Source organism: Nocardiopsis akebiae, assembly GCF_018316795.1.
Lineage (GTDB): Bacteria > Actinomycetota > Actinomycetes > Streptosporangiales > Streptosporangiaceae > Nocardiopsis > Nocardiopsis dassonvillei.
In genome coordinates this window covers 1,377,910-1,434,832 of the sequence record NZ_CP074132.1, presented here as the reverse complement: position 1 = coordinate 1,434,832, position 56,923 = coordinate 1,377,910, and the positions used below count along the sequence as shown (strand labels likewise).

The window sequence follows — 56,923 nt, the reverse complement described above, 5'->3', positions numbered from 1 at the left end:
TCAGGGGGCGCCCACCCACTCGCTGCGGCCGTCCTCGAAGTCCTGCTGCTTCCAGATGGGCACCTGGGCCTTGAGGTCGTCGATGAGGCGGCGGCAGGCCTCGAAGGCCTCCTGCCGGTGCGCGGCCGCCGCGGCCACGACCACCGCGACGTCGCCGATCTCCAACTGGCCGACCCGGTGCGTGGCGGCCATCCGCACCACGGGGCGTCCCGGGACGGAGGTGTCGCTGAGGACCTTCTCCATGACGACGCGCAGCTGGGCCTCCACCGTCGGGTGGGCGGAGTAGGCCAGGCGGGCGACGTCACGGCCGTGGTCGTGGTCGCGCACGGTGCCGACGAAGACCGCGGTGCCGCCCGCGCGCGGGTCGGATACCGCGGCGAGGACCTCGTCCACCGACAGGGGGGTGTCGCGTACTGACGCGAGAGTGATCTCTTCCACGTCATGACCGTATCAACCGGATGTTCCCCCATGTGGGGACACGGGTGCGCGTTCCGACGCACGCGCAGGTGCTCCGGAGACGGGCGGGTTCGGGCGGATCCGCGCCTCAGGTCCCCTTGCGCCTGCGCAGGTGGCGGATGGCGGCGGCGGTGCCGATGGCCGCCGCTGCGGCTCCGGCGGCGCCCGCCGCTGTGATGGTGACCTCCTTGCGGCCCAGGCTGCGGCCGACCAGGGCGGGCCTGCCGCTGCGCGACTCCAGGAGGGCGGACAGGGCGGACTCGTTGTCGTGGACGGGCTTCCACCCGGCCTCGCGCAGCACCGCGCAGTCCACCACGCACGGGTAGACGAGGAACTTCAACTCGCCTTCGGCCGCCGGGGTGATGCGGGCCTGGTGGAGGCGGCGGACGGCGCCGAAGGCCAGGTTGGCGGGCACCTCGAAGTGCTTCATCCCGGCGATGGACTCCACCTCGTCCTGGGTCAGGGAGCCCTCGCTGGCCACGGCGACCACGCCCTCGGGCCCGTCCACCCCGTGCAGGGCGCAGAAGGCCAGGGCGCTGGCCAGGTCGTCCTCGTGGCAGAACTGCCAGTGCTGTTCGTGCCCCTTGACGGTGAGCAGGCGCGGGGCGGAGAAGTGGCGGCTGAGGAGGGTGTCGAGTCCGGGCCCCACGAGCGGGGCGGGGCGCACGACGGTGACGGTGAGGCTGGGGTGGGCCCGGCGGGCGCGTTCGGCGAGGGCCTCGATCTCGGCGAAGTCGCCCATGAGCCCCTCGCTGTTGTCGGACACGCGCGGCGCGTTCTCCGCCAGGGGCACGGGGCTGTCGGGGGCGGCGCCGTAGACCACGGTGCTGGTGACCAGGATGACGCGGGGGACGCCCGAGGCCGCGGCGGCGGTCAGGACCGTCTGGGCCGCGCGGATGTTGTGCGCGCGGCGCCGCGCGGGCCGGGTCTCCAGGGAGCGGTCGTCGGCGGTGTGCACGAGCACGTCGACCCCGCCGAGCCGGGAGACCAGCCCGGGGTCGCACACGTCGGCGACGCGCCAGGTGACGCCGCGCACGTCGGCGAGTTCGGCGTCGATGGCGACGACCTCGCGCAGGCGCGCGGAACTCTCCGGCGCGGCCAGGCGTTGCACGAGGAGCCGGCCCACCCCGGAGGCGGCACCGGTGACAGCGACCACCGTGCCCGCTCCCTCGGAGGGGCTGTGCTCTGGGCGAACCTGGCTGCTTTCGGTATTCACTCCGGGCGACTCCCAGCTAACGTGACAGTGGAGACCAAACCTAATCCTGCCTGAGGTCTGATTGTGAGCGACCTGCCATTCGGTTTCAGCATGCCGAACGATCCCGATGACGAGTCCGGACGCCGTTCTGGCGACTCCGGCTCGGGTGCCGGCAGCGGCGGCCCGGGCGGAGGAGGATCCGGAACGCCGGACGGCTTCCCGTTCGGCGACCCGCAGCAGATGGCCAACATGCTGCGTCAGTTCGCCGACATGATGTCGGCCCAGCCCGGTCCCGGCCCCGGAGGCGACCAGAAGTCGTCGTCCGGTGTGAACTGGGACATGGCCAAGGACGTCGCGCGCCAGACGGTCGCCCAGGAGGGCGACCCGAGCGTTCCGGCGTCCGACTACGCCAGGGTCGAGGAGGCCCTGCGCCTGGCCGACCTGTGGCTCGACCAGGCTACCGACCTGCCGTCGGGCGTCCACACCGCCCAGGCCTGGAGCCGGTCGGAGTGGATCGAGCGGACGATGGACTCGTGGGTGCAGCTGTGCGACCCGCTGACCAGCAAGACCGTCCGGTCGATGGGGCAGAACCTGCCCGAGGAGATGCGGTCCGTGGCCGGTCCGCTGCTGGGCATGATCCAGCAGATGGGCAGCATGATGGTCGGCCGCCAGGCCGGCCAGGCCGTGGGCGAGCTGTCCCGCGAGGTGGTCGGCACCGCCGACATCGGGCTGCCCCTGGCCGGTGAGGGCCGTGCGGCGCTGCTGCCCTCCGGCGTGGCGCGCTTCAGCGAGGGCCTGGAGGTCCCCGAGGACGAGGTGCGCCTGTACCTGGCCGCCCGCGAGGCCGCCGTGCACCGGCTGTACTCGCACGTGCCGTGGCTGCGCTCGCACGTGTCCCGGCTGGTCAACGAGTACGCGGACGGGATGTCCTTCGACATCAGCGGCCTGGAGGACCGGCTCGGTGAGATCGACCTCACCAACCCCGAGGCGCTCCAGGAGGCCCTGGGCGGTGTCGGGGGCGAGGGACTGCTCCAGCCCGAGGACACTCCGCAGCAGAAGGCGGCGCTGGCCCGGCTGGAGACCACCCTGGCGCTGATCGAGGGCTGGGTGGCCACCGTGGTCTCGTCCGCGGTGTCCGGCCGTCTGCCGCAGGCGGACGCCCTGGCCGAGGCGACCCGGCGCCGCCGGGCGACCGGCGGGCCCGCCGAGCACACCTTCGCCGCCCTGGTCGGCCTGGAGCTGCGCCCGCGCCGTCTGCGCGAGGCGTCCGCGCTGTGGTCGGCCCTGGAGGAGGCGCGCGGCGTGGAGGGCCGGGACGCGGTCTGGGAGCACCCGGACCTGATGCCCACCGGCGACGACCTGGACGATCCCGAGGGCTTCGTGCGCGGGGGCGGTGACGGGTTCGGCGACGCCGACTTCGACATCTCCTCGCTGACCGGGGACGCCCCCGGCCGGAAGGCGGGGACCGACGGGGACGCGTCCGCGGAGGGCGCCTCCGGCGCCGACCGGGACGACGACGGGGACGACGACCGGGGAGAGGGCGCGTAGGTGTCGCTGCACGCGGACGCCCGGGCGGTGCTGGGCGCGTGGACCGCGCCCGACGCCCGGCAGGAGGGGCTGCGCCGCTCCTACCTGGACCACCTGGAGGCGCACGGGGACGGGATGTGGCGCTCCTGCCTGCCCGGCCACGTGACGGCCAGCACGGCGATCATCTCCGCCGACGGCTCGCGGGCGGTGCTCACCCTGCACCGCGTCCACCGGATCTGGTTGCAGACCGGCGGACACTGCGAGCCGGAGGACGCCACCCTGGGTGCGGCGGCGCTGCGCGAGGCCACCGAGGAGTCGGGCATCCGGGGGCTCACCCTGCTGCCCGAGCCCGTCGGGCTGGACCGCCACGCGGTGCCCTGCGGGGGCGGCAGCTTCCACCTGGACGTGCAGTACGCGGCCCTCGCCCCCGAGGACGCGGTACTGGTGCGCGACCCCGACGAGTCGGCCGACCTCGGCTGGTTCCCGGTGGACGACCTGCCCGAGCCCTCGGACGAGGTGTGCCGTTCACTGGTGCGGGCCGCCGCCGAGGCGGTGGGCCGCCACCTGCGTTCGTCCGCCCCTCATCCGGGCACGGACCCGGGCACGCGCTGACGCCCGCCTCGGGGACCCCGTCGACGTCGGACGCGGCGGCGCGGCCGGCACCCGTCGGCCCCGGCCACGGGCCCGCGCTGGAGCCCGTCTCCGCCCTCCCCCGGCACGCGAACGGCCCCGCCGGTCGGCGGGGCCGTTGGCTTCGGGTCAGCCGCAGTTGGTGGCGTAGCGCTCGGTGGCCTGGTTGCCGATGAGCCCCCGCCAGTCGACGCAGGAGCCGCTGGCGTACACGTACACCGGACCGGCGTAGTAGCTGTACTCGCCCGTGTCCGACACGAAGGAGCCGCCGTCCCCCGCCCGGCGCAGGCCCGCGCTCATCGGCATGGCGAAGCCTTCGCTGTCGGCGCTGCGGACGGTGACCACGCAGTTGTACCCGTTGGAGCTGTTGTAGGTCAGGAACACGGTTCCCAGGTCGAAGCGGATCGGGGCCGAGTTGACCACCGAGTAGCCCGAGCCGCAGGCGCCGTTGTAGGCGGCGGCGCTGGCCGGAGAGGCGGTGACGACACCGGCGGCCAGGAGCGTCAGGGTCGCGGCGGCGGTGGCCAGGGTCTTCTTGAGTGTCCTCATGAGGGATGCGTGTCCGTTCCGGTTCGGTGGGGCCGGTGGCCCGCGTGACCGCAGAAAAATACCCTGGAACGCACGGAAAAAGGAGGGCGCTAAGGGCGGAAAAGCCCTTTTGTCCCTGTCCGCATCGGTGACGGCGCCCGCCCCTGCGGCGCGCGGCCGGACTCACTCGTCGAAGGCGACCTCCGCCTCGTCGAGCTCCTCCTCGTCCTCCCCGGCCCCGCAGGGGTCGTCGGACTCGGCTCGGGAGGCGGCGCTGAAGCCCTCCAGGTAGCCGCGGGCCCGCTCGGCCTTGGGGTAGCGGCGCACCAGGTCCCAGAACTCCCGGCCGTGGTGCGGGATGAACAGGTGCGCGAGTTCGTGGATGAGCACGTAGTCCACGACCCAGGAGGGCATTCCGGCGACGCGGCGGGAGATGCGGATCGTGCGGGTCTCCGGAGTGCACGACCCCCAGCGCGAGTTCTGGTTGTCCACCCAGCGCACGCTCTCGGGGAGCTCGGTGCCGTCCAGGTAGCGGCGGGCCAGTTCGAGCGCGCGCTCGTGGAGTTCGGCGTCGCCGGGGTTGCGGCGCCCCTCGCGGGCCTCGAGTCGTTGCAGCATGCGGCCCACCCAGCGCTTTTCCTCTGCGCGGGAGAACGTCGCGGGCACGAGGACGACCGTGGTGTCCCCGTCCCTGTAGGCCGACACCGTGCGTCGGCGACGAGGACTGCGTCGTACCTCGACTTTGGTGTTCGAGGGCACGAAGTTTACGGTAGCCCAGCGAGGCGCTCCAGGACAGGTGTGTCCTGTCCTGTTATGTCGCCGATCTCGTGTCTGTCCCGACTCCCGGACCGTAACCGGAAAACACGGTACGGTAGCACATTCCGTCCTGACCAGGGTCGTTTTTCGGCTGTGTGAGGGGCCACGGCGGGGCCCGCCGGGGCGTTCCGGTGCTCTTACGGATACACAAAAGAGACCGGACGGTGACCCCCGGTGGAGCCCCGCCCGGCCCGTGGTCAGCTCAGGACGCCGCGCGTCCCGTCACGTCAACACAGACGTGACCACGCGATTTCCGTGAGCGCCTGTTCGGCACGGCGCTCCTCGCGCTGGCGGGCGCGCAGCTGGCGGGCGGTGAGCCTTCTGCCCTGCTGTTCACGCGTCTCGACGTCGGTCCGCTCGACCACGCGCATGATTTCCATCATCATCTGTCTTCGTCCTTCGTGTCCGCGGAGGTGGGGTGAGGCTGTGGCTGGAACGGTCAGGCCGCGACCGGGGCGGGGTTCTTCCGGGGGCGGCCCCTGGGGCGCTTGCGCGCCACGACCTGTCCGGAGACGAGCAGCTGCCCGCCCCAGACGCCCCAGGGCTCACCGCGCTCCAAGGCGTCGGCCAGGCACTGCTCCCGCACGGGGCACGCGCCGCAGACGGCCTTGGCCGCCTCGACGTCGGCGGGCGCCTCGGCGAAGAACAGGTCGGGCTCCAGGCGGCAGGGAACTTCGGTGTCGCCCAGCCAGGGCGTTTCCAGGACCGACGCAAGCATCGGTGCCCTCCAAGATCTTTGATCGTTTCGTACAACGCGGTCGGTGACTGGTCACCGGAACCGGTCCGGTGGGGGACCTGGACTTGCGATGCCGCCGCCCTCTCCCTCGTCCCTGGGGGACGGGGAGCCGGCGAAGATACAAAGAAAGCCGCGGCCCCTGTCGGGGTCCGCGGCCACGGTCGAAACTCTCGGCCTGTCCTGCTCTAGGCCGGAATCCTCCGTGGACACTCCCCCGATGCGCCATACGGGCGCTGGGTAGCTTCTGCTGCGTGCTTCGTCTGGCGCTTGCCGCGATCAAGGGCGAGCCCGGACTCGACGGACACACCACTGCCGTCGCCGAGGACGGTCCGCTCGACCTGGGACACGATCAGCGGGGAACGGGATCCGTGGACCCCGGTGCCGCCGTTGCCGACGGTGGTCCCGCCGTAGACGGCGAGGACATCCGTGTGACCGCCCAGGAGGTCGCCCTGAACAGCGGTCGGGGACAGCTGACGCGACGGCATGGCGAAGCCGGTGACGAAGCCTGTGGTCTCCGTGATGCTGGTCATTGGATCGGGCACCTCCTTCACTGTCGGGCGGCGGGATCTTGCACCCGCGCCGGGAGCGGTCATTGCGACGGGGTACACACTATGGGCTGGCGCAGAAAGAGAGCAACCTATTTTTGACCTGCGGAAACGTCCGCATCCGGTCAGGGTTTCGCGGGAATGCCGAGGCGCCCGGAGGCGTTGCCCTTGGGCATCCCCCGAGCGCCCTGCCGACAACCCGCCCGCCGAGACGACGAGGCCCCGGTCACGGTGCGCACCGTGACCGGGGCCTGTTCACGTCCGCGGGTCCGGACCGCTCCGGCCCGGAGTACCGGCCGGCGCGCGGGCGCGTGCCCGGAGGGGCACCGCCTAGAACGGCTCCGGAAGGGTGTCGGACCAGCCCTCGGCGTCCACCACCCGGATCAGACCCTCCTGGACCACCGAGCACACGAGTTCGCCCTCGCGGGTGTAGACCAGCCCGCGCGCCAGACCGCGGGCGCCCTGGGCGGTCGGCGCCTCCTGCGCGTACAGCAGCCACTCGTCGGCGCGGAACGGCCGGTGGAACCACATAGCGTGGTCCAGGCTGGCCATGGAGATCCCCGCGAAGGAGCGGCCGTGGCGCAGCAGCACGGTGTCCAGCAGGGTCATGTCCGAGGCGTAGGTCATCAGGCACACGTGGGTGAGGCGGTCGTCGGGCAGCTTGCCGTCCACCTTGAGCCACACCGGGTTGGTGGCGGTGCGCAGCCGCGGGTCGCGCTCGGCCTCGTAGGACAGCGGTCCCACCGGGCGCAGCTCGATGGGGTGCCAGCGCACGAACCCCGGCACGCGCCCGAAGGCCTCCCGCAGGCGCTCGCGCGTGCTCGGCAGCTCCTCCGGCGGCGGGACGTCGGGCATCGGGATCCGGTGGTCCAGGCCGGGCTCCTCCTTGTGGAAGGAGGCCGACAGGGTGAAGATCGGCTTGCCGTGCTGGATGGCCACCACCCGCCGGGTGGTGAAGGAGCGGCCGTCCCGGACGCGGTCCACCTCGTAGACGATGGGCACCGAGGGGTCGCCGGGGCGTATGAAGTACGCGTGCAGGGAGTGCACGTGGCGTTCGGCGGGGACGGTGCGCCCCGCCGCGACCAGCGCCTGGCCCGCGACCTGGCCGCCGAACACCCGCTGGGGGCCCTCCTCGGGGCTGCTGCCCCGGAAGATGTCGTCCTCGATCCGCTCCAGGTCCAGCACGGTCAGCAGGTCGGCGAGGGACTGGCCCCGCGCCTGCGCGTCGGCGCTCTCACTCATCCGCCGCTTCCTCCCCGTCGTCCTCGGTCCGGCCGTCGGCGACGTCCGCCGGGTCCGCTCCGGCCACCAGCGCCAGTACTGCCTCACCGTAGCGATCGAGCTTGACCGCGCCGACACCGGACACGGCCGCGAGCTGGGTGAGGCTGCCGGGCTCCTGCTCGGCGACGGCCTGGAGGGTGGCGTCGGTGAAGATCACGTAGGCGGGCACCTTCTGCTCCTGCGCGCACGCGCGGCGCCAGTCGCGCAGCCGTTCCAGCAGGGCCTCGTCGTAGCTGGAGGGGCAGTCCAGGCAGCGGCCCAGCTTGCGCTCGGCCGCGTCGGTGAGGGTGGCCGAGCACACCCGGCAGCGGGTCACGCCGCCCTTGCGGCGCTCGGCGCGCCGGGAGGCGGTGGACGGGGAGGCGGGACGCAGGCCGTCGAGGAAGCGGGAGGGCTTGCGGGTCTTCCTGCCGCCGGGCGAGCGGGCCAGGGACCACGACATCGCCAGGTGCTCGCGGGCCCGCGTGACCCCCACGTAGAACAGGCGGCGCTCCTCCTCCACCTGCTCGTCGGTCTCGGCGTAGATGATCGGCATCATGCCCTCGGTGAGGCCGACCAGGAAGACGGCGTCCCACTCCAGGCCCTTGGCCGCGTGCAGGGAGGCGATGGTGACGCCCTCGAAGCCGGGCGCGTGCTCGGTGGCCATACGCACGTCGAGCTCGTCCACGAGGTCGGCCATGGTCACCGGCGCACCGTCGGGGCGCGGCGCGGCGGCCATGTCCTCGGCCAGTTGGGCCAGCGCGGACAGCGACTCCCAGCGTTCACGGGCCTGGCGCCCCTCGGGCGCGCTCTCGGTCAGGCCGAGCTGTCCGAGGAGCTGGCGGACGGTGCGCACCAGGGGCTCGGCCTCCTCCCCCGCCGCCCCGTGCCGGGCGCCGCGCAGGGTGTGCACGGCCTGCTTGATCTCGGGGCGTTCGAAGAACCGGGTGGTCCCGCGCATCGTGAACGGCACCCCCTCGTCGGTCAGCGCCTGCTCGTAGGAGGCAGACTGGCCGTTGGTGCGCACGAGCACCGCGATCTCGCTGGCCGGGGTGCCGCCCTCCAGCAGGACGCTGATCTTGCGGGCGACCCCGGTGGCCTCGGCGGGCTCGTCGTCGTACTCCTGGTACATGGGGTCGGGGCCGTCGGGGCGCTGGGCCCGGAGGGTCAGGTGCTGGGCGGAGGTCGTGCCGCGCGCGTGGGCGATGACGTGGTTGGCCACCCTCACGACCTGGGGGGTGGAGCGGTAGTCGCGGACCAGCTGGACCACGGTGGCGTGGGGGTAGCGGGCGCCGAACCCGGTCAGGTAGCCGGGGGTGGCCCCGGCGAAGGAGTAGATGGTCTGGCTGGGGTCGCCGACCACGCACAGGTCGTCGCGGTCGCCCAGCCAGGCGTCCAGGAGCAGGCGCTGGAGCGGGTTGACGTCCTGGAACTCGTCGACGACGAAGTACCGGTACTGCTCGCGCACGCGCTGGGCTATGGCCGGGTACTCGGTGATCATGCCGGCGGTGAGTTCGAGCATGGACTCGAAGTCGAGGAGGTTGTGCTCGCGGCGCAGGTCCTCGTAGGCCTCGAAGACCCGGGCCACCTCGCCCGCGGGCATCGGGGGCTGGCGGCCCGCCTTGACCACGGCCTTGTCGTAGTCGGTGGGGCGCACCTGGGTGACCTTGGACCACTCGATCTCACCGGCCAGGTCGCGCAGGCCGTTGCGGTCGGGCTGGAGGCCCACCGAGTGGGCGGCGCGGGAGACCACCGGGAGCTTGCTCTCGATGAGGGTGGGCTTCTCCCCGCCCACGACCTGGGGCCAGAAGAAGGAGAGCTGGCGCAGGGCGGCCGCGTGGAAGGTGCGGGCCTGCACGCGGGGGGCGCCCAGGGCGCGCAGCCTGCCGCGCATCTCCCCGGCGGCGCGCGCGGTGAAGGTGACCGCGAGGACCTGCTGCTCGGCGACCACACCGCTGGAGACCGCGTACGCGATGCGGTGGGTGATGGCCCGGGTCTTGCCCGTTCCGGCACCGGCCAGGATGCACACAGGGCCGCGCAGCGCGCGTGCGGCCTGGGTCTGCTCCGGGTCCAGTCCCTCCAGGACGCGGTCGGGATCCATGGTGCTCCTGCGTAGGGTCGGGGTGGATGGGGTCCCAGTCTCTCAAGTATCGGCCGTGACGGGGAGCGGATCGGACCCGCGCCCGCCGCCGGGACCGCGGGAGGCACATCAGACATTCCAGAACCAGTTGGTCCTGTGAGGCGTCCCACGTTGTGTCGCGCGGTCCCGGGAAGCGGTCCGGACCCCTCGGTGTTGAGATGACCGGACCGATCCATCGACCGTAGACGAAAGAAGGACGTGAGCGACATGACGAGCGCGGCGACCGAACAGTTCACGATGTACACCACCCCCTGGTGCGGGTACTGCAAGCGGCTCAAGAGCCAGCTCGCCCGCGAGGGGATCACCGGTCGTGAGGTGAACATCGAGGAGCACCCGGAGGCCGCCGAACTGGTCATGAAGGCCAACAACGGCAACCAGACGGTTCCGACGCTGGTCTTCAGTGACGGCGCGGCGATGACCAACCCGTCGCTCGCTCAGGTGAAGCAGAAACTGGCCGAGCTGTCGTAGGACGGTACGCGGGCCGCAGGGCCGCGCCCCCCGGTGCGGGCCCCGCGGCCCGCACCGCGGGGCCCGCCTTCGGCGGTGCACCTCCGACGGCGCTCGGGTCACGAAGGGCTCGGACGATGACGACGGGGAGTGTGGAGTTGGGGGAGGACATGAGGCCTCATGACATTGCGGTCGCCGACACGGTGGACACCGGCGTGGTCCGCCGCACCCCGGCCGGGTGGCGGGTGGGCGGCGGTGAGGAGGTGCCCGACCTGGTGAGCGCGATGGTCCTGGCGGACCTGCTGACCGGTGAGTCGGGGGCCCGGACCCCGCGTTCCCAGGCGCCCGGCCGGGCCCCGGAGGGCGCTTCGGAGGTGGAGCGGCTGCGGCACACCATCGCGCAGCTGGAGCACGCGCTGCAGTCGCGCGTAGTGGTGGAGCAGGCGATCGGGGTCCTGGCGGAGCGGCACACGATGGCGCCCCGCGAGGCCTTCGAGCGGCTGCGCTCCTCGGCGCGCTCGCGCGGGCGCAAGGTGGCCGACCTGGCGCGGGACGTGGTGGAGAGCAGCACGAGCCCCCTCACCGTGCTGCCCGACGAACTGGGCGCCTCCCCCGGTTCGCGCTAGCGCGGCGACGGGCCGGTCGGGGCCCCGCGCGAAACCCCGAGGCCCCGGCCCCGCCCCGGGCGCGGCGTCCCCGCGCCCGGCACCGACCCCGCGGGCGGCGGTGCCCGGCCGCCGCGGGACCGGTCGGGCCGGGGTCACCAGCCGCCGGGGAGCTCCGCGCCGTACCAGTGCTCGATGAGGGTGCGGGCGATCGAGACCCGCCCCGGCAGCAGGATCTCCTGCGCGTGCACGGCTTCGGCCAGTTCGGGGCGGGTGAACCACCTGGTGACGCCGATCTCGTCATCGGTGCGCTCGGTCTCGCCCACGGCCCGCGCCGTGTAGCCCACCATCAGGCTGCGCGGGAAGGGCCAGGGCTGCGAGGACAGGTAGCGCGGGCGCTCGACCACGATCCCCGCCTCCTCGGCGACCTCGCGGACCACGGCCTGCTCCAGCGACTCCCCCGCGTCCACGAACCCGGCCAGCACCGAGAAGCGGCGGGCGTCCCAGTTGGGGTTGTTGCCGAGCAGCATCTCCTCGCGGCCCCCGCGCTCGCGGTGCACCAGCATGATCACCGCCGGGTCCATCCGGGGGTACTGCTCGGTGCCCTCCCGTTCGCACACGCGCACGTGCCCGGCCGCGGCCGTGGTGGTGCGCGAGCCGCAGCGGGGGCAGAAGCCGTGGGTGGCGTTCCAGTTCGCGAGGGCGACGGCGCGGGTCATCAGCCCGGTGTCCCGGTCGCCCAGCAGCGCGCCGATCTCGCGCAGGGAGGCCGGGGCGGTCCGTTCGGTGGCGGTGAGCTCCCGGCCGGAGCGGACCGCGAAGTAGGCGTCCCGGCCGTCGGTGCCGAGGAGGTAGCGCTCGCCCTCGGGCGCCTCGTCCGGGGGTACCAGGACGAGTTCGGGGTCGTCCCCGGTGGTGATCAGGGCCCGGGACTGCTTGGCCATGACCGCCCGCCAGCCGTGGGCGACGGGGTCCCCGCCCTCCAGGACGAGCACCCGGGTGCCGGGGGCGGCCCACGCCTCGGCCAGCCACTCCCCGTCCAGGCGCCGGTGCGCGGCGGGGTCGACGGAGAAGCGTGAGAGGGAGGGAGTCGCGTCGGCGTCCATGGGTCCTTCCGGGTCGGCGGGCCGCCTGGCGGGGCCCGTGTCCACAACGTGCATAACACCGGTCGGGGCCGGGCGCATCCTGGCACGGCCCCCGTGCGCGGCGGGCCCCGTGTGCGGAGCGGGCCCCGGCGCCGCGCGGTCGCGGCTCAGACGACGCCGCCGAGCTCCTCCCACAGGTACGCGGCGCTCTCGGCGCCCTTGAGCAGCAGGGGGACCTCCACCTTCTCGTTGGGGGCGTGGATGCGGTCCTCGTCCAGGCCGACGGCGAGGAAGACCAGCGGCGCCCCGAGGATGTCGGCTATGTCGGCCTCGGGGCCGCTGCCTCCCTCGCGGGTGAACAGGACCTGGGTGCCGAAGGCGCGTTCCATGGCCGAGCGGGCCGCCTTCAGCGCGGTGGAGGACAGGTCGGAGGCACAGGCGCGCACGCCCGGCCCGCCGAACTCCGTCTCGGCGCGCAGGCCCTCGGGGACGGCGGCCTCGACGTGGGCGCGGACGCGGTCCTGCACGTGCAGCGGGTCCTGGCCGGGGACCAGGCGGAAGCTGACCTTGGCGTGCGCGGAGCGCGGGACGATGGTCTTGCCGCCCGAACCGGTGTGCCCGCCCCACATGCCGTTGATCTCGGCGGTCGGGCGCAGCCAGATCCGCTCCAGCGTGCTGTAGCCCCTCTCGCCCCAGGCGGCGGTGGAGGCGGCGGTGGCCAGCCATTCGCGCTCGTCGAAGGGCAGCCGGGCGATGAGTTCGCGCTCCTCCCGGCTGGCCTCGACCACCCCGTCGTAGAAGCCGGGAACCGCCACCCGGCCGTCCTCGTCGTGCAGGCCGGACAGCAGGTCGCTCATGGCCTTGAGCGGGTTGGGCACGGCGCCGCCGAAGGAGCCGCTGTGCAGGTCGCGCTCGGGGCCGTACAGGCTGATCTCCACGTCGGTGAGGCCGCGCATGCCCACGCACATGGACGGGGTGTCGGCCGCCCACATGGTGGTGTCGGAGATGACGGCGACGTCGCAGGCCAGGCGGTCGCGGTTGGCGCGCATCAGGTCGGCGAAGTGGACCGAGCCCGACTCCTCCTCGCCCTCCACGAGCAGCTTGATCGTGACGGGCGGGGCGTCGGCGCCGGAGGCGGCCAGGGCGGCGCGCACGCCGAGGGCGTGGAAGAGCACCTGCCCCTTGTCGTCGGAGGCCCCGCGCGCGAACAGGGAGGTGCCGCGCTCGGTGGGCGTGAACGGGTCGGTCTCCCACTCCTGGACCGGGTCGACGGGCTGGACGTCGTGGTGTCCGTAGACGAGCACCGTGGGGGCTTCGGGGTCGGCGGCGGGCCACTCGGCGAACACGGCGGGCAGGCCGGGGGTCTGCCACACCTCGACGGTGGGGAAGCCGGTCGCGGTGAGGTGGTCGGCGAGCCACCGGGCGGAGCGGACCACGTCGGGGTGGTGCGCGGGGTCGGCGGAGATGGAGGGGATCGCCAGCCACTCCTTGAGGGAGGAGACGAACTCGTCCCGGTGTGCCTCGATGTGGGCGCGTACGTCCATGGGACCGTCCTTGCTCGACGTCGTTGTCGGGAACGAGCCTAGGACCTGCGCGAACCGTCCCGGAACGCGGGCGGGAGCCTCGCGCGCCCGGACCGGTCCCGGTCAGCTCCCGGGGAGGGCGCGGCGGCCCGGCGGCCCGGGCGGCGGAGCCGCGGGGGTCGGGGAACCCCTCGGCTCGCGGGACACTCGAAGGTGCACGGGCGGGACGCGTCCGCCCGCAGACGAGAGGAATGCACGTGGACACCGTTCCCGCCACCGCGGTCGCCGAGAGGTTCGGCCGCCTCTTCGACGCGCTGGACACCGACCGCGACGGCGCCATCACCTGGGACGACTACCAGCGCCTGGTCGACCGCTACACGAAGGGGTACGCGCTGGACCTGAGCGACCGCCGGGCCCAGGCCGTCCACGCCTCGTACCAGATGCTCTGGCTGGAGCTGCTCCGCCACGGATCGCCCGCGCAGGCGCGCCTGGACCGGGAGGCGTTCGTCGCGGCGATGCACGCGGCCTCCGAGGACCGGAGCCGGTTCAACATGACCGAGGGCGTGGCCGAGGCAGTCTTCGACCTCCTCGACACCGACGACGGCGGGTCGATCAGCGAGGCGGAGTACGTCAGGTACGCCGAGGTCCTGGGGGCCTCCCACTCCGACGCCCTGGAGCGCTTCAGGAGCCTGGACACCGACGGCGACGGGTTCATCGGCCGCGCGGAGTTCGTCCTGTCGGCCCGGGAGTACCTCTTCGGCGAGGACTCCGCCGCCCCGGGCGGGTTCGTCTTCGGCGTGATCTGAGCCCTCCCGCCGGTCCCGCGCGGTTCCTCCGGCGCACGGGACCGGCGGCCTCGACCGGGTCAGTAGCGGCCCCGGGCGCCCAGCACCGTGGTCTCTTCGTCCGCCACGACGTGGACCAGGCGGTGTTCGCCAGTGATGCGGCGTGAACAGCGGTTCGGCCCCAGGTGCTTGAGCGGCTCGGGGTTGCCCGTTCCCCCGAAGGGATCCCGGAGGGCTTCCTCGATGAGCTTGCGGACTTTCCTCGCCGTGCGGCGGTCGTTCTCCACCCACCGCATGAGGTCGTCCCAGCCTTCGGCGTGGAAGGCCGGTTTCCCCACCCGCCCCCCTCCAACATCCGGTCGATGTCGTCGAGGCTGGCGCTCATGACGTTGCGCCCGGCGTCGACGTCGTCGCTGCGGCGCCGGATGTCCTCCGGGGTGGGGTCGGCGACACGGGTGACCCGCACGGGGTGGAGGGTGATGGTTCCGTTGCCCGCCTTCTCCACCTCGTAGTACTCGCTGGTCGCGACCTTCTCACCGAGTGTCACCCGGCCTCTGCTGCCGGTTCTGACGAGTTCCATCGCCCGAGCCCTTGTTCGTTGTGGGTAATGCCCACGATGCCCGAGTGGGAGATCGCCACACCTGTCGGGAACCGGATACCGGCGGGTGCCGGGGCCTGTGGACGGCCGGAGTCGTCCACAGGCCCGTGTCCGGCCGGGGTCAGCTGCCGGTGGCCCCGCGCCAGGCGTCGAGGTACTCGGGCAGGTTGGCGTCGATGTCGTGCCAGTCGGGCTCGAAGACCTCCACGCCCTCCATGAGCGCCTCCAGCTCCTCGGCGCCCCCGCCCTCCACCGGGACGTCGGTGCGGGCCGGGAAGCCCCCGGCGACCGGGACGACCTGCTCCTGGGCGGCCTCGGAGAGGAGGAAGTCCAGGAGGGCGCGGCCGTTGTCGGCCTGGGGCGCGCCCTCGACCAGCCCGGCGGTGTAGGGCAGGGCGAAGGTGGTCGGCTGGCCTCCCTCGGTCGCGGGGAACCAGATGCCGAGGTCGGGCATGGTGCGGGCCTGGGCGAAGTTCATCTGGACGTCGCCGTTGGCGACCAGCAGCTCGCCCTTGTCCACCTTGGGGCCGAGCGCGCCGGTGGAGGAGGACGGGCCGACGTTGTTGGCCTGGAGCCGCCCGAGGTAGTCCATGGCGGGCTCCAGCCCGCCGAAGTCGTGCATGGTCTGGACGAGCACGGCCGTGCCGTCGCCCGCCACGCCCGGCGTGGAGTACTGGAGACGGCCCTCGAAGCGGGGGTCGAGCAGGTCCTCCCAGGTGGCGGGCGGTTCCGCCAGCTCCTCGGTGTTGTAGGTGAGACAGAAGTAGTTGTCGACGATCGTGGTCCACCTCCCGTCGGGGTCCTTGGTCTCGACGTGCTCGGAGCCCTGCGGCTCGTACTCCTGGAGCAGGCCCATGCCGTCGGCCTGCTGGATGAAGGGCGGCAGGGTGATGATGACGTCGGCCTGCGGGTTGGCGGTCTCGCGCCCGGCGCGCTGGACGATCTCGCCCGATCCCCCCTCGACGTACTGGACGGTGACCCCGGTGCCGGCCTCGAAGTCGGCGAAGACCTGGTCGAGCCAGCCGGTGCCCTCCTCGTTGCGCAGGCCGTCGGCGGTGTAGACGGTGACGGTGTCGGCGGGGTCGGAGGCGGCGCAGGAGGTCAGGGCTCCGGCGAGGGCGAGCGCGGCGGTGGCGGCGGACACGCGCGCGGCGGTCGTGCGGACGGCGGGCATGGCGGGCCTTCCTGGGAGAGAGGTCAGCGGTAGGCGGCGCGGGTGCGCACGCGGGACAGCAACAGCAGGACGGCCAGGGTGGCGGCCATCAGGACGATGGCCGAGGCCGCCCCGGAGAAGAGGGCGCCCCGGTCGGTGGCGGCGTAGATCTGGACCGGCAGCGGCATCCAGCTGGGCGGGTAGAGCATCATCGTGGCGCTCAGTTCGCCCATGGACAGGGCGAAGCAGAGCCCGGCGGCGGCGCTGAGCGAGGGCAGGAGCAGGGGCAGCCGCACCTGGAACAGCACCCGCGCGGGGCGGGCGCCGAGGGAGGCGGCCACCTGGCCGTAGGCCGGGTCGAGCCGGTCCAGTGCGGCGGAGACCGACTGGTGGGCGAAGGCCGTCACCAGCACGGTGTGCGCGATGACCACGATGGTCCGGGTGCCGTTGAGCAGCACGGGCGGTTGGCTGAAGGCCACCAGCAGGGCCAGGCCGACGACCACCGTGGGGACCGCGACGGGCAGCATGAAGAGGGCGTCGAGGACGGCCCTGCCGCGTCGGCGCAGCGCGTGCGCGGTCAGCGCGGACCAGGTCCCGGCGACCAGGGCCAGGACGCTGGCGGTGGCGGCGGTGACCACGCTGACGCGCAGCGCCTGCGGGGTGGAGCCCCGGGACAGCCCGGCGAAGTTGTCCAGGGTGGGCCCCGAGGGCAGGACGCCGCTCCAGTTGGTGGACACCGACGCGGTGACGATGACGCCGAGCGGGAGCAGGAACAGGGGCAGGACGAGCGCGGCGAACAGCGCCCACACGACCCAGCGGGCGGGTCGGCTATGCACGAGCACGGCGGCCTCCGGAGGGCGCGCGCAGCCGTGCGGTGGCCGCGCGGTAGACGAGGTAGAGGGAGACCGACAGGGCCGCGTTGACCGTGGCCACGACGCAGGCGGTGGTGTAGTCGGCCTCCAGGATCGCCGCGCTGTAGACGAGCATCGGCAGGGTCACCACGTCCTTGGCCCCGGTGAACAGGACGATCGCGAACTCGTTGAGGCACAGCACCAGCACGAGCGCGCCTCCGGCGGCGAGCGCGGGCAGGGCCTCGGGCAGGATGACGGCCCTCACGATCCTGAGGGGGCGGGCCCCCAGGGAGGAGGCGACCTCGATCTGCGCGGTGTCGAGCTGGGCGAACGCGGCGAGCAGCGGCCGCATGACGAACGGCGTGAAGTAGGTGATCTCCGCCAGGACCACGCCCCAGGGCGTGGCGAGGAAGCTGATCGGCCCGGTCTCGGCGCCGGTGGCCTCCGTCCACGCGCCGTTGGCCACGCCCACGGTGCCGTAGAGGAACAGCAGCGCGAGGGTGATGAGGAAGGACGGGAAGGACAGGTAGGTGTCGATGAACCGGGCGGCGGCCCCGCTGCCGGGGAAGGGCACGAACGCCACGACCAGGGCGAGGAGGAAGCCCAGGACCAGGCAGCCCAGGGTGGCGGTGACCGCGATGAGCACGGTGGTGACCAGGGCGGACCGGAAGGTCTCCGAGCCCAGGACGTCGGCGTGGTGGGCGAGGGTGGGCCCGCCCCCGGGCGCGGTGACCGACTCCAGCGCGACGAGCAGGAGCGGGTACAGGAACACCAGCGCGAGCAGCACCACGGGCGGCACGGCCCACACCCACACGGGGAGGGCGCGGGGCGCCCGGGCCGGGGCTCCCCCGCCCGAGGGGGGCGCGGACGCGGTGCGCGCCGGGGTCGGCGCGGTCCGGACGTTCACTGTGCCTCCTCCTCCGCCAGCAGGACGGCGTCCCGGCGGGCGAAGCCGAGCGTGACCGCCGCACCGGTCTCGGGCGGGGTGCGCATCTCCCGGAGTTCGGCGGTGACGGGGACGCCGTCCACCAGGGCGGTGACCCGGTGGACGGAGCCGCGCCACTGGACGTCGGTGACCCGGCCCTCCAGGGTGTGCTCGCCTCCGCCGAGGGTGAGCCGGTGCGGGCGCAGGCACACGCGCAGCCCGTCGCCGTCGCCGGTGCCGGGCGGCAGGTCGGCGGGGTCGGTCTCCAGGACGGTGCCGCAGCAGTGCACGCGCCCGTCGGCCAGGCGCGCGGGCAGCAGGTTGGCGCCGCCGACGAAGCGTGCGGTGAACGGCGTCCGGGGGCGCTGGTAGAGGCGCTGGGGCGTGTCGCAGTCGCGCAGCCGGGCCCGGTCCAGGACCGCCACCCGGTCGGCCAGGGTGAGCGCCTCGCTCTGGTCGTGGGTGACGTACAGGATCGTGACGTCGGGCAGTTCGCGGTGCAGGCGGGCCAGCTCGGCGAGCATGTCCGAGCGCAGCTGGGCGTCGAGCGCGGACAGCGGCTCGTCCAGCAGCAGCACGCCGGGGCGGATGGCCAGGGCGCGGGCGATGGCCACCCGCTGCTGCTGTCCGCCGGACAGCTCGCGCGGGTGGCGGCGCGCGTAGTCCCCCATCCCGGTCATGGCCAGCGCCTCGGCTACCCGTCCGGCGATCTCGCGGCGGGGCACGCCCTGCGCCCTCAGCCCGAAGGCGACGTTCTGGTCCACCCGCATGTGGGGGAAGAGGGCGTAGCTCTGCACGACCATGCCCACGCCCCGCAGGTGCGGCGGCAGGCCGGTGACGTCGCGTCCGCCGAGCAGGACGCGCCCGGAGGCGGGGCGGACGAACCCGGCGACGGCGCGCAGCGCGGTGGTCTTGCCCGAGCCGGAGGGGCCCAGCAGCGCCATGAACTCACCGGGTTCGACGGTGAGGTCGAGGCCGTCCAGGACCACGGTCTGCCCGTAGGCGACGCTGACGTGTTCGAAGCGGATGCCCACGCCTCAGCCCTCCCGCGCGGCGAGCAGACCGGGCAGGTCCGCCACGCCGTCCAGGACGTGGGTGGCCCCGGCCGCGCGCAGGGCCTCGTCGTCGTGGGCGCCGGTGCGGACCCCCGCGGCCACCGAGGCCCCCGCGCGCAGTCCGCTGCGGATGTCGGATGCGGTGTCGCCGACGACGGCGACGGCGGCCACGGAGGAGACCCGCGCGCGCAGGGCGGCGGTGAGCACCATGTCCGGGTGGGGGCGTCCGCGCCCGCCCGCGTCGGCGGGGCACAGGACGAGGTCGGCGGCCTCCCGCCAACCCAGGGCTCTCAGGACGCGCTCCTGGGTGTCGCGGGAGAAGCCGGTGGTCAGGGCGGTCGTGCGGCCCTGGGCGCGCAGCTCGCGCAGGGCGTCCTCGGCTCCGGGCAGGGGCGCGCAGCGGCCCTCGTCCACCAGGCGGGCGTAGGCCCGCTCGAAGGCGCGGTTGGCCTCCCGGGCGCGGTCCTCGTCGCCGCACAGGTGGCGGAAGACGGTGATCTTGGACTCGCCCATGGTGGCGCGCACGTACGCGGCGGCCTCGGGGGTGTGGTCGGGCAGGGCCGCCTCGAAGGCCGCCTCGACGAGGCCGTCGTCGGCGACGGTGGTGCCCGCCATGTCCAGGACGACGAGTTCGACGGGCGGGGCGGGGTCGGTGGTGGGGTGCATGGTTACCAGCCCAGTTCGTCGGCGGTGGTCTCGGCGATGGCCGGGGAGCAGGTCATCCCGCGCCCGCCCGGTCCGGTGACCAGCCAGGCGTCGGGGCCCACGGGGGCGCGGTGGACGACCCGGGCGGGGTCGGCGCACTGGGCGTAGACGCCCGCCCAGCGCTGGCGGATCGGGGGCAGCGGTCGGCCCAGGAGGCGGCCGGCGACCCCGGCGAGGTGCTCGTAGGGGTCCTCGGCGGTGTCGAAGGAGAAGGGCGCGTCGTACTCGTGGGTGTCGCCGATGGTCAGGGAGCCGTCGGCGCGCTGGACCATGAGCAGCTGCATGCGGTGGTCGCGGGCGGTGGGCGGCTGGGGCTGGGTCTCGTTGAGGGCGTCCAGCTCGGGGCCCCGGTAGGCGGGGTAGTAGCGGAAGCTGTCGCCGTCGGCGACGGAGGTGGTGAGGGTCTCGCCCAGGGGCTCGGTCTGGGCCATCTGGAGGCGGACGCGGCGCACGGGCGGGTCGGGGACGAGTTCGCGGACCAGGCCCCCGAGCCAGGCGCCGGTGCACAGGACGACGGCGTCGCCCCGGTGGACCCGCCCGTGGTCGTCGCGGACGGCGCCCGGTCCGGCCAGGTCGCGGACCTCGCGCCCGGTCAGGAGGGTGTAGCGGCCGCTGCGGCCGAGTTCGGCCTGGAGGGCGGCCTGGGCGGTGCGGGGTTCGACCTGGGCGTCGCTGCGGCACCACAGGGCGCCGAGGTGGTCGCCGCGCAGGGCCGGGTTGACCTCGCGGGTCCGCTCGGGGCCGAGGAGTTCGTAGCCGCGCTCGGCGGCGTCGCCGCCCCGGGCCGCCGCCTCGGCCACGGCCAGCTCGTGGTCGGTGGTGGCGACGGTGAGGGAGCCGGAGGCCCGGAAGCCCAGGGCGGGGACGCGCTCGGCGATCTCCTGCCACAGGACGCGGGCCCGGCGGGCGGCCTCCAGTTCGGGGCCGGGGGCGCGCCCGCCGACCCAGACGAGGCCGAAGTTGCGGACGGAGGCGCCGCGGGCGGCCGCCTCCCGTTCGAGGTGGACGACCTCGTGGCCTCGGGAGACGGCGTGCCAGGCGTGCATGGTGCCGAGGACTCCGGCACCGACGATGATCACTCGCATGGTTCGAGGTTCGCCGGTGCGGATGGAGGCGACCGAGCGCGGTGGGGACGCCCCGGTGAACCGGGGTCAAATTTTGGACCAGACCCGTTATCCTTTCGAAATAAAAGCGCCCGGCGGTAGGGGCCGCGCTCCGGCCTCCGCCGTCGGACGCCCCTACTCCCGCCCGTCCCCGGCCAGGTGGACGCTGAAGCTGAACCGGTCGCCCCGGTAGAGCGAGCGCACACGTTCGAAGGGACCGCCCTTCTCGTCCCGGGAGACGCGGTGGATGAGCAGCATCGGCAGCGCAGGAGGGGTGCCGATGAGCAGGGCCTCGCGCGGGGCGGCCAGCACGGTCTCCAGGCGCTCGTCGGCGTCGCCGAACGCGATGCCGACCCTGTCGGCGAGGTAGCCGTAGAAGGTGGAGTCCGGGTCGAAGTCCACGTCCAGGCGGGGCACGCGCGCCACCGCGATGTAGGTGGACTCCAGCCCCACCCGCTCGTCGTCGGCCAGCAGCACCCGCTCCAGGTGCCAAACGGGCTCGCCCGGGCTCAGGTGCAGTTCCTCGGCCAGCCGGGGCGGGCAGGGCCAGCTGCGCAGGTCGATGAGGGAGCGCCCCGGCCGCAGCCCCTGGCGGCGCACGCCCTCGGTGTAGCTGGCCAGGGACAGGGGCTGCTCCAGCTTGGGTCCGGCCACCACCGTCCCGCGCCCCCGGCGGCTGAGCCTGCCCTCCAGCAGGAGGTCGCGCAGCGCCTGGCGGACCGTCTCGCGGGCCGCGCCGAAGCGCTCGGCCAGCTCCCGCTCGGTGGGCAGCGGCTGGCCCACCGTCAGCCCGGACACCAGCTCGGTGAGCTGTATCCGGACCGCGTAGTACTTGGGGACGCGCCCGTGCTCGGGGACGCCCGCGCGCACGGGGGCGCCGCTGTCCTGGGGGATTCCTGGGATCGACACGCGGGTCATTGTCCACCACACCGGTGAACGGACGGCGACCCGCGGTGGTGGCGGACCTCTCACCCGGGTTCGGGGACGGCGTCGATGAGCGCGGCCAGCCCCTCGGCGTCGAGCAGGTCCGCGGGGCGCACGGTCAGTCCGGCCCGCACGTAGTGGAAGGCCGCGCTCACCTCCTCCAGGGCGACCCCGGCCAGGTCGGCCCAGGCCAGCCGGTAGGCGGCCAGCTGCACGCCCACGGCGCGGCGCTCGGGGCCGTTGCCGGGCGGGCTCCCGGTCTTCCAGTCCACCACGTCGTAGCGGCCGGAGGCGGGGTCGTGGAAGACCGCGTCCATGCGCCCCCGCACGAGCCGGTCGCCGATGACCGTCTCGAAGGGCACCTCCACCTCGACGGGCACGCGCGAGCCCCACTCGCTCTCCTCGAAACGGCTCTGGAGGTCGGCGAGGTCCTCGTCCCGGCCCGCCGTCTCGTCGGCGGCGCCGGGCAGCTCGTCCAGCAGGGCGGCGCGCTGGCCGAACCGCTGCTCCAGCCAGGCGTGGAAAGCGGTGCCCCGGCGCGTGTGCGGCGCGGGCGGCCGCGGCAGCGGCCTGCGGATCTGCCGGGCCAGGGCGGAGGGGTCGCGGGCCAGCCACACCATGGACGACACCGACAGGTGCGCGGGCAGCTCGACCTGGACCGCGCCGTCCCCGGCCCCCGCCCCCTCGGCTCGGCGGTGGGCGAGCAGCAGCTCGGTGTCGCGCTCCCAGCCCCCGATGCGGCGGCGCAGCCCGGGCGGCGGCGCGGCCTCCTCCGCCGGGTCCGCCTCCCCCGCGAGCAGGCGGGCTCGGGCGCGCTCGACCAGGTCGGCACCGGCGAGGATCTCGGCGCGGCGGTCACGTGGCCCGCCCCCGGCGGCCCCGCCTCCGGCGTCACCGTCGGCGCTCCCCCCGCTCGGCGCACCGGGGTCGGCCTCCTCCGGCGGCCACACCGCCGTGCCGTCGTCCTCCTCCTCGTAGGGGTTGTCGTCGGGATCGGGCCGGGGCTCCCAGTGCGCGACGTCCCCGGCGCCGCCCTCGCAGGCCTGGCGGACCTCCTCCAGGAACGGGGAGGGCCCGCGCTCGCTCGCGGTGTCGGTCCCCCACCAGTGCCCGGTGCACAGCAGGGCGAAGGAGGCGCGGGTGACGGCGACGTAGGCCAGGCGACGCTCCTCCAGCAGGTGGCGCTCCTGTTCGGCCTCCTTGAACGCCTCGATGCCCTTCTTGTCCACCGCCAGCAGCTCGGGCAGGTTCTGGCGGTCGCCGCGCAGCCGGTAGGGCAGCAGGTGCTCGCCCTTGATCCACATGTCGCCCTCGGACAGGCTCGTGGGGAACATCGGGGCGTACTTCCCGCCGCAGAGGCCCGGCACGACCACCACGGGCCACTGGAGCCCCTTGGAGGCGTGCACGGTCATGAGCTTGACCGTGTCGCTGTTGCCCACGCGCTCGCCGGGGGCCAGGCCGCTCTCCCGTTCGGACGCGGCACGCAGGTAGCTGAGGAAGCTGCCGAGCGTGGGGTCCTCGCTGCTGCCCGCGAAGCGCACCGCGTGGTCGACGAACGCGTCCAGGTCGGCGCGGGCGGACAGCGGGTCGCGGCCGCTGCGGGCCCCCACCTCGATGTCCAGGCCGAGCATCCGCTCGATCTCGGTGACCAGGTCGGGCAGCGGCTGTCCGATGAGCTTGCGCAGGGAGCGCAGCTCCTCGGCGAGGCGGCCGAGCCGCTCACGTGCTGTCTCCGAGTAGTTCTCCGCCGGACCGGGGTCGTCCAGGGCGTCCACCAGGCTGCCGCTCTCGGCGGTCAGGTCCAGGACGGTGCGGCGCAGGATGTCGTCCTCGGCCTGCTCACCGGGGTCGGGTGCGGTGAGGTCGCGCCGGGTGTGGCGGGCCAGTTCGGCCGCGCGCGCGCCGAGGGAGGCCAGGTCGCGCGGACCGATCCGCCAGCGCGGCCCGGTGAGGATGCGCGCGAGCTCGTTCCCCGCGGAGGCGTCGTGGACCACGCGCAGGGTGGCGATGATGTCGCGGACCTCGGGCACCATCATGAGCCCGCCCAGGCCGACGACCTCCACCGGGATGTCCAGCGCCTCCAGTGCCTCCCGGATCGCCGGGAACTGCGAGCGCTTGCGGCACAGCACGGCGACGTCACCGGGGCTGATCGCGCCGTCCGCGGCTCCGCCCGACTCCCCCGGGGGCCAGGGCAGCCCGTCGGGGGCGGTCGTGGCGCTGCCCGCCCGGCCGGGGGCGGCGCGCAGGTAGCCGGCGATCCGGTCGGCGATCCACTCGGCCTCGTCCCGCTGTCCGGCGAACAGCCCGGTCCGGACGTCGCCGCGGCCCCGTCTGGCCGGTCCCGGGTGCAGGACAGGCACCTCGGCGCTCTCGGCGCGCAGCGGCTCGGAGATGTGCTTGGCCACTTCCAGGACGCGTTCGCCGTTGCGGAAGCTGGTGGCCAGGCGGCGCACGGACGCGGCCCGGCCCGGGGCGGCCGGGAAGTCGTTGGGGAAGTTGGCGAGGTTGGCGGCGATGGCCCCGCGCCAGCCGTAGATGGACTGGCAGGGGTCCCCCACCGCGGTCACCGCGTGGCCCTCGCCGAACAGGGCGCGCAGCAGCACGAGCTGGGCGTGGCTGGTGTCCTGGTACTCGTCCAGCAGCACCACGCGGAACCGGCCCCGCTCGACGAGGCCGACCTCCGGATGGTTCTGGGCGATGCGCGCGGCCAGGGACACCTGGTCGCCGAAGTCCATGGCCTCGCGCACGTGCTTGGCGTGCTCGTAGCGTTCCACCAGCGGCAGGAGCTGTTCGCGGCGCAGCTGGGCGTTGAGCAGGTTGCGGGTGGGCACCGCGGGCTTGCGCGGCAGGGCCTCGACGGCCGCGCGCAGCCACCGGCCGATGCCGCGCACCTGCTCGGTGGTGGCCAGGTGGTCGGCGATCTGCCCGGACAGTTCCAGGACCCGGCGGGTGACGGTGTCCGCCCCGACGGTGATCAGGTCCATGGGCCCGTCGTACTCGCCGACGATCCGGGAGGCGATCTGCCAGGCCTGCCCCTCGCTGAGCAGGCGGGTGCTGGGCTCGACGGCCTCGCGCAGGGCGTGGTCGGAGACGATGCGGCCGGCGTAGGCGTTGTAGGTGGACACGGTGGGTTCGCCGTCGAGCAGCTCCTCGGGCAGCTGCTCGGTGTCGCGCAGCTGCTCCAGGCGTTTGCGCACGCGCTCGCCCAGCTCGGCGGTGGCCTTGCGGGTGAAGGTCAGGCCGAGGACCTGCTCGGGGCGCACGTGGCCGTTGGCGACCAGCCACACCACGCGCGAGGCCATGGTCTCGCTCTTGCCCGAACCGGCGCCCGCGATGACCACGCCGGGCTCCAGCGGGGCGCTGATGACCTCGGACTGCTCGGCGGTGGGCTCGGGCTGGCCGAGGAGGCGGGCGAGCTCCGGGGGCGAGAAGCGGGGGCGGGGGCCGGGGGCCGGTTCGGGGTCGGGGTGGGAGCGGGGCGGGAGCTGGTGGGGGTGGGGGCGTGTTTCAGACATGTCTGCCCTCGTCCTGGACCGGGCAGCAGGCGCGTACGGCGCACGACCTGCATCCCTTGTTGCGTGTGGCGGTGAAGCGGGATCCGCCCATACCGGTGGCGACCTCGCGTACGAGCGTTCCGGCCCAACCCGGATCGGGGTCCTCCCCCAGCGAGGCCTGGGGCTGCTCGCGCGCCTTGTGCTTGAAGGCGGCTTCGCCGACCTGGACCAGCGCGGCGCCGCCCGGCTCGGTGAGGCCGAGCCTGGCGAAGGCGCCCTTGAGCACGGCCATCTGGTAGACGCCGAGCTGGGGGTGGCGGGCCAGGTCGTCGGCCTTGCTCTTGCCGGTCTTGATGTCCACGACCACGGCCCTGCCCCGGTCGTCGCGTTCGAGGCGGTCCACGCGGCCGGTGATCTCGATGCCGCCCACGTCCACCCGGAACCCCTCCTCGGTGACGACGAGTTCGCGGTCGTTGGCCGCCTCCCAGTCGAGGAGTCTGCGGACCATCGTGTCGGCGCGGTCCCGCTGGGCCCTGGCCTGCCAGGGGCCGCCGAAGTCCAGGTCGGCCCAGATCTCGTCCATGCGCCCGCTGATCTCGTCGGGGGTGCCGCCCTGGGCGACCAGGACGGCGACGGCGTGCACGACGGTGCCCAGGGCCGAGGCGGAGTCGCCGGAGGAGGCCCCGGCGGCGCGTTCGAGGAGCCAGCGCAGCTGGCAGTTGGTGAAGCTCTCCACCTGGGAGGGCGAGACGCGGATGGTGTCCTCCGCCTCCGCGAGGGGTCGGTCGTCGCTGAAGGGGGTGAGCGCGTACCACTCCGCGGGGTCGGCTCCGCGCACGCCCTCCTCCGCCAGGCGGGCCAGGTGGGTGGCGGCGGCCTCGCGCAGCGGTTCGGGAGCCTCGGGGTCGGTGACCACCGAGCGCAGGTCGGCGACGAGCGAGGGCAGGGACAGCCAGCGCAGGCCGGTGCTGACCGGCTCGGGCTCGCCCACGCCCATCTCGGTCAAGAAGCGCGAGGGCCGCTCGTCGGTGTCCTCCCCGCCCACGGCGGTCACCACCAGGGTGCGGCGGGCGCGGGTGAGCGCCACGTAGAACAGGCGGCGTTCCTCGTCCATCAGTTTGGAGGCCAGGGCCGCCCCGGAGGAGTCGGCGGAGTGCACGTCGGCGTCGACGAGTTCCTCCACGCCGAGCAGGGAGCCGCGTAGGCGCAGGTCGGGCCAGTCGCCCTCCTGGACCCCGGCGACCACGACCAGGCCCCACTCCAGCCCCTTGGAGCGGTGGGCGGTGAGAATGCGCACAGCCTCGCCCTCGGGCGCGCGCTCGGCGAGGCTGTCGCCGGGGATCTCCTGGGCGGCGAGGTCCTCCAGGAACCCCGCGGGGCTGCCCGGGGGAAGCCGGTCGCAGTAGCGGGCGGCGCTCTCGAAGAGGGCGACCACGGCGTCCAGGTCGCGGTCGGCGGCGGCGCCCCGGCGGCCTCCGGCCAGGCTGGCGCGCAGCAGGCGGTCGGCCAGGCCGCTGTCGCGCCACAGCTCCCACAGGACCTGTTCGGCGTCGGCCCCCCTGGCGTTTAGGTCGCGGACTGTCCGCAGGGCCTGGGCGACACGGGTGGCGGGCGCGGCGATCTCGGGATCGACGAGGGTGAGTTCGGCCGGGTCGCGCAGGGCGTCCACGAGCAGCTGCGAGGAGGGACGGTAGGCGCCGCCCCTCTCCTGTCCCGCTTCCTCCCCGGCGCCTTCCTGCGGGGCGCCGCCGTCGTGGGCGCGGTCCAGGTCCAGGCGGCGCAGCGCGCGCACGAGCCTGCGCAGCCGTACCGTGTCGGCCTCGCCGAAGGGGCTGGTGAGCAGTTCGCGCGCGGCGTCCTCGTCCAGCTCGGCCGGGGCCAGCCCGTAGCGGATCAGCGCGAGCATGGGACGCACGATCGGCTCCGCGGCCACGGGCAGGTCGTCGGAGCCGACCGCGACCGGGACCGAGGCGGCGGTCAGGGCGCGGCGCAGCACCGGCAGCTGCCGGGTGGAGGAGCGCACCAGCACGGCCATGTCCGACCACGGGACGCCGTCCACAAGGTGGGCGCGGCGCAGGGTGTCGGCGACGACCGCGGCCTCCTGGGCGGCGCTGTCGGCCAGTAGCACGCGGACCTCGCCGTCGGCCACGCCCTCGGCGGGGACCAGGTCGCGGTGCTCGTTGACGTGGCCGCGGGCGGAGGCGACCGCGGGCAGGCGCCGGGTCAGGCCGCGCGAGGCCGACAGCAGGGCGCGGCCGCTGCGGCGGCAGGTGCGCAGCGCGACCACGGGCGCCTCGGTGCGCCGCGCGGTGGGGAAGCGGCTCGGGAAGTCGAGGATGCCCCGCACCTCGGCGCCGCGGAAGGCGTAGATGGACTGGTCCGGGTCGCCGACCGCGACCAGGTCGCGGCCGTCCCCGGCCAGGGCGCGCAGGAGTTCCTCCTGGGCGGGGTCGGTGTCCTGGTACTCGTCGACGAACACCGCCTCGTGGGCGGCGCGCTCGCGCTCGCGGACCCCGGGGTCGGAGAGCAGGTTGGCGGCGACGCGCACGAGTTCGGCGTAGTTGAGCGTGGGCACGGGGGCGATGTCGAAACGGCCGGTGTAGCGGTCCAGGAACCCGGCCGCGGCCACCCAGTCGTCGCGGTCGCGGTCGCGGCCGAGCGCGGCCAGCTCGTCGGGGCCCATGCCGCGTTCCTGGGCGCGCATGAGGAAGTCGCGCAGCTCCTCGGCGAAGCCGCGGGTCTCCAAGGCGGGGCGCAGGCGCTCGGGCCAGTCCGGCGCGCCGTCCAGGGCCTCGCCCCGCAGGAGTTCGCGGACCTCCATGAGCTGTTCGGGCCCCGAGAGCAGGCGCGGCGGCAGGTCGCCCATGCGCTGGAACTCGCGCCGGATCAGGGCGTAGGCGTAGCTGTGGAAGGTCAGGGCCAGCGGTTCGCGGGTGGTGCGGCGCAGCCGGGCGGTGATGCGCTCGCGCAGCTCCTGGGCGGCCTTGCGGCTGAAGGTGAGCACCAGCACACGCGAGGGGTCCGTGCCCCGGTGGTCGATGCGGTCCACGACCGACTCGACGATCGTGGTGGTCTTGCCTGTTCCGGGACCGGCGAGCACCAGCAGGGGCCCGCCCTCGTGCTCGACAACGCGCCGCTGGTTCCCGTCCAGCACCGGCGGCGGCTGCACCTGGTGGGCGCGCCGCACGAGACGGTACGGAGATGTGTTCACCCATCCAGTTCACCAGAGGGTGGCGACCATCCCGCACGTCATCCCCGCCACAGCGGACCGCTCAGCCCCCGCCCTCCCCGTCCCAGCGGGCCCTGCGCATGTCCACGCGATCGCTTCCCGGGCGCATGGGCGTGCCCTCCGCCGCGTAGTGGGAGAGGGCGCGGACCTCGTTGCAGGAGGGCGGTCTGCCGTCCGCGCGCACCACGCGCCACCAGGCCACCGCACCGCCCCAGGAGGACATGACCGAGCCGACCTGGCGGGGCCCTCCCCTTCCGACGTACTCGGCGATGTCACCGTAGGCCATCACCCGTCCCGACGGGATCCGCTCGACCACCGCCAGGACTTCCTCGGCGTAGTCGTCCGGCCCGCCCTCCGCGTCCTCGAACACAGGCGGCAGCCTACCGGGGACCGCCGACACGGCGGGGTCCGCCTCGGAGGCGGACCCGGCGTGCGCGCGGTGTCGCGGTCAGGCGGTGACCTGGTCGCCGTGCGCGCCCCAGGCCAGTTCGGGGTCGCGCCTGCGGGCCTGGCGCGCCTTGACGAGGCCGAACGCCCCCAGCAGCGCCACGACGGCGCCGAGGACCCACGCCGTCCAGGCGGCGGCGGTGAGGTCGGTGAAGCCCAGCAGCCACGGCATCACGAAGACCAGGACGCCGATCGCGAGGACGCCCGCCTCGCTCGAGAGCGCCCCCGGCCGGGTGATGGACATGACCGAGGCCACGATGACGCCCAGCCCGAGGACGAACATCGCGCCCCCGCCGAAGCCGTACATCCCGTGCCAGATCCAGCTCAGTCCCAGGGCCAGGCCGGCGAGGATCGCCACCCAGTCCGCCCAGCGTCCCCTGCGTCCCATGGAGCCACCTCCCGAGGAGCGGGCCGCCATCGGCCGACGGCCCCTGAACCGACCCCTACCCATCCGGCGCGCTGAACAGGCACGACGGCGGGACCGGGCCGGGGCGCGAACGCGGCGGGGCGGTGCCGGGAGTCGCCTCCCGGGACCGCCCCGTCCCCCGTCGGGCCCGTCCGTCTAGTACTCGGGCAGGCTCGGGTCGACCTGGTTGATCCAGGCCAGGACGCCGCCGCCCACGTGGACGGCGTCGGAGAACCCGGCCGCGTGCACCGCGGCCAGCGCCTCGGCGGAGCGGACGCCCGACTTGCAGTGCAGGACGATGCGCCGGTCCTGCGGCAGCTGCTCCAGGGCCCTGCCGTTGAGGAACTCGCCCTTGGGGATGAGCGTCGCGCCCGGGATGCTGACGATCTCGTACTCGTTCTTCTCCCGGACGTCCACGAGGAAGATCTCCTCGGGCTTGTTGTCCAGCAGGTCCTTGAGCTCGCCCGCGGTGATCGTGGAACCGGCGGCGGCCTCGGTGGCCTCCTCCGACACGGCGCCGCAGAAGGCCTCGTAGTCGATGAGCTCGGTGACCGGCTCGGTGTCGGGGTCCTTGCGGACCTTGACCTCGCGCCAGGTCATCTCCAGGGCGTCGAAGATGAGCAGGCGGCCGACCAGCGGCTCACCGATGCCGGTGATCAGCTTGATGGCCTCGTTCACCATGACCGAGCCGATGGAGGCGCACAGCACGCCCAGGACGCCGCCCTCGGCGCAGGAGGGCACCATGCCGGGCGGCGGGGGCTCGGGGTACAGGTCGCGGTACTGGGGCCCGTACTCGTTCCAGAAGACGCTGACCTGGCCGTCGAAGCGGTAGATCGATCCCCACACGTACGGCTTGTCGAGGATGACGCAGGCGTCGTTGACCAGGTACCGGGTGGCGAAGTTGTCGGTGCCGTCCAGGACCAGGTCGTAGTCGGCGAAGATCTCCAGCGCGTTGTCCGACTCCAGGCGGTCCTGGTGCAGGATGACGCGGACGCCCGGGTTGACCTCCTTGATGCTGTCCCGGGCGGACTCGGCCTTGGGGCGGCCGACGTCGCTCTGTCCGTGGATGACCTGGCGCTGGAGGTTGGACTCGTCGACGACGTCGAAGTCGATGATGCCGAGCGTGCCCACGCCCGCGGCGGCCAGGTAGAGCAGCGCCGGGGAGCCCAGGCCGCCCGCGCCGACGACCAGGACCTTGGCGTTCTTCAGGCGCTTCTGCCCGTCCATACCCACGTCGGGGATGATCAGGTGACGCGAGTAACGGCGCACCTCGTCCACGGTCAGCTCGTCAGCTGGTTCCACCAGCGGCGGCAGCGACACGGTGACTCCTCATGTCTGTTCGGGTTGCTTCGCACCGCCCGTAGCGCGGGGGCCACCGGGCGAGGGGGCGGGGAGGCGAAGCGTGCTTGCACTCATACCCAACCTAACGGGTGGGGTATTGCATTCCCGCCACCGGGAGGCGTGGAGCACACCCTTCGCGGGTCCGTCCCCGCCCGTCACAACCAACGCGGCGTGCGAGTTCATCCCCGGGGCCGCGCGTACCGGCCGGGGCGGCGGGTAGTGGTCGGGCGTACGAACGGCGACGACGTTGGAGGAGGACCCCGTGGCACAGGAGAACCGTTCCGTGGGACGACGCCCGGCCGCCGGAGGGGACCCCGCGGCCGAGGTGCCAGAGGCCGACGCGGTCGAGCAGCGCGCCTCCGCCGGAGCCGACGGGGGCGGGGACGGGTGGGAGGAGCCGTCCGAGGAGAGCTTCGAGCACGCCGCCGAGGCCGACGTGGTCGAACAGGCCCGCGAGGCGGGCGTGGACGACGAGGAGCGGCGCTGACCGGGGCTCCCCCGCCCGGGACCGCGTCCTTTTTCCTCCGCTTCCTCCCGGCCGCCGATCGCGGCCCTGACCACGTGTTCGGCCGGTGCCGCACCGTGCCCGCCCGGGACCCCGACCGGCTTCCCGCTGCTCACGGGGAACTTACGCCGGAGTAGGATGAGGGGGACCGCTGTGGAGCGCGCCATTGGCCGCGGTCCGCAAGCACTAGCCACGCAGATGTCCGGTTATGGCGTGCATCTGCCATGCCGAGTTCGGAGGGTCGGTGTGACAGCTCCTTCAGACTCCCGCGCCCGGGGAACCCGTCTGCCCCGGGTCAGGCGCCGTCGTCAGCTCCTGGCGGCGGCACAGGAGGTCTTCGTCGCGCGCGGGTACCACGCGGCGGCGATGGACGAGATCGCCGACCGCGCCGGAGTCAGCAAACCGGTCCTGTACCAGCACTTCCCTGGGAAGCTGGAGCTGTACCTGGCCCTGCTGGAGGAACACTCCGAGGTCCTGGTCGACAAGCAGCGCGAGGCCCTGGAGAGCACGGACGACAACCGCCAGCGCGTCATCGCGAGCTTTCGCGCCTACTTCGACTTCGTCGCGGGCGACGGCGAGGCCTTCCGCCTGGTCTTCGAGTCCGACCTGCGCAACCTCCCGGCCGTGCGGGCCAAGACCGAGGAGACCTTCCAGCGCTGCGCCGAGGCCATCGGCGAGGTGATCCGCCAGGACACCAGCATCTCCGACGAGGAGGCGCACCTGTTGAGCATCGGGCTGGTCGGCATGGCCGAGACCAGCGCCCGGTATTGGCTCAACAGCCGCGGCTCCGTGCCCAAGGACGCCGCCGAGCAGCTGGTGGCCCGCCTGGCCTGGCGCGGGATCAGCGGCTGGGACCTCCAGCGCGGCTCCGGCGAACAGGCTTAGCGGCCGCGTCCGCCCCGAAGGCCCCGTGCGCGCACGGGGCCTTCGCCTTTCCCTGTGGTTCCCGGAAAGCGCCCCGGCACGTGGAGAAGCTATTCCTTCCCACCATCGGGCAAGGAATGTCCCAAAAAAAGGTAATCACCTCCGCTTGCGTGGGACAAGCGATTCAATTGCCGCCCTCCGGGTATCGGCGGAATGAGAAGTAACGCACTTCTCTTCGCCGTATCCGCCCGGTCCTTCGCTTCGAAGCCCCGGCGGAGCAAGCGATTTGGGGGTGAAGACGTTATGGACATGGGTCAGGGCCTGTCGACGGCCTGGCAGGCGGTGGCGAGTTTCGTGCCGCTGCTGATCGGTTTCCTGGTGATCCTGGTCCTGGGATGGATCATCGCCTGGCTGGTGGGCAAGGCGGTCGCCAAGGGTCTGCACGGAGTCGGACTGGACCGCGCCCTGCACCGCGGAGGTGTGGGCGAGTACTTCGAGCGCAGCCGCTGGAGCGCCAGCGAGCTGTGCGGGAAGATCATCTACTACGTCGGGCTGCTGTTCGTGTTCACGCTCGCGTTCAGCGTCTTCGGACCGAACCCGATCAGCACGCTGCTCAACGACGTCATCTCCTGGATCCCGCGCGGCATCGTCGCGCTGGTGATCGTGGTGGTGGCCGCGATGATCGCCAAGGCGGTCCGCGACATCGTCTCCGGCGCGCTGGGCGGCCTCTCCTACGGCCGCTTCCTGGCCAACGCCGCGGGCGTGTTCATCCTGGCCCTCGGCGTCATCGCGGCGCTGAACCAGATGGGCGTGGCGGTGACCGTCACCGTGCCGGTGCTGATCGCGGTCCTGGCCACGATCGGCGGCATCCTCGTGGTCGGCGTGGGCGGCGGCTTGATCGAGCCGATGCGCTCGCGCTGGTCCCGTTGGCTTGACGTGGCCGAGCGCGAGACCGGCCGCATGAGCGAGGAGAGCAGCTACCGGGCCGGACGCGAGGCGGCCCTGGGCCGTCCGGCGGCCGCCGAGCGCACGGAGCCGCGCGAGGGCGCGACCTCCCAGAGCGCGCGGCGCGGCACGGGCGGCGAACCGCCCGCTCCCTAGCCGGGGCGCGGACACGGAACGAGGGCGGGGCCGTGCGGCCCCGCCCTCGCCGTGTGCCGTCATGGGCGCTCCGCGGGCCGGCGTGAACGGCCCGCGGGCCCCTAGAGGAACTCGGAGTCGCGCAGTTCCAGGCGGGAGAGGTGCTCGATCCGCCGGAAGGTCAGTACGACGGAGGCGATGATCGGGAGGAAGGCCAGCCAGAAAGCGGCGTTCCCGGGCCCGGTGAAGACCATCGACACCAGCGCGACGACGAAGATCAGTGCGAAAAGCGCGAAGTCGACGCGGTCCTGTTGGATCAGGACGCCGACCGGTGGGCGCGCCGCCCCATGCCGACCGCTCCTCATTCGCCTTCCTTTCTCGCGGCTCTGCGGGCCGCTCCGCCAGTTACGGCGCCTGTGGATCCGTTTTCCGGACCGACATAACGCCGTCAGTCCCAGGTTGCATTCCGCAGGGCCCTGGTTCCGCCGCGGTGCGCCGGGCCGTCGTCGGCCGCTGTGGAGCCACCGGTACTTTTCAGCGTACGCCCGATGACGGGTTTCCACCGGAGAACGGGCAGGGGCGGGGGCCACGAGGAGCTCGGGTTGTGGACCACACCGTTCTGCGGACGCCACCAAACCTAGCGGACGAAACCGCGCTCCTTGGCCAGTCGGCAGATCGCGAGGATGCGCAGCGTCTCCCAGTCGTACTCGACCGCCTCGGAGTCCCAGCCGCGTTCGAGGCAGCCGTCGAGGAACCCGTGCAGGTAGGTGCCCAGGGTGCGGGCGTTGAGCTCGCCGCCGGAGGAGGTGATGCCTTCGCACACCTGTGCGGCGTGCTGGTCCAGCTCAGCGCACATCCAGGGTTCGATCGGGGCGCCGAGGGGGCCGATCCGGTGGAAGTCACGGGTGAGTCCGGCCAGCGGATGGCGCACGGAGGTCCCACTGGGCATGGAAGTACCTACTCGCGTGGTCAGGAGACGGAAACTTCATCGATTTTACGGCCAGTGCCCAACGAATCGTCACGAAAGTGTTGGATATTACCCGCACTTGACCAAGGTCGCACAGGTCCCGGTCAAGGACCGGCAAGGAATCGGGCCGCCGCGACGGCGGGTCAGGCGGTCAATCCCATGGCCTTGAGGCGGTCGGAGTGGCGGTCGGTGAGCGAGGCGAACATCCGGCTGACCGCGGCGAGGTCGCCGAGCCCCGTGCCGTCCGCGTCGTGTCCGCCGCCCCCCGCCAGGAGCGCGGCCAGCTGGGGGCGCGAGACCGCCACCGCCTGCGCCTGGCTGAGCGCCTCGCCGACCAGGCGGCGCGCCCACAGGGACAGGCGTCCGACCAGTTTGGGGTCCTCCTCCACGGCGGCGCGCACCGTCGCGGAGACGAACTCGGCCCGGCCCGTCTCGGCCAGCACGCCCTCGACCAGGGCGCGCGTCTCCTCGTCGGCCAGCTCGGCGACCTTGCGGTAGAAGTCCCCCGCGATGCCCTCACCGACGTAGGTCTTGACCAGGCTCTCCAACCAGCTCTGCGGCTCGGTCCTGGCGTGCCAGGCGTCCAGCGGCTCAACGAAGGGCTCCATGGCCTCCTCGGGCACGACGCCCAGCTCCTCCAGCCGGTCGCGGAGCGACTGGTAGTGCGCCTGCTCGGTGGCGGCGAGGGCGGCCAGCTGACCCTTGGAGCGCAGCGACGGGGCCAGGCCCGCGTCGTCGGCGAGGCGGAAGAAGGAGCCGAGCTCCGCGTAGGCGAGCAGGCCGAGCAGGTCGATCACGCCGGGCTCGGCGGAGGGGCCGTGGGTCATGCCCGCCAGGGTATCGCCAGGCCGTCCGGGCGCCGAACCGGGGACTAAACGGACCGAAGGCACGGTTGTACACGCCGGGAGCGGGTACGGTCCAAGCCGTCCACAGCCCGGTGAACTGGTATGTCCACCTGGCGAGTCACCAGCTAGACTCTGCGTGATGACCGGTGTGTGCGCCCGACGCGGACATCTCCCTCACACACGCGGGATCTCCCACGTACCGGCGCCGCGGAGGCGGCGCCCGCACAGGCGCGGACCCCACCGACGGTGGCCCGGACCGCGCGAGGAACAACGACGAACCACGGATGCACCCCGTTCCGAGCGGGGACGGTCCCGATCCGCGGCCGGACAACCCCTGCGCCGCACGGGTCCTGACGGCAGCGCCACCGCACCGTTCCGCGAGAGGAACGACCGGTGAGCCGCGCCCCCCGCGGCGGCCAGGAGCCGTCCGCGACCGCATCCCGCCGCGGCCACGCCAACGTTGCGGCCCGCCAAGATGGAGGCTTGAGCCCTGAGCAGCACAGAAGAGACGACCAAACCCAAGACGACCTTCCGCGACCTCGGTGTGAACACCGAGCTCGCGGACGCCCTGGAGGCGGAGGGGATCGTCGAGCCCTTCCTCATCCAGGAACTCGCCCTGCCGATCGCGCTGGGCGGCAGCGACATCATCGGCCAGGCCCGTACCGGCACCGGTAAGACCCTGGCCTTCGGCCTGCCGCTGCTCCAGCGGTCCCAGAAGGACCCCGGAACGCCCAAGCGGCCGCGCGCCCTGGTCGTGGTCCCCACCCGCGAGCTGGCCATCCAGGTCGCCGCGGACCTGACCACCGCCAGCAAGCGCAGCGGGACCCGCATCCTGACCGTCTACGGCGGCCGCTCCTACGAGCCGCAGGTCAACGGGCTCAAGGAGGGCACCGACGTCGTGGTCGGCACCCCGGGCCGCCTGCTGGACCTGGAGAAGCAGAAGCACCTGCGCCTGGACGGGGTGTCCGCGGTGGTGCTGGACGAGGCCGACAAGATGCTCGACCTGGGCTTCCTGCCCGACATCGAGCGCATCCTCACCAAGACCCCGGACGAGCGCCAGACCATGCTCTTCTCGGCCACCATGCCGAGCGAGATCGTCTCCCTGTCGCGCAAGTACCTGCACCGCCCCACGCACGTGCGGGCGAGCGACGACGACGAGATCGACGGCTCGGCCATCACGGGGCAGATCACGCAGCACGCGTTCCGCACCCACCAGATGGACAAGATCGAGATGCTCGCCCGCCTGCTCCAGGCCAGCGACCACGGCCAGAGCATGGTGTTCTGCCAGACCAAGCGGGCCTGCGACCGGGTGGCGGGCGACCTGGAGGCGCGCGGGTTCGCCGTCGCGGCCGTCCACGGCGACCTGGGGCAGAGCCAGCGCGAGCGGGCCCTGCGGGCCTTCCGCAACGGCAAGATCAACATCCTGGTCGCCACCGACGTGGCCGCCCGGGGACTGGACGTGGACGACGTCACGCACGTGGTCAACTACGAGACCCCCGAGGACGAGAAGACCTACACGCACCGCATCGGCCGCACCGGCCGGGCCGGGCGCAGCGGCACCGCCGTCACCTTCGTGGACTGGCAGGAGATGCCGCGCTGGAAGCTGATCAACGGCGCCCTGGGCCTGCCCTTCCACGAGCCGGAGGAGACCTACTCCACCTCGCCGCACTTCTTCGAGGCGCTGCGGATCCCGGCCGGGACCAAGGGCAAGCTGGCCGAGGACCGGCGCGACGAGCGCGCCGGTCTGGAGGCCGAGGAGATCGAGGACATCGGCGACACCGGCGTGGCGCGCGGTGAGCGCGGCGGCCGGCGGGGCCGGAGCCGCGGCGAGGGCGCTCGCTCGGGCGGCGGACGCGGTGAGAGCGGCCGTGACGAGGGCGGGCGCGGTCGCGGCCGCAACCGTTCGCGTCGGCGCACCCGCGGCGGCCAGAGCGCGGCCGGGGCCGAGACCGCCTCGGGCGCAAGGCCGAGAGCGCGCCCGCGGTTCAGGAGGCGCCGCGCGAGGGCGCGGCCCCCTCCGACGAGGGCGCGCGCAGGGTGCGGCGGCGCCGCCGCACCCGCGGCGCGGTCCGCAGGGACCCCGAGAACACCTGACCCCTCCCGGCGCCCGCCCGTGGCGGGCGTCGCGGCCGTGCGCCCCGCGGCAGGATCGCGGGGCCCCGGGACCGACCACCGCGCCGGTCCCGGACGCCGGCCACGGCCCGGGTTATCTCTGCCCGGGCCGGCGATCGTCTAGGGTGACCCGACGTGAGTACACCTCAGTTCATCGACCTGCCACCGGGCGTGCGACGCGCCGATCTGAACCTGTCGTACGGTCCGGTGGCCGCCCTGCGGGCGCTGCCCACCTCCGGCGGCCCCGAGCTGGCCCCCGCTGTCCTGGTGCACGGGTTCACCGGCAGCAAGGAGGACTTCATCGCCCTCCTCCAGAGCCTGGCCCAGGCCGGGCGGGAGGTGGTCGCGATCGACCTTCCCGGCACCTACGAGTCGCCGGGCCCCGAATCCCTCTCCCCTCCCCCGGGCGTGCGCAGGCCGGACTACGGCCTGCCCTCCCTGGGTGCGGTGGTCGCCGAGGTCATGGACCAGATCGGTGACGGCGGCCCCGTCCACCTGCTGGGCCACTCCTTCGGCGGGCTGGTCTCCCGGGAGGCCGCCCTGGTGGAGATGGCTCCGCTGGCCTCGCTCGCCCTCCTGTGCTCGGGCCCCGGCGCACTGAGCGGCCCGGGCGCGCACACGGCGAGCGCCCTCGTCGCCGCCGTGTCCATCAACCCCACCGCCGAACGGCTCCGCGAGCTGTGGGAGGAGCAGTTCGACTCCGTGGCGCGGGCCCGCAGCCCCCGGACCGAGATCCGCGAGTTCCTGCGCGAGCGGCTGCTGAGGAGCAGCGCCGTGGGCCTGATGCACATGGCCGAGGAGCTGGTGTCCGCGCCGGACCGCGTGGACGAGGTGGCCCGGGTGGACGCCCCCAAGCTGGTCCTGTACGGCGAGAACGACGACGCCTGGCCGCTGGAGGAGCAGGACCGGATGGCCGAGCGGCTGGGCGCCAAGCGCCTCGTGGTGCCCGGCGCCGGGCACTCCCCCAACGTGGAGGCGCCCGAGACCGTCGCGAGCGCGCTGACCGCGTTCTGGAACGAGGCGGAGTCGGTGGGCCGCCGCTGACCCCGGCCCGCAAGGCGACGGCCGCCGCCCCGTCCGGGCGACGGGGCGGCGGCCGTACGGGGGCGGGGCCCCGTGAGGTCCTTGCTCAGACCCAGGAGTCGAAGTTCTTGCCCTCGGCCGCCGCGGTGGTGGCCGGACCGCGGTCGGGGAGGATGCGCGTGTCCGGGGGCAGGGACAGCAGCGCCTCGCCGATGGAGGCGAGCTGCGTGGTGTAGTCGATGTAGGTGTTGCCGACCATGCCGGGCTCGCCCTTGCGCAGGGTGTCGCCGCCGAAGACGACGCCGCGCTCGCTCAGGTAGTAGCCGACGGTGCCCGGGGAGGTTCCGGGCAGGGCCAGGACGTCGATGTGCAGCTTGCCGATGTCGAGTGCGCCCTGGCCCTCCACCTCGATCTCGGGGCGGTGCTCGGCGCCGTGGTGGCGGCGCCAGGCGCGCATCTCGCGGGGGTGCAGCGCGATGGGGGCCTCGGACTCCTCGGCGACCTTGATGGCCGACTCGATGTGCGGGCTGTAGGCGTTGGTGCAGGCCACCAGGTAGACCTCGCGCTCACCGACGGCCGCCAGGATCGCCTCGGCGTCGTGGCCGGGGTCGATGACGACGACGCCCTCGTCGTCGGCGTCGATGATCCAGGTGTTGCTGACGACCGGGTACTCCTCGCCGTCGAACTCGAAGGTCCCGGCGGTGCGCACGCGCGTGATGCCGTCGGCGTCGGGGCCGGTCACCCCGGCCTCCTCGCCCTCGTCCGCGAAGACGTCGGCCTTCACCGGCACCTCGTCCCCGGCGGACTCGTCGTCCTCGGCGGAGTCCTCGGACCCGTCCGCCTGCCCGGCCTTGTCCGTCTTCTCGTCGTCGGCGGTGCCCTCGGCGTCCTTGTCCGCCTCGGCGAGCTCCCCGGCGTCGGCGGCGGGCTCCGCGGCGCCGTCGTCGGCGGCCTCCGCAGCGGCCTCGGCGGCCCCGGCCGGGTCCTTCGCCGCGTCGTCCTCCGCGGCCCCGTCCCCGCCTGCGGCGGCGGTCTCCTCGCGCTCCGCCGCGGCCTCCGCAGCGGAATCGGTGGCCTCCTGGCCCTCCTGCTTCTTCGACTTCCGATTCCAGAACACGGCTCAGACCTCTCGACTTCGTCCGGGTATGGGTGGTTGCGCTGCGACCATTGTCGCGCTCCCGCACAGTGGTCGGTACCGTACCGGACCCCGGGGCGGCGACACGCGGTTCACCCGCGCAGGAGGGGGACCCCCGTCGCGGGCGCCACCAGCCGTTCGAACGCCTCCGGGTCGGTGGTCCTGCACCCCAGGCGGCGGCCGGTGAGGCTTCCGTGGTCGTCGCTGGAGCCGGTGACCAGCACGCCCAGCTCCTCGGCCACGCTCCGCCAGTGGCGGGCCTGGTGCCGGTTGTGCGAGGGGTGGTCGGCCTCGATGGCCCCCAGTCCCGCCCCGGCCATGCGCTCCACGAGCTCGAGGGGGACCGCGCCGTTGAGGGCGCCCTCCGCCCGCCCCGGGTGCGCCAGAGAGCAGACCCCGCCCGCCGCCCGGACCAGCTCCACCGCGCGGACCGGGTCGATCGCGTACCGCGAGACGTAGGCCGGGCCGCCGGAGCCGATCCAGCGGTCGAAGGCGTCCTGCACGTCCTTGGCCGCGCCCTGCTCCACGATCGCCCGGGCCAGGTGCGGGCGGCCGATCGTGTTGGCGTCGGCGTGCTCGTCGCGGCCGGCGCCCGCGATCTCCAGCACCCGCTCCCAGGTGACGCCGACCCCGTGCTCGTGGAGCTTGCTGACCATCTCCTCGGCGCGGGAGGCGCGGTCGGAGCGGACCCGGCGAAGTTCGCCGTCGAGCGCGGGGTCCTCGGGGTCGAACAGGTAGCACACCAGGTGGACGCTGGACCCGGCGTGGGCGCAGGAGAGCTCCATGCCGGGGACCAGGGTGAACCCGGGGGGCAGGTGCTCGGCCGCCTCCCCGATGCCGCCGACCGTGTCGTGGTCGGTGAGGGCGAGCACGTCGAGACCCGCGGCGACCGCGTGCTCGACGACTTCGGCGGGTGTGTCGGTTCCGTCGGAGACCGAACTGTGGGCGTGCAGGTCGATACGTGTCACCGGGCGATTGTACGTAGGACGCGGTCCGGCGCGCTCGGCCGGGGCGGAACCCCTCCCCGGTTCAGTCCGCGTCCCGCCGGGGCGCCAGGGCCCGGGTGAGGAACGGGCTGGGAGCGCCGAAGGGCGGTTCCAGGGAGAGACCGCCGTCGCGGATGTCGCGCAGGTCCCGCAGGGAGCCGATCTCGCACATGAGCACGCCGGTGTCGGCGGAGGCGAAGACCAGCCACAGCCACTGGGCGAGCGCCTCACCGGTGTAGACGGCGCGGTCGGGGCCCACGTCCAGGCTCCACAGGGCGATCTCGTGGCCGTCGAAGCGCACCTTGGCGTCGGCGGCGGAGGCGTCGAAGCCGTGGCCGGGGTCGGGGCCCTCCAGCCCGGCGAGGCGGGCGCCGAGCCCGACCCCCGGGTCCTCGGCGACGATGACCACCTCGCCGACACCGCCGACCAGGTCGGGCCCGGAGAGGGCCACGGCCGTGGCGAGGGCGCCGCTGCGGTCGTCACCGGCCTCGGCGAAGCCGGTGACCACCCAGTTGGCGGGCAGCGGCCAGGGGATCCAGACCGGGACGTGCGCCTGGGGCAGGAGTGCCTCCAGAGCGGCCGCCCCGGGGGCGCGCACCCCCTGGAGGGGTGCCACCGGGCCGTGGGCGTCACACTGCCAGGCGCTGGTCCACAGCCCCGGAGGCTGGACCGCGCGCCCGCAGCGGGGACACGTGGGCTCGGACTTCATGCTGCTCAGGGGTCTACCCGAGGGGACCGGCCGGAAAACGCGCCGTGGGCGGGCCGCCGGAGCGGCCCGCCCACGGGCGGCGGCAGCGGTCCTACTGCTGCTGGCGCTTCTTGTTGGCCGTCATGCGGCCGCGCTCCTTCTGGTCAAGGACGACCTTGCGGATGCGCACGTGCTCGGGGGTGACCTCCACGCACTCGTCCTCGCGGCAGAACTCCAGGGCCTGCTCCAGGGACAGCTTGCGCGGCGGCACCAGGCGCACCAGCTCGTCGCCGGTGGCCGAGCGCATGTTGGTGAGCTTCTTCTCCTTGGTGATGTTGACGTCCATGTCGTCGGCGCGCGAGTTCTCGCCCACGATCATGCCCTCGTAGACCTCGGTGCCCGGCTCGACGAAGAGCGTGCCGCGCTCCTGGAGGTTGAACATCGCGAACGCGACGGCGGAGCCGGCGCGGTCGGCCACCAGCGACCCGTTGGGGCGGGTGCGCAGCTCGCCGAACCACGGCTCGAACTTCTCGAAGACGTGGTGGGCGATGCCGGTGCCGCGGGTCTCGGTGAGGAACTCGGTGCGGAAGCCGATGAGGCCGCGGGAGGGCACCAGCCAGTCCATGCGCACCCAGCCGGTGCCGTGGTTGACCATGTTCTCCATGCGGCCCTTGCGGATGCTGAGCAGCTGTGTGATGGCGCCCATGTACTCCTCGGGGGCGTCCACGGTGAGGCGCTCGACGGGCTCGTGCACCTTGCCGTCCACGACCCGGGTGACCACCTGCGGCTTGCCGACGGTCAGCTCGTAGCCCTCGCGGCGCATCTGCTCGACCAGGATGGCCAGCGCCAGCTCGCCGCGGCCCTGCACCTCCCAGGCGTCGGGGCGCTCGGTGGGCAGGACCCGCAGGGAGACGTTGCCGACGAGCTCCTTGTCGAGGCGGTCCTTGACCAGGCGCGCGGTGACCTTGGCGCCCTTGACCTTGCCGACCAGCGGCGAGGTGTTGGTGCCGATGGTCATGGAGATGGCGGGCTCGTCCACCTGGATGAGCGGCAGCGGGACCGGGTTCTCCAGGTCGGCGAGGGTCTCACCGATCATGATGTCCTCGATACCGGCGATGGCGACGATGTCGCCGGGCCCGGCCTTCTCGGCGGGCTTGCGCTCCAGGCCCTCGGTCATGAGCAGCTCGGTGATCTTGACCTGCTGGGTGCTGCCGTCGGTGCGGATCCACGCGACCTGCTGGCCCTTGCGCAGCTCGCCCTGCTGGATGCGGCACAGCGCCAGGCGGCCCAGGAACGGGGAGGCGTCCAGGTTGGTCACGTGCGCTTGGAGCGGGGCCTCGGGGATGTACTCGGGGGCCGGGATGGTGTCCAGGATGGTGCTGAACAGCGGCACGAGGTTGTCGTTGTCGGGCACCGTGCCGTTGGCGGGGCGCTCCAGGGAGGCCTTGCCGTCGCGGGCGCAGGCGTAGACGATCGGGAACTCGATCTGCGACTCGTCGGCGTCCAGGTCCATGAACAGCTCGTAGGTGTCGTCCACGACCTCGGCGATCCGGCTGTCGGGCCGGTCGACCTTGTTGATCACGAGGATGACGGGAAGCTTGGCCTGGAGGGCCTTGCGCAGCACGAAGCGGGTCTGCGGGAGGGGGCCCTCACTGGCGTCCACGAGCAGGACCACGCCGTCGACCATCGACAGTCCGCGCTCGACCTCGCCGCCGAAGTCGGCGTGGCCGGGGGTGTCGATGATGTTGATGACCACGTCCTCGCCCTCGGGCGTGGTGTAGTGGACGGCCGTGTTCTTGGCGAGAATGGTGATGCCCTTCTCGCGCTCCAGGTCGTTGGAGTCCATCACCCGGTCGTCGACGTCCTGGTTCTCCCGGAACACACCGGACTGCCAGAGCATGGCGTCAACGAGGGTCGTCTTGCCGTGGTCCACATGGGCCACGATCGCGACGTTGCGGAGGTCGCTGCGGCGTGCGGAGCCCTCGACGGGCGTAGCGCTGGACATGGGAAAGCTCGATCTCCTGGTACTGGGAAGAACCGCGGAGTGCCACGGCCCACCGCCAGTTTATGCGGTCATGGTGGACTGCTGGGGAAACGTGCAGGCCGCCGCCGTCACGGCCCGGTGGAAGCACACCCCCGTGAGGGTGAGCGCCGTGGAGGCGAACCCGGTGAAGGCGGAACCCGGTGGAGCGCTCGGCGGCGCCGGAGTCCGCCCGTTCGCCCGCGGGGTCAGGAGCGGGGGACGGAACCCGGGGCGAGCAGGGGTTCGACGAGGTCGAGGAAGGGCACGTCGGCGGGCAGCCAGTCCGGTCCGCGCAGCTCGTCGGCGGCGAGCCAGCGCAGGGACAGGTGCTCCAGGGGCCGGGGCTCCCCCGCGATCAGTTCCACGCGCCATAGCCGCAGCACGGCGGGGCGCGTGTGCCTCCTGGCGGGCGCGGGGAAGGGCGCGTCCGCGCCGAGCTGGTGCAGGGGGCGGACACTGGCGCCGAGTTCCTCGCGGCACTCGCGGACCAGGGCCTGCTCCGGGGTCTCCCCCGGGTCGACCTTGCCGCCGGGGAACTCCCACCGGCCGCGCAGGGCCTGGGGTTCGGCGCGCTGGGCGGCCAGGACGCGGCCGTCACGGACGATGACGGCGCCCACCACGATCAGGGTCTGCTGTTCCACGGTTGCGAGCCTAGCCAGGACCGGTGACCTTCGGGGCGGCGGGTGTGGGCCCCGGGCGCCGACGCGGGGAGGCCGGCGCCCGGGGGTGCCGCCGCTCTCCGGGGGGAGTGGAAAGAGCGTCGGCCTCCGGTGTGGCTGGCGGTCCGGCCGGGGCGGGACGCGCGCCCGGAACCGGAAGGTCGGGGCAGAGCCTATGCCGCCGGGCGGACGCGCGTGAGGGATATCGGCGAACGTTCACCTTCTCTTCCCGTGGCGTGCGGTCAGGGGGCGTCCGGGGCGGGGGGCTCCTGCGGCGGCCGACCGACCGTCCGCAGCCGGTGCGCCAGGGCCGTGTGCCTGCGCCCGGAGGAGGCGTTGCGCACCGCCTGGCCAAGGGCGCGGCGGGAGCCGACGAGGACGACCAGCTTCTTGGCCCTGGTGACGGCCGTGTAGAGCAGGTTGCGCTGGAGCATCATCCAGGCGCTGGTGGTGACCGGAACGACCACCGCGGGGTACTCGCTGCCCTGGGAGCGGTGCACGGTGATTGCGTAGGCGTGGGCGAGCTCGTCGAGTTCGGCGAAGTCGTAGGAGATCTCCTCGTCCTCGTCGGTGCGGACCAGGACCTCCTGGGCGACCGGGTCGAGCCCCGTGACCACGCCGAGCGTTCCGTTGAACACCCCGTTCTCGCCCTTGTCGTAGTTGTTGCGGACCTGGGTGACCTTGTCGCCGACGCGGAAGACGCGCCCGCCGAACCGGCGTTCGGGCACGTGCTCGCCTGAGGGGGTCACGGCTGCCTGGAGGGCCGTGTTGAGGTTGGCCGCCCCGGCAGGGCCGCCCTTCATGGGGGTGAGGACCTGCACGTCCCGGCGCGGGTCGAGGCCGAACCGGCGCGGGATGCGGCGGGCGACCACGTCCACGGTCATCTCGGCCGCGTCCTCGGACTCCTCGCACGGGAAGAGGAAGAAGTCGGACATGCCGTGGAACTCCGGCTGCTCGCCGCCGTTGATCCGGTGGGCGTTGGTGATCACCCCGGAGTGCTGGGCCTGGCGGAAGACGTGGGTCAGGCGCACGCTCGGCACGGGCGAGTCCCCGTCCAGCAGGTCGCGCAGCACTTGGCCCGCGCCCACCGAGGGCAGCTGGTCCACGTCGCCGACGAACAGCAGGTGCGCCCCGGGCGGGACCGCCTTGACCAGCTTGTTGGCCAGGATCACGTCCAGCATGGAGGCCTCGTCCACCACCAGCAGGTCGCAGTCGAGGGGGTTGTCCCGGTCGTAGGCGGCGTCGCCGCCCGGGCGGAGTTCGAGGAGCCGGTGCACCGTGCGGGCCTCGATGCCGGTCATCTCGGTGAGGCGCTTGGCGGCGCGCCCGGTGGGCGCGGCCAGGACGATCGTGGCGCGCTTGGCCATGGCCATGGTGACGATGGAGGCGACCGTGAAGGACTTGCCGCAGCCGGGCCCGCCGGTGAGAACGCACACCTTCTCCGACAGGGCCAGCCGGACGGCCTCCCTCTGGGCCTCGGCGAGGTCGGCGCGCGTGCGCGAGCGCAGCCAGTCCAGGGCCACTTCCCAGTCCACCCCGGCGAACGCGGGCATGCGGTCCGCCGGGGCGTGGAGCAGGCCGCGCAGGCCGGAGGCGAGGCCGATCTCGGCGCGGTGCATGGGCAGCAGGTAGACGGCGCGCACCGGCTCGCCCTCTGGCCCGGGCACGGTCTCGCGGACCACGCCCTCGGTGGCCACGAGTTCGGCCACGCACTCGATCACCAGCCCGGCCTCCACCTGGAGGATCTTCACGGCCGCCGAGATGAGCTTCTCCTCGGGCAGGTAGACGTGCCCGTCGCCGGTGGACTCCGAGAGGGTGAACTGGATGCCCGCCATGACCCGCTGCGGGCTGTCGTGCGGGATGCCGACCGCGCGGGCGATGGTGTCGGCGGTCTTGAAACCGATCCCCCACACGTCGGTGGCCAGGCGGTAGGGCTCCTTCTGCACGACCTGGATGGAGGCGTCGCCGTACTTCTTGTAGATGCGCACGGCCAGGGAGGTGGTGACCTCCACGCCCTGGAGGAAGACCATCACCTCCTTGATGGCCTTCTGCTCCTCCCAGGCGTCGGCGATGAGCCGGGTGCGCTTGGGCCCCAGGCCCGGGACCTCGATGAGCCGTTCGGGGTGCTCCTCGATGACCTCCAGGGCGTCGGTGCCGAAGTGGTCGACGATCCGCTCGGCCATCTTGGGGCCGATCCCCTTGATCAGGCCGGAGCCGAGGTAGCGGCGGATGCCCTGGACGGTGGCGGGCAGGACGGTCGTGTAGTCGTCCACGTGGAACTGGCGGCCGTACTGCGGGTGGGAGCCCCAGCGGCCGTGCATGCGCAGCGCCTCGCCGGGCTGGACGCCCATGAGGGAGCCCACGACGGTGAGGAGGTCGTGCGCGCCCCGGCCCGTGTCGACCTTGGCGACGGTGTAGCCGTTCTCCTCGTTGGCGTAGGTGACCCGTTCCAGGACGCCCTGGACGACGGCTGGTCGGAAGGTCGCGTCGGGCACGTGGCCGTCCTCTCCTCGTTCACGCCCTCTCCGGGGCCAGCGGGGCCGGTCCGCCGGGCTCCGGCGCGCCGTCGCCCAGCGCCGCGAGCACGCGGTCGCGGTCGGCCCGGCGCAGGCTCCCCGCCACCAGGACGTAGGAGTGTCTGAGCATCTCCAGGATCTCGTCCCCGGGCACCGTGCCGTCCAGGAGCACGGAGTTCCAGTGCTTCTTGTTCATGTGGTACCCGGGCGTGACGGCGGGGAACTGGTCGCGCAGCTCCAGGGCCAGCCCCGGTTCGCACTTGAGGTTGACCCTGGCGGGGCCGTTTCCGTCGTCTCCCCCCGTGAGCAGGGCGAACATCTTCTGCCCGGCCACCTTGTAGACCAGGTAGCCGGGGCCGAAGGGCTCGGTCTCCCCGGCCTCTGGGAACCACAGGGCGGCGTCGATGAACTGTCCGGGGGTCATACGGGGCTCCCTTCCTCCCCTACGACTGTGCCAGAGACCGCCGACGTTCGGCGGACCCGGCTCCGGCCTGTGGACGACCCGCGCGGGAGCGGTTCAGTCCTGGTCGTCGGCCAGCGCGGCCACCCGCAGGGCCAGCTCCTGGGCCCGCACGAGGGAGTCGAGCGTCTCGGCGCTCTGCTCGTGCACGGCGCCCGCCTCGGCCGCCTCGGCGGCGATCGCGTCGAGCTCCCGGGCCGACCTGCGGTCCTGGTCGTCCAGTTCGGCGGCGCGCACGCGGTCCGCGTAGTCCTCCAGGACGGCGATCCGCGCCGTCACCCCGGCCGTCTCGGCGGCCAGGACGGCACCGGCGCGGGCGGCGGCCTCGCGGCTGCGCTCCCCGGGCGTGGGTGTGCGGGCGATCCGCTCCCTGACCCGGGTCTGGTGGAGGAGGCTGCGCGCGAGGGACCACTCCACGTCGGCCAGCACCACGCGGTTGCGGACGGTGTCCAGCAGGAGCCCGCGCTCGTGCAGCGGGGAGCCCAGGACCGCGTCCACGGCCCTCTGCGCGCGCTCCAGGAGGGCGCGGGACTCCCCGTCGAGCGCTCCGGGGGACACGAACTCCCCCTCCGAGGCCGTCACGATCCGTACGGGGTCGCGCTTGCCGTCCGCGCGCTGGTGGCGTGCGCGGGCCACGACCGCGCCCGCCACCGCGAGGGAGGAGGCCGTGACGAGGGCGAGTTCGGCGCCCAACGGCAGGTCCAGGACCATCCAGCACGTGACGAGGGCCCACAGGAGTGCGTAGACCACCCGCGCGAACGCCTTGTCGCGTCCGTCGGCACCGGCGCCGCGCCGGGGACGCCCGCCGCGCACGGCCTCCAGGGCCAGATTCAGTCTCCGGGCCCGCTCCTGGGGGAGGGAGGGGTCCAGCGTGGGCCTGCCCTCGTGTCCGAGTTCGCCGACCAGACCGGCCAGCTGCACGAGCAGGGACCGGGCCTGGATCCCGTGCTCGGTGAGGACGAGCACCCCCTGGGCGTCGCGTTCGGCCAGGCCCTGGGCGATGAGGGGTGCGCTCTCCCCGGGCTTGCGGACGTCGGGGCACCACACGTCCAGACGGCCGCCCAGGGGCGCGGCGAGACGGATCGACCGGCGCATGTCGGGGGTGAGGATGACGTTGTACCCGCCGGAGAGGGTGAGCTCCATCGCGTCCTTCCCGGTTCGGGCGCGTGACCACGCGCGGGCTTTACGACACCTTTATACTGAAACCTCCTGTCGTGTACGGGTTTTCGACCGCGCGGACCCGCGTCGCCGTGCCCGCGGCGGATAGGATCGCGTCCCCTGCGTCCCCGGTGGGACGTGTCCCCGGCGAAGAGGGAGTCCCCATGAAGGCGCGAGGCGTGCGCAGACTCGAGCCCCTGGAGCCGGACGACCCCCGCGAGATCGGCGGGCACCGGGTGCGGGGGCGGATCGGCTCCGGGGGGATGGGCACGGTCTACGCCGCCGACTCCCCCGGCGTGCACGGCTACCTGGCGGTCAAGGTCGTCCACGCCGAGCAGGCGGCGGACCGGCGCTTCCGGGAGCGCTTCGCGCACGAGGCCCGCCTCCTGGCCAGGGTGAACAGCCCCTCGGTGGCGCGGTTCGTGCGCGCGGACGTGGAGGCGCCGCGACCGTGGATGATCACCGAGTACGTGCCGGGGCCCACCCTGCGCCACCACGTGGAGCGGTACGGCCGTCTGCGCGGGGGGATGCTCCTGGGTCTGGCCGTGGGCACCGCCGAGGCGCTGCGGGCCGTCCACGCGGCCGGGGTGGTCCACCGCGACCTCAAGCCCAGCAACGTGGTGCTCTCGGGCAGGGGGCCCAAGCTGCTGGACTTCGGGATCGCGCACGCGGTGGAGGACCCCGACCCCACCAAGTGGATACGTCTGCGGCGGATGCGCCGCGCCTACCGGGACCTGGGGCTGCCCTCGCCGGAGGGGCTGGCCGACGAGCGGGTCAGCGAGCGGGTCGACCGGCTGGGCACCCCGGGGTGGATCAGCCCCGAGCAGTACCGGCGCCAGCCCACCGCGCAGAGCGCGGACGTGTTCCTGTGGGGCGCGACGGTGGCCTTCGCGGCGGCCGGGCACGACCCGTTCGGGCGTGCGGGGGCCAAGGAGATGGCCCGGCGCGTGATGTTCGAGGAGCCGGACCTGGAGTACCTGCCGCCCGGCCTGGAGCGGCTGGTGCTGGCCGCGATGTCCAAGGACCCCGAGGAGCGGCCCGACTCCGCCGGACTGCTGCGCGCCGCCCTGGGCCTGGAGGACGCCGAAGGCGGGGTGCGCGCGTCCGGGGAGGGCGGGGACGCGGCCGTCACGGGGGCGGCGGCCGTGCGGGGGCTGCTGGAGCGGCGCTGGACCGAGGTGGCGGTGAGCCCGCCGCGGCCCCCGCGGGCCGGGCTGTTCGGCCGCGGGGAGGGCTGAGGGGGTTGTGGACAGCCGCCGGTCAGAGGAGTCCGTAGTGGGCGCGGCCCTCGCGGGAGAGCATGTACGCCACCATCATGACCGCGAAGCCCAGCGGGACGAGCGCCAGGACGTCCCCGGACAGCACGGTCCACAGCAGGAGCGCGCCCGCCGCGCCCTGGAAGAGCACCACTCCCCAGAACACGCCGACCGTGCGGCGCCGGATCCTGCCCGCCAGGAGCGTGGACAGCAGCCCGTACACGCCCGTGACCGCCGCCATGACGACCATCATGGCGCGCATGGCCTCGGCGCCGACCGCGAGCTCCAGCCCCTCCTGGGCGGCGAGCTCGGCCTGCTGGCTCAGCGCCTCGTCCATCGCGTCGGCCGGGACGCTGAGTCCCATGAGGAAGAGCCCCGACAGGGCCAGGCCGCAGGCGCCGCCCACGAACATCAGGGCGCGGACGACGGCCACCTTCCGCGGAAGGGGGGCGTCGGGGCGGAGGGCGCCGAAACCGGCCCCGGAGCCGGGCGCACCGTACGGCGGGACGCCGCCCGCGCCCTGTGTCCCGTTGGGGTCGTACGGGTCCTGGCCAGAGGAAAACACGGACGTCCTCCGAGGGATGTCGAGACGGCTTGTCCCACCCAATGGTAGGGGGCCGGGGCGCGGGGGGCGCTGCTCCGGGCGGACCACGGGAGCCGTCCGATGACGCAGCGCGATACGGGCAGGCCGAAAGCCGGTATCGGAACCGCAGATTCTGCAAATCGTAACCGTGGGAACCATGTGCCCCCGGCTCCGGCGGCTCTAGTGTGAACCCCTCCGGGCCTGTCCGCCCACCCCGGTCCGCCCCGGCGGATCCCCCCGTCCCCGCCCGCGAAGGAGCCCCGCAACGATGTCCGGACTCGTGCGCGCCTCGGCCGCGCTGGTGCTGACCGGCGCTCTGGTGGTGCCGTCCGTCCCCGCGGCCGGAGCGCCCGTCCCCGCGAACCCGGGGGAGGGTGCCGACTTCACCCTGACGATCCTGCACGCCAACGACCCCGAGTCCCAGCTCCTGTCCGCCTCAGGACAGGAGGACTTCGGCGGCGCCGCCCGCTTCACGACGCTGCTCGACCGGCTGCGCGGAGCCGAGGGCGGCGGCGCCGCGGCCGGGGAGGACGAGGCCGAAGAACGCGGCGTCGTCACGGTCAACGCGGGGGACATGTACCTGCCGGGGCCGGAGTTCGCCGCCTCCCGGGAGGAGGGCGCCCCCTTCTACGACGCCCTCGCCGCCGGCCACGCGGACTACGACGCGGTCTCGATGGGCAACCACGAGTTCGACTTCGGCCCGGACGTGTACGCCGACTTCCTCGAACAGCTGGGCGGGGACGCGGCGGTGGTCGCCGCCAACGTGGACGTGTCCGCCGAACCGCGCCTGGCCGCCCTGGCGGACGCGGGCCGGATCGCGCCCAGCACCGTGGTGGAGGCCTCCGGCCACGAGGTCGGCGTCGTGGGCGCGCTGTACCCGCCGCTGGACACCGTCACCAGTCCCCGTGACGTGGTGGTGGAGGACCTCGTCGCCCCCGTGCAGGCCGAGGTCGACCGGCTGGCCTCCGAGGGCGTGGACAAGGTCATCCTCCTCTCGCACCTCCAGGGGATCGCCTACGAGGAGCGCGTGGCCCGCGAGCTGACCGGCGTCGACGTCATCGTCGCGGGCGGCGGCCACGAGGTGATGGCGGGCCCCGAGGACGCCCTGGTGCCCGGAGACGAGGTCACGGCGCACCCGGAGAGCGGCGAGCCGCTGACCTACCCGCTCATGGCCACCAACCCCGAGGGCGTCGAGGTGCCCATCGTCACCGCCGGGTCGAACTACAAGTACGTGGGCCGCCTGGTCGTGAACTTCGACGGAGGCGACCTGGTGTCGGTCTCCGACCGCTCGGGGCCGGTCCGGGTCTCCGGCGTCGGCGGGGACGCGGTGGAGCCCCACCCCCAGGTGGAGTCGCGGGTCACCGCGCCCGTGTCGGAGTACGTGGCGGGCCTGGCGGAGACGGAGGTGGCCGCCAGCGAGGTCGACCTCGACGGCGTCCAGAACCCCGGCGTGCGCACCCAGGAGACGAACCTGGGCAACCTGGTGGCCGACGCGCTGCTGGACACCGGCGTGCGCAACGCCGGTGAGTACGGCGTGCCCGCTCCGCTGGTCGGCATCCAGAACGGCGGCGGCATCCGCAACGCCTCGGTGCTCCCGGCCGGTCCGCTGACCGCGCTGGACACCTACTCGATCGCCCCGTTCGCCAACCAGGTGGCGGTGGTCCCCGACCTCCCGCGCTCGCAGGTCAAGGAGCTGCTGGAGCAGGGCGTGGCCGCTGCTCCCGCGGCCAGCGGCGCGTTCATGCAGGTCGCCGGGGTCAACTTCGCCTACGACCCCGAGCGCACTGCGCAGGTGGTGGACGAGGAGGGCACCGTGACCACGCCCGGCGAGCGGGTCCGCGGCGCGATCCTGCACGACGGAACGGTGCTCGTGGAGGACGGCGAGGTCGTGGACGGCGACCCGATCACGGTCGTGACCAACGACTTCTCCGCCCGGGGCGGCGACATGTACCCGTTCCGCGGGGCGGACTTCACCGTGGTGGGCGCGACCTACCAGGCCGCGCTGGAGGGCCTGCTCACCGGAACGCTGGAGGGCCGGGTGACCGAGGCCGCCTACCCCGAGGGCGGTTCCGGCCGCATCGTGGTGGGCGAGCGGGCCACCGTTCCCGACGGCGACGGCGGCGGAACGCCCACCGACCCGCCGACCGGCGAACCCACCGACAAGCCCACCGGCCCGGACGACGGTCCGGGCACGGACCCGACGGACCCGCCCGCCACGGACGGACCGGACGACGGCTCCGGCGAGCCCGGCGGCGGCGCCGACGGCTCACTGCCGCGCACCGGCGGCGCGCTGCTCGGCCTGGTGGCGGCGGCCGTGGTCGCCGTGGCGGCGGGCGGGACCGCGCTCTACCTGGGCCGAGGCCGCGGGGGGACGGCGGGCGCGGACTCCCCCGGCCCGGACTCCTGACACCGGGGCCGACCTCGCAGGGCTGCCCCAGAAGGCGGCCGGACGGCCTCCCGACACCGCGTGCGCGGAGCCGGGAGGCCGTCCGGCCGTCGCGCTTCGCCGGCCCCGGCTCCGCAACGGCCGCCCCCACGGGGCCCGACGCCCCGGTCCGGGCCGCTAGGGGCAGCCCGCGATCTCGCGTGCGGCCTCGGCCATGTCGTCGCGCTCCTGCTGGTCCAGGCCGTTCTCCTCGAACCACACCAGCACGAAGTGGCAGGCGTCCTGGATGTCCGCCGCGGTGTTCTCCTCGCTCTCCAGCATGGCCATCGCGGCGATCATCGCGATCCCGGAGCTCTCGAAGGCGGCCACCCGCACCAGGTTGGTGTCCATCGACGAGGTGCACTGGAAGAGGGCCGTCTCCTCGGCTCCGGGGTCCGAGCCGCAGACCTCGTCGGTGATGTCCAGGCGGGCGTCGATCTCGAAGTCGCGGCGCAGCTCGTCGATCAGCTCCTCCGAGCTGATGAGGTTCTCCGTCCCCGGACTAGGCTCGTCCGTCGGCTCCGCGGAGGGCTCGTCGGTGGGCATGGGCTCCCGGGTGGGCTCGGGGGCGGCGGTGGGGGCGGGGTCCCCGGTCGGCGCCTCCCGGTTCTGCTCGTCACCGGTCCGCGCCGAGGGCTCGGAGTCCACGACCGCGGCGACGAGGCCGGTCACCCTCCCGCCGACGGCGAGGCCTCCGCCGAGGAAGGACGCGCCCGCCAGCACCGCGATCACGGCGAGCACGGCCACCAGACCGGTGCCGTAGCGGCCCGGGCGGGGCGGCTGGGGAGGCTGGGGCGGCAGCCCGTAGGGCCCCTGCGGGCCCTGGGGAACCTGAGGACCCTGTGCGCCCTGCGGGTATCCGGCTCCGTGGGGAGGCGGCCCTCCCCCGGGCGGGTGCGCACCCGGCGGCCTCCAGGGCGGTGGCGAACTGTCGGGGTTCACGTACGTTCTCCTCGCTCTCGGGACTGGTGGCGGGTGCCTCGGCTCCACGCTTCGCCGTCCTGACACCGACTTACCAAACGTTTTGCAATGAATCGTCCCATTTTCTCCACCACACTGTTCACCGGGGGGCACGATCCGGACGAAGCGGAACCCGAAGCAAGCTTCCCATTATCACCATGTAAGTGTAAAGAAAAGTACTAAGATGGCGAATTGAACCTTTTGCCCGTTATGTGATTGGCGTATTTTCGACCAACCTTGGGACATCCGGCGCGCATAATAGGGAAATGCGCGTCCCCGGACCTACGATCGACAACATGACCTGCGTTTTGCTGGCCGAAGACGATGTCTCGATCTCCGAGCCTCTCGCGCGCGCGCTCCGGCGCGAGGGCTACACGGTGGACGTGACCGTCAACGGCGTTGAGACACTCGACCGTGCCCGTGCGGGAGACATAGACCTCATGGTCCTGGATCTCGGGCTGCCCGAAATGGACGGGCTCGAGGTGGCGCGTCGGCTCCGGGCCGAGGGTCACGGAACGCCGATCCTCATCCTGACCGCCCGCGCCGACGAGGTCGACACCGTCGTCGGCCTCGACGCGGGCGCCGACGACTACGTCACCAAGCCCTTCCGGCTCGCCGAACTCCTGGCGCGCGTACGCGCCCTGCTGCGCCGGGGCGGTGCCGAGGTGCCCGTCGTGCACGGCGTGCGCATCGACAACGACTCCCGCCGGGCCTGGCTGGGCGAACGCGAGCTCCAGCTCACCACCAAGGAGTTCGACCTGCTGCGCGTGCTCGTCCGCGACGCGGGCAAGGTGGTCACCCGCGAGCAGATCATGCGCGAGGTGTGGGACACCAACTGGTGGGGTTCGACCAAGACCCTGGACATGCACATCTCCTGGCTGCGCCGCAAGTTGGGAGACGACGCCAACCAGCCGTCGTACATCACGACCGTCCGGGGTGTGGGCTTCCGGTTCGAGCGAGACTGACGCGACCTCTCGGGGCGCCCCGCGCCGGTCGGTCGCCTCCGGGTCGCACGGACATGAGGTGACATGCGCAGGCGGATGGTTTTCTCCACCCTGGTGGTGACCGTCATCGCCGTCATGCTGCTCGGGCTGCCCTTGGGCGCGCTCACGTACAAGCTGGTGTACGACGAGAGCACCCGCCAGCTCCAGGGCGAGGCGGAGCTGATCGGCGCCGAGAGCGACACCATGCTGGAACTGCACGGCCAGCTCGACCTGGGCGAGTTCGACCGCGATCATCCCCACCGCTTCATCCGGATCACCCCGGCGGAGGAGCCGACCTCGGTGACCGCGGGCGATCCGGCGCTCAACCCCGAGGCGCCCGACTCCCCGAGCATGCTCAAGGCCACCGCGACCACCGGCCGGGGCACGCGAGTCGAGGTGTGGATGAGCGCCGAGAGCGTGCAGCAGAGCGTGGTCCGCGCCTGGATGGGGATCGCGTCGCTGTCCCTGCTGGCCATCGGCGTCGCCGTGGGCCTGTCGATGTTCCAGGCCCGCAGGCTGACCCTGCCCCTGCTCGACCTGGCGGCCACCGCCGAGCGCCTGGGCTCGGGCGTGACCACGCCGTGGGGCCACCGGTACGGGATACCGGAGGCCGACCGGGTGGCGGAGGTGCTGGACCGCAGCGCCGAGCGCATCGCCGGGCTGATCGCCACCGAACGCCACTTCGCGACCGACGCCTCGCACCAGCTGCGCACGCCGCTGACCGCGCTGACGATGCGCCTGGAGGAGATCCTGGCCGAGGCGGACAACCCCCAGGCGGTCCGTGAGGAGGGCGAGGCCGCCCTGGCCCAGACCGAGCGCCTGGTGGAGACCGTGGAGAGCCTGCTGGGACGGGCCCGCAAGAGCCAGAACCCCGAGGTGGAGGCGGTGGAGATCGACCCCGTCCTGCACCACCTCCAGGAGGAGTGGCAGCCGGTCTTCCAGTCCGCGCAGCGCAGGCTGCTGGTCACGGGGGACCCGGGGCTGACCGCGATGACCGTCTCCGCCGACCTGGCGCAGATCATCGCGACCCTGGTGGAGAACGCCTACAAGCACGGCGCGGGAACGGTCACCATCCGGCGGCTGGACACCGGGCATTCGGTGCGCATCGAGGTGAGTGACGAGGGCGAGGGCGTGCCCGAGCACCTGTCCGGCCGGATCTTCGAGCGCGAGGTGAGCGGCGGGGGCGGGACCGGGCTGGGCCTGGCCCTGGCCCGCCACATCGCCGAGTCCGAGGGGGCCCGGATCGAGCTGGTGCAGACCAAGCCGACCACCTTCGCGCTGTTCCTGCCCGCGGGCGCGGGCGGCCTGTCCAAGATGACGGGCCCGGTGTAGGCAGAGTTTTTGGACCTTCGCTCCGCTTCGGCCCGTGTTCGGGCGCCCGGAGAACGGCAATCGGGTTGAAGCAGGCACAGCGGTGTCTCCGGCGGGTTCGCTCGTTCCTCACGAACCCGCCTCCGCCACCTCCAGAACCCCGTGGGCGCCCGAACCAACCCCCCACAAGCTGAGACCGCTTCAAAAGAACAGAACCCAGGCGCCGGGGACCCGCGAGGGCGCGGGCCCGGGCCGACGCGTCGGCCCGGGCCCGCGCCTCAGGCGCCCGCGGCCGCGGCGGAGCGCTCCGCCCGGGGCGCCCTGCCGCGGACCACCAGGTCGCTCCACAACGACCGCACCCGGGACAGGCCGTAGGCGGCGGTGACCTCCTCGCGGGCGCGCGCGGCCTCGGCGGAGAACCGCCCCTCGCTGACGGTCGCGTGGATGGCCTCGGCCATCGCCACGGCGTCGTCGTGGATCCAGTGCGGGTCGTAGATGGTGTCCGCGCCCGGCCAGGGCAGCAGGGCGGGCACGCCGCCCGAGGCGGCGCACTCGGCGGGCGCGAGGTGGAAGGACTCGTCGTCGCTGGTGGAGAGCATGAAGCCCACCCGCCGCAGCCAGGTGGCCACGTCCGGCCCGAAGGGGTCGAACACCACCCCGGCGGCGAGGCGCTCGTCGCGCTGGATCCGCCGGTAGACGCGCTCGAAGTAGGCGCGCTCCTCCGGCCGGTTCCAGATCCACCAGTACTCCCACGGCTGCTTGGTCTTGACCGAGAGCGTGTACCGCGGGTCCATGCGCCGCAGCTCGGCGAGGACGTCCAGGCCCCGGTCCAGCCGCTTGCGCGAGGGCGCGATGCCGACCATGCCCAGGGAGTACTCGGCCCCGGGGAGCTTGGGGCGGCCGAGCTGCTCGTCGTCCACCCAGTTGGGGACCACGACCACCTTCCCGGCGGGCCACCCGGTGATCTCGCGGGTCAGGTCGGCGTAGTGGGGGCTCACGCACACCACCGCGTCGACCTTGTCGATGTCGAGTTTGCGGGGCCACTCCGCGTAGAGCTCGAAGCGGTGCAGTCGCACGATGAGCCGCTGGTCGGGGCGCTTCCACTTGGAGTAGAACAGCGCGTTGGGCCCGCACCACTCGCAGATCACCACGTCGGCCCAGGCGGCCAGCTCACGGGAGCGGTACTGGTCGTGGGTGCTCAGCCCCTCCCACTCGTCCATGCGCACGTCGAGGCCGGGCAGCGAGTCCAGGTACTCGGCCAGGCGGGTGAAGAACTTCATGTCGTGCCCGGCGATGACCACCTTGAGCGGCCGCTCGGGGTCGGCGCCCTCGGGGGCGGGCGGCAGGGCGTCGGCGAGGTAGCCGCGCAGTCGCTCGGCGGCCCGCTCCAGCGTGTGGTCGGCCGCGGCGGCGCGGCAGCGCGCGGCGGCGTCCGCGTAGACAGCGCGGTCGCCGTGGGCTCGGGCCACCACGTCGGCGACCGAGGCGACGTCGGTCCCGGCGAAGAGCGGGTAGTCCGCGCCCAGCATGGCCTCGTGCATGGGCGTGCGGTTGAGCACCACCGGCAGGCCGAGCGCGCCCAGCTCCAGCACCTTGGTGGACAGCTCCAGGCTGGCGTCCATGGACGGGTCGCGCCAGGACAGCCCGAAGCCGCACTCGGCGGCCTGGCGCAGCGCCTCGGCGCGCGACATCCCGCCGCGCCAGTCCACGTTCGGGGTGCCCTCCAGGGCCCTGCGCATGTTCTTGGCCCAGTCGGCGGGCTCGGCGTGGATCTTGTCGCCGATCATCACCAGTTCGGCGTCCACCCCGCGCCGCGCCAGCTCGGCGGGCAGACCGGTCATCTCCAGGGTGTTCCAGCGCGGCGCGAACTTGCCG

General features: G+C 73.4%; 52 protein-coding genes (1 of these 52 cut by a window edge). 14 read left to right on the top strand and 38 right to left on the bottom strand.

What is annotated here, in order from left to right:
• Nucleotides 1–438 (bottom strand): molybdenum cofactor biosynthesis protein MoaE, encoded by a 438-nt coding sequence (locus tag KGD83_RS06220; RefSeq protein ID WP_212642936.1) that lies wholly within the window; start codon nt 436–438, stop codon nt 1–3.
• Between the two features lie 106 nt (nt 439–544).
• On the bottom strand, nt 545–1,612 hold the full coding sequence (locus KGD83_RS06215) for an NAD-dependent epimerase/dehydratase family protein (protein WP_212642935.1): 1,068 nt from the start codon (nt 1,610–1,612) through the stop codon (nt 545–547).
• A gap of 123 nt (nt 1,613–1,735) precedes the next feature.
• Here KGD83_RS06215 and KGD83_RS06210 point away from each other — a divergent pair, with 123 nt between their 5' ends.
• A complete protein-coding gene (locus tag KGD83_RS06210) occupies nt 1,736–3,199 on the top strand; it encodes a zinc-dependent metalloprotease (RefSeq protein WP_212642934.1) in 1,464 nt (487 codons plus the stop codon).
• Nucleotides 3,200–3,790 carry an NUDIX hydrolase gene (locus KGD83_RS06205; RefSeq protein WP_212642933.1) on the top strand — a complete coding sequence of 197 codons (591 nt, stop codon included), beginning with the start codon at nt 3,200–3,202 and terminating at the stop codon, nt 3,788–3,790. It begins immediately after the preceding gene.
• A gap of 147 nt (nt 3,791–3,937) precedes the next feature.
• Here the strand turns inward: KGD83_RS06205 and KGD83_RS06200 are convergent, their stop codons facing one another.
• The 7 genes from KGD83_RS06200 to KGD83_RS06170 form a co-directional block, all read right to left on the bottom strand.
• The gene (locus KGD83_RS06200; RefSeq protein ID WP_212642932.1) at nt 3,938–4,357 is read right to left on the bottom strand and encodes a spore-associated protein A; all 420 of its coding nucleotides are present in this window, start codon (nt 4,355–4,357) and stop codon (nt 3,938–3,940) included.
• 162 nt (nt 4,358–4,519) lie between these two features.
• The gene (locus tag KGD83_RS06195) at nt 4,520–5,095 is read right to left on the bottom strand and encodes a M48 metallopeptidase family protein (RefSeq protein ID WP_212642931.1); all 576 of its coding nucleotides are present in this window, start codon (nt 5,093–5,095) and stop codon (nt 4,520–4,522) included.
• Nucleotides 5,096–5,379: 284 nt separating this feature from the next.
• On the bottom strand, nt 5,380–5,538 hold the full coding sequence (locus tag KGD83_RS06190; protein WP_212642930.1) for a hypothetical protein: 159 nt from the start codon (nt 5,536–5,538) through the stop codon (nt 5,380–5,382).
• Nucleotides 5,539–5,591: 53 nt separating this feature from the next.
• Nucleotides 5,592–5,870 carry a WhiB family transcriptional regulator gene (locus KGD83_RS06185; protein ID WP_013154809.1) on the bottom strand — a complete coding sequence of 93 codons (279 nt, stop codon included), beginning with the start codon at nt 5,868–5,870 and terminating at the stop codon, nt 5,592–5,594.
• 203 nt (nt 5,871–6,073) lie between these two features.
• Nucleotides 6,074–6,418 (bottom strand): hypothetical protein, encoded by a 345-nt coding sequence (locus KGD83_RS06180; protein WP_212642929.1) that lies wholly within the window; start codon nt 6,416–6,418, stop codon nt 6,074–6,076.
• A 345-nt stretch (nt 6,419–6,763) separates the two neighbouring features.
• Nucleotides 6,764–7,675 (bottom strand): acyl-CoA thioesterase II, encoded by a 912-nt coding sequence (gene tesB / locus KGD83_RS06175; RefSeq protein WP_212642928.1) that lies wholly within the window; start codon nt 7,673–7,675, stop codon nt 6,764–6,766.
• Complete coding sequence (locus tag KGD83_RS06170) at nt 7,668–9,794, bottom strand: ATP-dependent DNA helicase UvrD2 (RefSeq protein WP_212642927.1); 2,127 nt, start codon at nt 9,792–9,794, stop codon at nt 7,668–7,670. Before KGD83_RS06170 ends, tesB begins: the two co-directional genes overlap by 8 nt.
• A gap of 246 nt (nt 9,795–10,040) precedes the next feature.
• On the opposite strand from KGD83_RS06170, the gene KGD83_RS06165 reads away from it, so the two are divergent.
• Both KGD83_RS06165 and KGD83_RS06160 read left to right on the top strand, forming a co-directional pair.
• Nucleotides 10,041–10,301 (top strand): mycoredoxin, encoded by a 261-nt coding sequence (locus tag KGD83_RS06165; protein ID WP_019608149.1) that lies wholly within the window; start codon nt 10,041–10,043, stop codon nt 10,299–10,301.
• A 149-nt stretch (nt 10,302–10,450) separates the two neighbouring features.
• Nucleotides 10,451–10,906 carry an ANTAR domain-containing protein gene (locus tag KGD83_RS06160; RefSeq protein WP_212642926.1) on the top strand — a complete coding sequence of 152 codons (456 nt, stop codon included), beginning with the start codon at nt 10,451–10,453 and terminating at the stop codon, nt 10,904–10,906.
• Nucleotides 10,907–11,040: 134 nt separating this feature from the next.
• Here the strand turns inward: KGD83_RS06160 and nudC are convergent, their stop codons facing one another.
• Together nudC and KGD83_RS06150 are read right to left on the bottom strand one after the other, a co-directional pair.
• Nucleotides 11,041–11,991, bottom strand: coding sequence for an NAD(+) diphosphatase (gene nudC / locus KGD83_RS06155; protein ID WP_212642925.1), 951 nt, complete (start codon nt 11,989–11,991; stop codon nt 11,041–11,043).
• A 146-nt stretch (nt 11,992–12,137) separates the two neighbouring features.
• Entirely contained in the window at nt 12,138–13,514 is a 1,377-nt protein-coding gene (locus tag KGD83_RS06150) for a dipeptidase (RefSeq protein ID WP_212642924.1), read from the bottom strand.
• A gap of 230 nt (nt 13,515–13,744) precedes the next feature.
• Between KGD83_RS06150 and KGD83_RS06145 the strand changes: the two genes are divergently transcribed.
• Nucleotides 13,745–14,299, top strand: a complete 555-nt coding sequence (locus KGD83_RS06145; RefSeq protein WP_212642923.1) for an EF-hand domain-containing protein — start codon at nt 13,745–13,747, stop codon at nt 14,297–14,299.
• A gap of 59 nt (nt 14,300–14,358) precedes the next feature.
• Here KGD83_RS06145 and KGD83_RS06140 read toward each other — a convergent pair whose 3' ends face one another.
• The 13 genes from KGD83_RS06140 to moeZ all read right to left on the bottom strand — a co-directional run bounded on the left by KGD83_RS06140 (nt 14,359) and on the right by moeZ (nt 30,488).
• Nucleotides 14,359–14,616 carry a Txe/YoeB family addiction module toxin gene (locus KGD83_RS06140; protein ID WP_212642922.1) on the bottom strand — a complete coding sequence of 86 codons (258 nt, stop codon included), beginning with the start codon at nt 14,614–14,616 and terminating at the stop codon, nt 14,359–14,361.
• 381 nt (nt 14,617–14,997) lie between these two features.
• Nucleotides 14,998–16,050, bottom strand: coding sequence for a 2-aminoethylphosphonate ABC transporter substrate-binding protein (locus KGD83_RS06135; RefSeq protein ID WP_212642921.1), 1,053 nt, complete (start codon nt 16,048–16,050; stop codon nt 14,998–15,000).
• Between the two features lie 23 nt (nt 16,051–16,073).
• Nucleotides 16,074–16,871 carry an ABC transporter permease gene (locus KGD83_RS06130; RefSeq protein ID WP_212642920.1) on the bottom strand — a complete coding sequence of 266 codons (798 nt, stop codon included), beginning with the start codon at nt 16,869–16,871 and terminating at the stop codon, nt 16,074–16,076.
• Nucleotides 16,858–17,787 carry a 2-aminoethylphosphonate ABC transporter permease subunit gene (locus tag KGD83_RS06125; RefSeq protein ID WP_212642919.1) on the bottom strand — a complete coding sequence of 310 codons (930 nt, stop codon included), beginning with the start codon at nt 17,785–17,787 and terminating at the stop codon, nt 16,858–16,860. The genes KGD83_RS06130 and KGD83_RS06125 overlap by 14 nt, the downstream gene beginning before the upstream one ends.
• Nucleotides 17,784–18,839, bottom strand: coding sequence for an ABC transporter ATP-binding protein (locus tag KGD83_RS06120; protein ID WP_212642918.1), 1,056 nt, complete (start codon nt 18,837–18,839; stop codon nt 17,784–17,786). Before KGD83_RS06120 ends, KGD83_RS06125 begins: the two co-directional genes overlap by 4 nt.
• Nucleotides 18,840–18,842: 3 nt before the next feature.
• Entirely contained in the window at nt 18,843–19,526 is a 684-nt protein-coding gene (locus KGD83_RS06115) for a phosphonatase-like hydrolase (protein ID WP_212642917.1), read from the bottom strand.
• Nucleotides 19,527–19,528: 2 nt separating this feature from the next.
• Nucleotides 19,529–20,644: a TIGR03364 family FAD-dependent oxidoreductase gene (locus KGD83_RS06110; RefSeq protein WP_212644290.1), complete on the bottom strand. Its 1,116-nt coding sequence runs from the start codon at nt 20,642–20,644 to the stop codon at nt 19,529–19,531.
• A 159-nt stretch (nt 20,645–20,803) separates the two neighbouring features.
• On the bottom strand, nt 20,804–21,586 hold the full coding sequence (locus KGD83_RS06105; RefSeq protein WP_212642916.1) for a GntR family transcriptional regulator: 783 nt from the start codon (nt 21,584–21,586) through the stop codon (nt 20,804–20,806).
• A 50-nt stretch (nt 21,587–21,636) separates the two neighbouring features.
• Nucleotides 21,637–25,107 (bottom strand): ATP-dependent helicase, encoded by a 3,471-nt coding sequence (locus tag KGD83_RS06100; RefSeq protein WP_212642915.1) that lies wholly within the window; start codon nt 25,105–25,107, stop codon nt 21,637–21,639.
• Nucleotides 25,100–28,273, bottom strand: coding sequence for an ATP-dependent helicase (locus KGD83_RS06095; protein ID WP_212644289.1), 3,174 nt, complete (start codon nt 28,271–28,273; stop codon nt 25,100–25,102). The genes KGD83_RS06100 and KGD83_RS06095 overlap by 8 nt, the downstream gene beginning before the upstream one ends.
• Before the next feature lie 85 nt (nt 28,274–28,358).
• On the bottom strand, nt 28,359–28,685 hold the full coding sequence (locus KGD83_RS06090) for an MGMT family protein (RefSeq protein WP_212642914.1): 327 nt from the start codon (nt 28,683–28,685) through the stop codon (nt 28,359–28,361).
• A gap of 78 nt (nt 28,686–28,763) precedes the next feature.
• Entirely contained in the window at nt 28,764–29,150 is a 387-nt protein-coding gene (locus tag KGD83_RS06085; protein ID WP_212642913.1) for an SPW repeat protein, read from the bottom strand.
• Nucleotides 29,151–29,324: 174 nt separating this feature from the next.
• Nucleotides 29,325–30,488: an adenylyltransferase/sulfurtransferase MoeZ gene (gene moeZ, locus KGD83_RS06080; RefSeq protein WP_212642912.1), complete on the bottom strand. Its 1,164-nt coding sequence runs from the start codon at nt 30,486–30,488 to the stop codon at nt 29,325–29,327.
• Nucleotides 30,489–30,771: 283 nt separating this feature from the next.
• On the opposite strand from moeZ, the gene KGD83_RS06075 reads away from it, so the two are divergent.
• The 3 genes from KGD83_RS06075 to KGD83_RS06065 all read left to right on the top strand — a co-directional run bounded on the left by KGD83_RS06075 (nt 30,772) and on the right by KGD83_RS06065 (nt 32,979).
• Nucleotides 30,772–30,996, top strand: coding sequence for a hypothetical protein (locus KGD83_RS06075; RefSeq protein ID WP_212642911.1), 225 nt, complete (start codon nt 30,772–30,774; stop codon nt 30,994–30,996).
• Between the two features lie 264 nt (nt 30,997–31,260).
• Nucleotides 31,261–31,899 carry a TetR/AcrR family transcriptional regulator gene (locus KGD83_RS06070; RefSeq protein WP_212642910.1) on the top strand — a complete coding sequence of 213 codons (639 nt, stop codon included), beginning with the start codon at nt 31,261–31,263 and terminating at the stop codon, nt 31,897–31,899.
• Between the two features lie 282 nt (nt 31,900–32,181).
• Nucleotides 32,182–32,979 carry a mechanosensitive ion channel family protein gene (locus KGD83_RS06065; protein ID WP_212642909.1) on the top strand — a complete coding sequence of 266 codons (798 nt, stop codon included), beginning with the start codon at nt 32,182–32,184 and terminating at the stop codon, nt 32,977–32,979.
• 101 nt (nt 32,980–33,080) lie between these two features.
• On the opposite strand, the gene KGD83_RS06060 is transcribed toward KGD83_RS06065, so the two are convergent.
• The 3 genes from KGD83_RS06060 to KGD83_RS06050 form a co-directional block, all read right to left on the bottom strand.
• The gene (locus tag KGD83_RS06060; protein WP_013154833.1) at nt 33,081–33,323 is read right to left on the bottom strand and encodes a hypothetical protein; all 243 of its coding nucleotides are present in this window, start codon (nt 33,321–33,323) and stop codon (nt 33,081–33,083) included.
• Nucleotides 33,324–33,595: 272 nt separating this feature from the next.
• Nucleotides 33,596–33,907 (bottom strand): DUF6401 family natural product biosynthesis protein, encoded by a 312-nt coding sequence (locus KGD83_RS06055; RefSeq protein ID WP_047870279.1) that lies wholly within the window; start codon nt 33,905–33,907, stop codon nt 33,596–33,598.
• A 161-nt stretch (nt 33,908–34,068) separates the two neighbouring features.
• The gene (locus KGD83_RS06050) at nt 34,069–34,752 is read right to left on the bottom strand and encodes a ferritin-like fold-containing protein (RefSeq protein ID WP_212642908.1); all 684 of its coding nucleotides are present in this window, start codon (nt 34,750–34,752) and stop codon (nt 34,069–34,071) included.
• A gap of 562 nt (nt 34,753–35,314) precedes the next feature.
• On the opposite strand from KGD83_RS06050, the gene KGD83_RS06045 reads away from it, so the two are divergent.
• Entirely contained in the window at nt 35,315–37,006 is a 1,692-nt protein-coding gene (locus tag KGD83_RS06045; RefSeq protein WP_394358096.1) for a DEAD/DEAH box helicase, read from the top strand.
• Between the two features lie 47 nt (nt 37,007–37,053).
• The gene (locus KGD83_RS06040) at nt 37,054–37,926 is read left to right on the top strand and encodes an alpha/beta fold hydrolase (RefSeq protein WP_212644288.1); all 873 of its coding nucleotides are present in this window, start codon (nt 37,054–37,056) and stop codon (nt 37,924–37,926) included.
• 85 nt (nt 37,927–38,011) lie between these two features.
• Here KGD83_RS06040 and KGD83_RS06035 read toward each other — a convergent pair whose 3' ends face one another.
• The 8 genes from KGD83_RS06035 to KGD83_RS06000 form a co-directional block, all read right to left on the bottom strand.
• On the bottom strand, nt 38,012–39,022 hold the full coding sequence (locus KGD83_RS06035) for an MBL fold metallo-hydrolase (RefSeq protein WP_212642907.1): 1,011 nt from the start codon (nt 39,020–39,022) through the stop codon (nt 38,012–38,014).
• A gap of 110 nt (nt 39,023–39,132) precedes the next feature.
• Complete coding sequence (locus KGD83_RS06030) at nt 39,133–40,008, bottom strand: PHP domain-containing protein (protein WP_212642906.1); 876 nt, start codon at nt 40,006–40,008, stop codon at nt 39,133–39,135.
• Nucleotides 40,009–40,069: 61 nt separating this feature from the next.
• Entirely contained in the window at nt 40,070–40,735 is a 666-nt protein-coding gene (locus KGD83_RS06025; RefSeq protein WP_212642905.1) for a DUF6758 family protein, read from the bottom strand.
• Nucleotides 40,736–40,826: 91 nt separating this feature from the next.
• The gene (gene typA, locus KGD83_RS06020) at nt 40,827–42,719 is read right to left on the bottom strand and encodes a translational GTPase TypA (RefSeq protein ID WP_013154841.1); all 1,893 of its coding nucleotides are present in this window, start codon (nt 42,717–42,719) and stop codon (nt 40,827–40,829) included.
• Nucleotides 42,720–42,943: 224 nt separating this feature from the next.
• Nucleotides 42,944–43,378, bottom strand: coding sequence for a (deoxy)nucleoside triphosphate pyrophosphohydrolase (locus KGD83_RS06015; RefSeq protein WP_212642904.1), 435 nt, complete (start codon nt 43,376–43,378; stop codon nt 42,944–42,946).
• Between the two features lie 260 nt (nt 43,379–43,638).
• Nucleotides 43,639–45,891, bottom strand: coding sequence for an SF1B family DNA helicase RecD2 (gene recD2 / locus KGD83_RS06010; RefSeq protein WP_212642903.1), 2,253 nt, complete (start codon nt 45,889–45,891; stop codon nt 43,639–43,641).
• 19 nt (nt 45,892–45,910) lie between these two features.
• Entirely contained in the window at nt 45,911–46,336 is a 426-nt protein-coding gene (locus tag KGD83_RS06005) for an MmcQ/YjbR family DNA-binding protein (protein WP_212642902.1), read from the bottom strand.
• A 93-nt stretch (nt 46,337–46,429) separates the two neighbouring features.
• A complete protein-coding gene (locus KGD83_RS06000) occupies nt 46,430–47,515 on the bottom strand; it encodes a hypothetical protein (protein ID WP_212642901.1) in 1,086 nt (361 codons plus the stop codon).
• A 179-nt stretch (nt 47,516–47,694) separates the two neighbouring features.
• On the opposite strand from KGD83_RS06000, the gene KGD83_RS05995 reads away from it, so the two are divergent.
• A complete protein-coding gene (locus KGD83_RS05995; protein ID WP_212642900.1) occupies nt 47,695–48,768 on the top strand; it encodes a serine/threonine-protein kinase in 1,074 nt (357 codons plus the stop codon).
• A gap of 22 nt (nt 48,769–48,790) precedes the next feature.
• Here the strand turns inward: KGD83_RS05995 and KGD83_RS05990 are convergent, their stop codons facing one another.
• Nucleotides 48,791–49,351 (bottom strand): hypothetical protein, encoded by a 561-nt coding sequence (locus KGD83_RS05990; RefSeq protein ID WP_212642899.1) that lies wholly within the window; start codon nt 49,349–49,351, stop codon nt 48,791–48,793.
• A 286-nt stretch (nt 49,352–49,637) separates the two neighbouring features.
• On the opposite strand from KGD83_RS05990, the gene KGD83_RS05985 reads away from it, so the two are divergent.
• Nucleotides 49,638–51,776 carry a 5'-nucleotidase C-terminal domain-containing protein gene (locus KGD83_RS05985; protein WP_212642898.1) on the top strand — a complete coding sequence of 713 codons (2,139 nt, stop codon included), beginning with the start codon at nt 49,638–49,640 and terminating at the stop codon, nt 51,774–51,776.
• A 156-nt stretch (nt 51,777–51,932) separates the two neighbouring features.
• Here KGD83_RS05985 and KGD83_RS05980 read toward each other — a convergent pair whose 3' ends face one another.
• The gene (locus KGD83_RS05980) at nt 51,933–52,736 is read right to left on the bottom strand and encodes a hypothetical protein (protein WP_212642897.1); all 804 of its coding nucleotides are present in this window, start codon (nt 52,734–52,736) and stop codon (nt 51,933–51,935) included.
• A 314-nt stretch (nt 52,737–53,050) separates the two neighbouring features.
• Between KGD83_RS05980 and KGD83_RS05975 the strand changes: the two genes are divergently transcribed.
• Together KGD83_RS05975 and KGD83_RS05970 are read left to right on the top strand one after the other, a co-directional pair.
• Nucleotides 53,051–53,719, top strand: coding sequence for a response regulator transcription factor (locus KGD83_RS05975; protein WP_013154850.1), 669 nt, complete (start codon nt 53,051–53,053; stop codon nt 53,717–53,719).
• Nucleotides 53,720–53,782: 63 nt separating this feature from the next.
• A complete protein-coding gene (locus tag KGD83_RS05970; RefSeq protein WP_212642896.1) occupies nt 53,783–55,069 on the top strand; it encodes a sensor histidine kinase in 1,287 nt (428 codons plus the stop codon).
• A 257-nt stretch (nt 55,070–55,326) separates the two neighbouring features.
• Here the strand turns inward: KGD83_RS05970 and KGD83_RS05965 are convergent, their stop codons facing one another.
• Nucleotides 55,327–56,923: the 3' portion of a glycosyltransferase gene (locus KGD83_RS05965; RefSeq protein WP_249352174.1), read on the bottom strand. Its footprint extends 617 nt past the window's final position; 1,597 of the gene's 2,214 nt are visible here — the last part of the coding sequence; its start codon lies off the right edge, out of view — the gene reads right to left on this strand; the stop codon is at nt 55,327–55,329.

Coding starts and splice junctions, on each gene's coding strand:
- KGD83_RS06105 (WP_212642916.1), bottom strand. CDS start 21,586: ATGACCCGCGTGTCGATCCCAGGAATCCCCCAGGACAGCGGCGCCCCC.
- KGD83_RS05970 (WP_212642896.1), top strand. CDS start 53,783: ATGCGCAGGCGGATGGTTTTCTCCACCCTGGTGGTGACCGTCATCGCC.
- KGD83_RS06135 (WP_212642921.1), bottom strand. CDS start 16,050: ATGCCCGCCGTCCGCACGACCGCCGCGCGCGTGTCCGCCGCCACCGCC.
- nudC (WP_212642925.1), bottom strand. CDS start 11,991: ATGGACGCCGACGCGACTCCCTCCCTCTCACGCTTCTCCGTCGACCCC.
- KGD83_RS06050 (WP_212642908.1), bottom strand. CDS start 34,752: ATGACCCACGGCCCCTCCGCCGAGCCCGGCGTGATCGACCTGCTCGGC.
- KGD83_RS06100 (WP_212642915.1), bottom strand. CDS start 25,107: ATGTCTGAAACACGCCCCCACCCCCACCAGCTCCCGCCCCGCTCCCAC.
- KGD83_RS05975 (WP_013154850.1), top strand. CDS start 53,051: ATGACCTGCGTTTTGCTGGCCGAAGACGATGTCTCGATCTCCGAGCCT.
- KGD83_RS06060 (WP_013154833.1), bottom strand. CDS start 33,323: ATGAGGAGCGGTCGGCATGGGGCGGCGCGCCCACCGGTCGGCGTCCTG.
- tesB (WP_212642928.1), bottom strand. CDS start 7,675: ATGAGTGAGAGCGCCGACGCGCAGGCGCGGGGCCAGTCCCTCGCCGAC.
- KGD83_RS06180 (WP_212642929.1), bottom strand. CDS start 6,418: ATGACCAGCATCACGGAGACCACAGGCTTCGTCACCGGCTTCGCCATG.
- KGD83_RS06190 (WP_212642930.1), bottom strand. CDS start 5,538: ATGATGATGGAAATCATGCGCGTGGTCGAGCGGACCGACGTCGAGACG.
- KGD83_RS06185 (WP_013154809.1), bottom strand. CDS start 5,870: ATGCTTGCGTCGGTCCTGGAAACGCCCTGGCTGGGCGACACCGAAGTT.
- KGD83_RS05995 (WP_212642900.1), top strand. CDS start 47,695: ATGAAGGCGCGAGGCGTGCGCAGACTCGAGCCCCTGGAGCCGGACGAC.
- KGD83_RS06085 (WP_212642913.1), bottom strand. CDS start 29,150: ATGGGACGCAGGGGACGCTGGGCGGACTGGGTGGCGATCCTCGCCGGC.
- KGD83_RS06025 (WP_212642905.1), bottom strand. CDS start 40,735: ATGAAGTCCGAGCCCACGTGTCCCCGCTGCGGGCGCGCGGTCCAGCCT.
- KGD83_RS06005 (WP_212642902.1), bottom strand. CDS start 46,336: ATGACCCCCGGACAGTTCATCGACGCCGCCCTGTGGTTCCCAGAGGCC.
- KGD83_RS06200 (WP_212642932.1), bottom strand. CDS start 4,357: ATGAGGACACTCAAGAAGACCCTGGCCACCGCCGCCGCGACCCTGACG.
- KGD83_RS05985 (WP_212642898.1), top strand. CDS start 49,638: ATGTCCGGACTCGTGCGCGCCTCGGCCGCGCTGGTGCTGACCGGCGCT.
- KGD83_RS06065 (WP_212642909.1), top strand. CDS start 32,182: ATGGACATGGGTCAGGGCCTGTCGACGGCCTGGCAGGCGGTGGCGAGT.
- typA (WP_013154841.1), bottom strand. CDS start 42,719: ATGTCCAGCGCTACGCCCGTCGAGGGCTCCGCACGCCGCAGCGACCTC.
- KGD83_RS06145 (WP_212642923.1), top strand. CDS start 13,745: ATGCACGTGGACACCGTTCCCGCCACCGCGGTCGCCGAGAGGTTCGGC.
- KGD83_RS06055 (WP_047870279.1), bottom strand. CDS start 33,907: ATGCCCAGTGGGACCTCCGTGCGCCATCCGCTGGCCGGACTCACCCGT.
- KGD83_RS06160 (WP_212642926.1), top strand. CDS start 10,451: ATGAGGCCTCATGACATTGCGGTCGCCGACACGGTGGACACCGGCGTG.
- KGD83_RS06165 (WP_019608149.1), top strand. CDS start 10,041: ATGACGAGCGCGGCGACCGAACAGTTCACGATGTACACCACCCCCTGG.
- KGD83_RS06000 (WP_212642901.1), bottom strand. CDS start 47,515: ATGGAGCTCACCCTCTCCGGCGGGTACAACGTCATCCTCACCCCCGAC.
- KGD83_RS06150 (WP_212642924.1), bottom strand. CDS start 13,514: ATGGACGTACGCGCCCACATCGAGGCACACCGGGACGAGTTCGTCTCC.
- KGD83_RS06170 (WP_212642927.1), bottom strand. CDS start 9,794: ATGGATCCCGACCGCGTCCTGGAGGGACTGGACCCGGAGCAGACCCAG.
- KGD83_RS06115 (WP_212642917.1), bottom strand. CDS start 19,526: ATGCACCCCACCACCGACCCCGCCCCGCCCGTCGAACTCGTCGTCCTG.